The organism is Dactylosporangium sp. NPDC000521 (assembly GCF_042898305.1).
Taxonomy (GTDB): domain Bacteria; phylum Actinomycetota; class Actinomycetes; order Mycobacteriales; family Micromonosporaceae; genus Dactylosporangium.
Map to the genome: position 1 here is coordinate 1,101,173 of NZ_JBIAYW010000001.1, position 54,502 is coordinate 1,155,674.

Consider the following 54,502-nt stretch of genomic DNA (forward strand, 5'->3'; position numbering starts at 1 on the left):
CCGGGCTGCGGGCGCCGGCCATCTTCGACAACGTGAGCGCCGGGTGGGACGCGCTCGCCGGGTACTGGACGAAGCACATCGGCGACAACCTCGCCGACCCGTCGCGGTTCGTGTACGCGCAGTCGAACTGGCAGTCGCTCATCTACCCGTACGGCCCGTCCAGCCCGGAGCAGGGGTACAGCCAGATCTCGTTCTACCAGGGCCTCGTGCAGGCGTTCGTGGAGAACGCCGCCCGCTGGAACACCAGCCCGTGGACGTCGCAGGACTTCGCGCTGTTCGGCGCGCTGGGGCTGGGCTCCGGCGGGTTCGGTCCGCTGTACCCGGTGAACTTCGCCGAGATCGCCCGGCTCGTGGTGAACGGCCTGGAGACCGACCAGCAGTTCTACCCGTCGGGCCTGGGCGGGATCGCCGACGGCTTCGTGCAGCGGCTGCGGTCCTCGCAGATCCAGTTCCGCACCAGGGTGACCGGGGTCGCGCAGACCGGCGACCGGCCGACGGTCACGTTCCTGCCGCCGAACGCGACCAGGCCCGCGACGGCGAGCTTCGACGCGGTCGTGGTGGCGACCACGACCCGGTCGATGGAGGTCGACATGGGCATCAGCAGCTCCCCCGACTGGGTGCTGCCCGATGCGACCGGCACCGCCCTGCGCGAGATCCACCTGATGAACTCCTCGAAGCTGTTCGTGCTCACGAAGCGGAAGTTCTGGCAGGGCACCGACCTGCCGCAGAACATCCAGACCGATGGCCTGTGCCGCGGCCTGTACTGCCTGGACTACCCCGACAGCGACTACGGGGTCGTGCTGATCAGCTACACGTGGGGCGACGACTCGACGAAGTACATCGCGCTGCGCGACCCGCGGCAGCGCCTGGAGACCCTGCTGGACTCGCTCGCCCCGGGCGCCCCGAAGTTCGTGCGGACGCTGCGGGAGCAGATCGTCGAGGACCGCACGGCGATGGTCGACTGGCAGATGGAGCCGCAGTTCTACGGTGCGTTCAAGCTCAACTATCCGGGCCAGGACACGGAGAACGCGGACCTCTACTACCAGTTCCTGGACGAGTCGCCGGCCGGCATCTACCTCGCCGGGGACAGCGTCGGCTGGTGCGGCGGCTGGATCGAGGGCGCGCTGCAGACCGGCGTGAACGCCGCGGCGGCGGTGGCGAACCGGATCGCCGGACCGGGTGGGCTCTTCCCGGGCAGCCCGATGACCCAGACCAGCAACCGCTACACGTACGGCAACTGAGCACTGGGGATGGCCGTCCCCTTAGGCTTGATCCATGCGGGACCCCGAGACCGGCGCGCTGGCGCTGCTGCACGACCTCGTCCGTATCGACAGCGTGAACCCGGGCCTGGTCCCGTCCGCCCGGGGCGAGGCGGCGATCGTCGAGCACCTCCGCTCGCGGCTGCGGGGCGCGGGCTTCGCCACCACGGTGGTGCCTGCGCCCGGCCACGACGACCGTCCCAGCCTGGTGGCGGTGCCGCCGGGTCCGGCCTCGGGGCCGACGGTCGTGCTGAACGGGCACCTCGACACCGTGGGTGTGGACGGGATGCCGGCGCCGTTCACGCCCCGGCTCGACGGTGACCGGCTCTTCGGCCGGGGCGCCGCGGACATGAAGGGTGGCGTGGCGGCGATCGTCGCCGCCGCGGAGCACCTGGTCGCGGCCGGGGCGCCGGTCCGACCGGTGCTCGCGCTGGTGGCCGACGAGGAGGACGCGAGCCTGGGCAGCGAGGCCGTGATCGACGCGCTCCCCCGGCTCGGGGTCCGGCCGGACGCCTGCCTGATCGCGGAGCCGACCGACCTCGCCCTGACCAGGTCGCTGCGCGGGTTCGCCGTCGTGCGGGTGCGCTTCACCGGCCGCGCCGCGCACAGCTCGCAGGCGGACCTCGGCGTCAACGCCGTCACCCACCTGGGCCGGCTGCTGCACGCGGTCGACCAGCGGGCCGCGGCGGTGCGGGCCGGCGGCGGCGACCTGATGGTGACGGTGGCGCGCGGCGGGTCGTCGCCGTTCGTGGTGCCCGACCACGCCGAGTGCCTGGTCGAGCTGCGCACGACGGCGGGCTCGTCGAGCGCCGCGGCGCTCGACGAGGTGCGGTCCCTGCTCGACCCCGGGTGGCACGCCACCGCCGAGCTGCTCGCTCACCGCGACGGCTGGCGGCTCGACGACACCGGGCCGGCCGCCGGGCTGTCCCGCCTGCTGGGCGGCGCGCTCGGCACCGGACCGACGTTCGACGCGCCGTACTGGATGGAGGCACCGCTGTGGCAGCGGCTGTGCCCCACCCTGGTGTGCGGCCCGTCCGGCGGCGGGTTGCACGCGATCGACGAGTGGGTCGACGTGCGCCAGGTCCGAGCGCTCACGTCCGCACTGGTCACGGTCCTGGCCGGCTGGACCCCCTCTTCCGGCTGGACCTCCGCTTCCGACGCCGCCTCGCCCTCCGCTTCCGACTCGGCCCGCTCTTCCGACGCCGCCTCGGCCCCCGACGCCGGCTCGACGTCCGACGCCGGCTGGGCGCACGATGCCGACTGATCCGCGTGGGTTGCGCGGCGACGCGCCGCTGCTGGACGCCTGGCTGCGCTTCGGCGAGCGCCCACCGACGCCGTTCACCATCCCGGGCCACAAGCAACGCCACGACCTCGTCGGCGACGTGGTCGCCGGCGACGTCCCGCTGTACGCCGGCCTCGACACCATGAAGCTCAGCCGCGGCGTCCTCGCCGACGCCGAGGCCCGCGCGGCCCGGCTGTGGGGCGCGGACTTCTGCCGCTTCTCCACCGGCGGCGCGACCCACGCCAACCAGGCCGTCGCCCTGGCGGTCGCGGGCGACGGCGACCGGGTCGTCGTGAGCCGCACGCTGCACCGCTCGCTCCTGCTCGGGCTGGTGCTGGCCGGCCTGACACCCGTCTGGGTGCGCCCCGAGGTCGACCCCGCCACCGGCCTCCCGCTGGGCGTCGCGCCCGCCACCCTGCGCCGCGTCTTGACCGCGAACCCCGACGTGCGGGCGGTGTTCGTGGGCGACCCGTCCTACGTCGGCACCGTCGGCGACATCGCCGGCCTGGCCGACGCGGCACACGAGGCCGGCGTCCCGCTGGTGGTGGACGCGGCGTGGGCCGCCCACTTCGGCTTCCACCCCGGCCTGCCCCGGCACCCGCTGCAGCTCGGCGCCGACGTCATGGTGACCAGCGCCCACAAGACGCTCCCGGCCTGGAGCCAGGCGGCGCTCGTGCTGGCCCGCACCGGCCGCGTCGACGCGGCGCGCCTGGACGCCGGCATCGAGGCGACCGCGACCACCAGCCCGGCCGGCGCCGTCCTCGCCAGCACCGACGCCGCCCGCGCGCTGCTCCAGCGCGACGGTCACGCGCTGCTCGGCGACGCCATCGCGGCCACCCGCGCGGCCCGTGACCGGCTCCGCGGCATCGACGGCCTCACCGTCCTCGACGGCCTCGCGGCCGACCCGCTGAAGCTGACGCTGCTGCTGTTCGGCACCGGCGCCGACGGCAACCTCGTCGAGCGGGACCTCCTGGCCGCCGGGCTGCCCGTCGAGTCCGCCGACCGCGACGTCCTCGTCGCCGTCGTCTCGCTCGCCGACACCCCCGCGTCCCTCACCCACCTGACCACGGCCCTGGCCGACTCGGTGCGGCGGCACCGGGGCGCACCGCGCCCGGTCGTCGGACCCGCGGTCTACGGGGTCGAACCGGTCGCGGCGATGCCACCACGACAGGCGTTCTTCGCCGCCACCGAGACCGTGCCGGCCGAGCGGGCCGTCGGACGGGTCTGCGCCGAGCTCGTCGCCCCCTACCCACCCGGCATCCCCGTCCTCGCGCCCGGCGAGCAGATCACCGCCGCGGCCCTCACGGCGCTCGAACAGGCCCGGCACGCCGGCGTCAGGATCGCGTACGCGGCCGACCCGTCCCTGCGCACGCTGCGGGTGGTCACGAGACTTCTGTAATGCGGGCGGGGTCGCGCGCATCTCTTCAGGGAGGCACCACACCGCACCCCACCGATGGGACCCCGCATGCCGGAGGTTCACACCCGCACCCGGCGCGCGACCGCAGCCCTCGTGCGCGCCGCCCGCGCCGGCGACCGCACACGTGGGCGTGGGGCAACGCCGGCAACGGTTTCACGCGCGGCGGCGGCGATCCGGTGCCGGCCGCGGCGCACGTGCTGCACGACAACGCGGCGTGGGACAACGCCGGCGACGGGTTCTCCGACGACGGCAACCGTGGCGCGATCCGGCTCACCGCCAACACGGCCTGGCGCAACGGCGACGCCGGGTTCACCTGTACCGACGCCGCCGCCGCACTGCAGGGCAACCTCGCTGACGCGAACCGCCGGGCGCAGGCGGTGCCCCGCGCGGACGGCAGGCCCTGGCCGGCGGGCGCGGTGGCGACCAGGGCGACCTTCCGGTCCACCGGTCCCACCGCCGCGGAAGGCGCCCGCCGCCCCGACGGGCGCCTCCCCCCAAACGGACTTCCTCAGGACCACGGTCACATGACGATGCTCGCCTGCGGGCCGCCGTAGGTCCTGACCAGGTTCGGCACGTCGGCGGCCGGGTCGAGGGTGTAGGAGTAGAAGCTGCCCGGGTTGAACGCCGAGCCCTTCGTCTCCTGCCGGCCGGTGCTGTTGACCACGATGCTGCCCGACTGCCTCAGCTGCGCGTTCGCGTCCGGGTAGTACGGGTTGCTGACGTGGTCGAAGTAGCTGTTCTCCAGGACCATCTTCGTCGCGCCGCGCGCGTAGTTGCCGTAGCTGGACACGTTCTGCAGATAGTTGTTGTACAGGTGGGCGTAGGCGAGGTTGTCCGCGCTGGGGTTGCGCTGGGTCGTGTCGTGCAGCCAGTTGTGGTGGATCGTCATGCGGGCCACGACGTTGTCGGTCCAGCCGATGCCGAACGTCTTGTTGTGGTTGCCGAGGATGTTCCACGACACGGTGACGTTGGTGGTGTCCTTACGGGAGTCGATGTAGCCGTCGTTGATGTTCGTGAACGTGTTGTGGTCGATCCACACGTGGTCGGCGGTGTCCATCTGGATGCCGTCGTAGTCGAAGTCCTTGTCGTCGGGGTCGTCGGAGGCGACGGCGGTGTCCCCGATCGTCAGGTTCCGGATGATGACGTTGCGGACGCCCGCGCCGAGGAAGAACCCGCCGTTCTTGATGCGGCCGGTCTTCCCGACGCCGACGAGGGTCTTGTTCGACGCGACCGGGATCTCGTAACCATAGTTGGGCACGGTGATCGTGCCGCTGATCCGGATGATGTACGCGGGGGCGGCGGTCGCGTACTTGAGCAGGTCCGCGTACGTGGTCACGGTGACGGCCGTGCCGCCGGCGCCGCCGGTCGTGCCCTGGGCGAAGCCGTCAGCGGTGTTGGACCAGGTGCGGCCGCCCTGCGTCGGCGTGCTGCCGGTCGTGGCGTTGAACGACCACTGCATCCTGGCGATGTCGGCGCACGGCTCCTGCACGATCGGGTTGTTCCCGGCCGTGGACCCGTCCTTGTTGCTGACGCACAACCCGTTCGCCGCGCTCTTGACCAGGTACTTGCCGGACGCCGCGCCGCTGGCGGTCAGCTGCCACGTCTGGTTCGCCGACGCCCCGCACGTCCACTGCCACAGCTGCGTGCCGGCCGTGGTGGTGTTGCTGGGCACGTCGACGCACTTGCCGCTGCCGGCGTTGACGAGGCCGTACGCCCCGTTCTGCGCGACGACGGTGAACCGCTGGGCGGTGACGGTGGCGGCGCAGGCGACCTGGGTGAGCAGGCCACCGTTGGCGGTGCCGGCGGCGACGACGCACTTGCCGCTGGACGCTGACGCGAGCGTGTAGACGCCACCGTTGACGGGGGCGACGGCCGCCTCCGACGGCCACACGGTCACGGCGACGACGCCCGCGGACGCGGCCAGAACCGAAGCGATGAGGACGGCTGTTCTGCGGTGCTGCACTTGCGTTGCTCCTTCCCTGCAACTGTTTGTCGCTGAGAGAGATGCATCCGCCCGCCCGCCGATTACGCTTTTCCCGGCAGGCGTCCCGTTCCCCTTGCCCGCCGGTGAAACTTCCACGGCCGCCGCCCGGCTGCCGGGGTCGTCCGTCAGCGGGACCTGCTTGACCTCAGGCATGCTTGAGCCTCTACGGCCCGCGCGGCACTCAAGGAGCACGCCCCAACCATCCGCGCCCGCATCCACGAAGGCATCCCCGACGCCGACTACGTCACCGCCGTGAAGGTCCTGCAGCAGCTGATCCGCAACACGACCCCTCCACCCCCGCGGCCCTGACCCCGCGACGCCAGTCATCCACCGTTTCAGCGCCTGATCAATAGTTCTGTCCGTAATCTTCGGGTAGCCAGGGTGAGGTCCAGGGCGCTGCGGTGGTGAGGTTCCAAAAGCAGAGTCCTCGCCGACAACGACGACGCCGGCTTCATCGCGGCTCATGATGCCTGCAAACAGCAGGACCCGCTCCCGATGTCCTGCATGAACACCGGGGGGACCGCCGGAAGCGCTGATTCCGGAAGTCGCCGCAGTACGCGGCCCCAGCGGCCAGTCGAATACGCCGATCGCATCACGGCGACGACGAACAACGGTTCACCCGCGCAAACATCCTCGATCTCGGCAGGATCAGGCTCACCATGAGCGGCATAGAAGGCGATGTACGGGACCCGTGCTGTCATGACGGCCAAGGCGCGGTGCTCGCCAGCAGACACCAAGAGGACCGATCCTGACGAGAACCTCACCGCCACGGAATGCCCCTCCCTTCTGTCTGTCCATTCGCCGGAAGTCAGCCTGGAGCGAAGTACCGTAGGGGTGTGGCCGACGACGACACCCGGGCTGGCCTGGAGCAGGCGCGTTCGGCTGTTGCCGCCGAGGTGAGCAGGCTCGAGGCGGACCTGCGCGCCGTGTTCGAGGCGAGTCAGGACTCCAACGCCGACGACGAGCACGATCCTGAGGGGAGCACGATCGCCTACGAGCGTGCGCAGCTCGCCGCCGTCCTTGACGCGACCCGGCGCCGGCTGGGCGACCTGGACGAGGCGCTGGCGCGGCTGGACTCCGGCGACTACGGCATCTGCGAGCGCTGCGGCCGACCGATCCCCGCCGGTCGCCTCGCGATCCGCCCGTCCGCCCGCACCTGCGTCGCCTGCGCATGACCACCGGACGCCGCGGCAAGGCACCCACGGCGGACCGTCCGGTCGCTGATCGGCTGTGGTCGTCGCCAGGACGCTGAGTGCGCGGTCGGATACTGTACCGACCGCGTGCGCGCGGTGGGGCGGTCCCTACCGTTGCCACATGACCGATGCCGTTCGGTGACGACGCGCACGAGGTCATGTCCGGCGAGCTGGCGCACGACCACAGCCACACCGACGCGCACGACGGTGCGCTGCACCGTTACTCCGAGCCTCCTGAGCCGGACAACCTGTTGTACGACTCCGACGGCGACGGCGAGATGGACCGGGTGGTCATCGAGCGCGGCGGCCACGAGACCGTCTACGAGGACCTGGATCATGACAGCGACGTCGACCGCACGTACACCCGCGACGCACCCTCCGGCATCAACCGTCCCCGCCGGTCCTGACCTGCGCAGCGACGCGCCGCGGGCCGGTGTGGCGAAGGCGTGAAGATGCTGTGCAGGCGGGCGCCGGCGGGGCGGCGGGGCGGTTTGATACGGGTATGTTCGAGTCAGTGCGGGGCGCGGTGTACGGGCTGTACGCGCGCCGGTTGAGCCGGCGGCTGGCCGGTGGGAGGCTGCCGCGGCACGTCGCCATGGTCATGGACGGCAACCGGCGGTGGGCGCGGCAGATGGGGTTCGACGACCCCCGGGTCGGGCACCGGTATGGTGCCGAGCACCTCGACGAGGTGCTCGGATGGTGCGCGGAGCTCGGCATCCAGCACGTGACCGTGTTCGTGGCGTCGGTCGACAACGTCCGCAAGCGTGACGCCGGCGAGGTCGGGAACCTGATGCGGATGATCGAGGAGGTCGTCGCGGAGCGGTTGCGGCGGCCGGCGAGCCCGTGGCGGGTGCACCTGGCGGGCCGGCTGGACGTGTTGCCGGACTCGACCCGGCACGCGTTGAAGCTGGCCGAGGAGTCCACCAGGGACAGTGGGGCGCCGTTCGGGCTCACGATCGCCATCGGGTACGACGGGCGGGATGAGATCGTCGCGGCCGTCAGGGCGCTGTTGGAGCAGGAGGCGCTCGCTGGTCGTACCGTCGACGACATCGCACAAACGCTGAGCGTGGAGCAGATCGCCCAGCACCTCTACACCGGCGGGCTGCCCGATCCCGACCTCGTCATCCGCACCAGCGGCGAACATCGGATGTCGGGCTTCCTGCTGTGGCAGGCGGCGTACTCGGAGCTGTACTTCTGCGACGTGTACTGGCCGGGCTTCCGCAAGGTCGACTTCCTGCGGGCGCTGCGGTCCTACGCCGCCCGGCACCGCCGGTTCGGCGGTTGACCGGGCGCCGGCCCAGCAGGCCGGCGCCCGAACCGATCACATGGTCGAGGAAGAGGAGATCGAAGAGCGGGCCGCGGTCGTGGTGCGCGGCGGGATGGACGACGTGTCGAACGCGTAGGTGATCACGGCGGTCGCGATCGCGTCGGCGTTCGTGTCGAGGGCGAACGTGTTGATGTTGCCGACGAGGGTGTACATGCTGCGCAGTTGCGCGTAGACGGCCGGGTCGCCGCCCTTCTGCGTGACGCGGAACAGGTCGTCGCACGCCTCGTGGTAGCACGGGTCGTAGGCGACGCCGGCCACGCCGCCGAACTTGGCGACGTCCGCGGCGGACTTGATGACCTCCGCGCCGGTGAACAGGCCGCCCGCGGGGATGTTCACGCCCGCGGCGATGAACGGGCCGTAGTCGGAGCGGCCGGTGAAGTCGGCGGCGTTCGTCCGCTGGCCGCGGGAGGCGAAGAACGCCTCGAAGAGGGCCTCGATCTGCGCGGAGCCGGCCGGGCCGGGGCCGGCGCCGGCGGCCGCGGAGTCGTCGCCGTCGTAGACGCCGAACTGGTAGTTCGGCGAGGCGATCATGTCGAAGTTGAGGTACAGCCTGATCTGCGCCTGCTGCGCCGGGGTGAGGCTGTTGACGTAGAAGGTCGAGCCGACGAGGCTGGCCTCCTCGGCGCCCCACCACGCGAACCGGACCTTGTTGACCGGCTTGGTGCGGGCCATCTGCAGGGCGACCTCGAGCAGGGCGGCGCTGCCGCTGCCGTTGTCGTTGATGCCGTTGCCGGCGGGCACGGAGTCCAGGTGCGAGCCGGCCATGACGACGTTGCCCGCGTTGCCGCCCTTGGTCTCCGCGATGACGTTCTCGGTGTCGCGGATCTCGGCGGTGGTCGAGGTGGTGAGGTGCACGGTGAGGCCGGCCGTCGTGGAGAACGCGGCGCCGGTGTCGTACGAGACGCCGACCGCCGGGATGCCGACCGGGGTGCCGAGGGTGCCGAGCAGCAGCGAGTACCGGTCGGGTGCGGTGGCCCGGTCGCCGTTGCCCTGGTTCATGACGATCGCGCCGGCGGCGCCCGCCGCCTCGGCGTTGGCGACCTTGGTGCCGAACGGGCAGCCGCCGCGCTGCATCAGCGCGATCTTGCCGGTGACGGCGGTGGTGAAGTCGGTGGCCTCGCAGCCGGACGTGACGGCGACCCGGGGCTCGACCAGGTTCAGGTCCACGGGGACGACGGCGGCGGTGACGTCACCGGAGCCGGAGCAGGTCATGACGTCGTAGTCGGTGCCCTCGACGTACGTCGTGGCCGCCGGCGCCGTCTGCGCGAAGGACGAGCCCGTCTCGTCGCAGAAGTTGAACTGGAACGGCTGCCGGGTGACCTGGTAGCCGGCCTGCTGCAGCAGGGCGGCGACGTAGTCGGCGCTGCGCTTGTGCCCGGGCATCCCGGACGCGCGATTGCCGCCGTTGAGGTCGCCGATCACCTGGAACGCGAGCAGGTGCCGCAGGACGCCGGGCAGCGTCACGGCCTTGGTCAGCTGTTTCGGTGTGCTGATGGTGGGGGCGGCCGCGGCCGGCGCTGCCAGCCCGACCGACCCCACCAGGACCGCGACGGTCGCCGCGCCCACGAGCCTGCGAAGCACCACGTGCTCTCTCCTCCTCGTCGAGGTACAGAGGAGGAGGGTAAGCAGACTCGCAAGATCGACGGTAGTTGATGCATGCCCGATTGTGCGCGATGTGCACACGCCGGGCGGCCTTACTTGGCGGCGAGCACGTCCACGACGAACCGCAGGGCGCCGGCCGGCCGGCCGCCGTCAGGGTTGTCGCCATACGCCATCGATGCCGGGATGTCGAGCTGGACCCGGCTGCCGACCTTGGCACCGACGAGGCCGTCGTCCCAGCCCTTGATGACCCTGCCGGCGCCGACCTGGAACTCGAGGGGCTCCGACCGCTTCCAGGACGCGTCGAACTCCTTGCCGTCGACGTAGGTGACGCCGACGTAGTTGGCGGTGATCGTCTGCCCCGCCTGCACGGCGGGGCCCTTGCCCTCGATGAGCGTGGTCACGACCAGCTTCGTCACGGCCCCGCTGCCGGCCGTCACGGTCGGCTTCGTGCCGAGCGCCGGGTCGGCACCCTCGGGCAGCTGCGGGAAGGCCGCGCTCGTCGCGCCCTGAGTGGCGCCGGCGCTGCTGTTCGTGCCGGCCGCGGGCGTCGACGGGTCGTCGTCACCGGACTGCGCGAACCAGACGATCGCACCCACGACGAGCAGCACGGCCAGCGCCGCTCCAACCATGCTCAGCACCCGGCGGCGCTTCTCGGCCGCCACGGCCTTGGCTCTGGCGGCTTTCGCCGCCGCGCGCTTCGCGGCCTTGGACTTGTCCACCTGGATGCTGCTGCCGGCGCGCTTGGTCGCTGCGCCACGCTGCGGGTTCGCCACACGTTCGGTCACCGCAACACAATACGGCGGTGATGTGCCCGTGACCACTCACTCTTGATCTCAACAGCCGTCCTCCTCCGCCTCTGCGGCGAGCCGCGCCACGACGAGGGGTCGGCGAGGGGGTCGAACAGCGGGAGCCAGATCGCCGCCCGGTTCACTGCGCGTACCCGTGCAGGCGGTCCGCGAGCTCCACGGGCCGGCTCAGCGCGACGCAGTGCCCGGCGTCGATCTCGTCGGGCGTGATGCCGAGGCGCTCGGGCACCAGCCGCCGGAAGAGGCCGGGCGGGAAGCACCGATCCTGGGCACACAGCAGGAACCGCGTCGGTACCGCCGGCCACGCGGCCAACGGCCAGGGCTTCGCGGTCGCGGCCTCCGACGGGTGTGCGCGCTCCCGGCGCTTCGCCTCCTCGGCGAGCTCGCGGGGCACATCGTGGTAGAAGCAGACATCCGGGTCGTCGCTGCCGGTGCGCCCACCGTCGCGGGCGGCCTGCTCCCGGACGGCGTCCCGATAGCCGGCGCCGCCGCCCCAGTCGGCGGGCCGCTCGCCGGGGACGGGGATCATGCCGGCGACGAGGACGAGCACGCGGGCGTCCAGGCGTTCCGCGACGAGCGGGGCCGTGAACGCGCCGAACGAGTGGCCCACGACGATCACGCCCGGCCGGTCACCGGCCGCCGCGACGACCGCGTCGGCGTAGGTGGTCAGGTCGGCCCCGTCGTCGCCGGCCGGCAGGTCGGGGGCGATCGCGTCGTGCCCCCGGCGACGCAGCGCGTCCGCGACGAGATGCCAGGACCAGCCGGAGTCTCCCCCGCCGTGAATCAGTACGAAGGTGCTCATGCCGACCACGCTAGATTCGCCGTGGCATGCTGAAAAGCGATGCTCTGTGATGGTTTCCATCGGCCCGACCGATAGACTGGACGTCGTGAGCGACATCGAGCTGCGCCACCTCGCCACCATGACGGCCGTCGTCGACGAGGGCTCGTTCAGCAGGGCCGCCGCCCGCCTCGGCTACACGCAGTCGACGGTCAGCCAGCAGATCGCCACGCTCGAGAAGACCGTCGGCGGCGCCGTGTTCGACCGCCCCGGCGGGCCCCGCCCGGTGCGGCTCACCCCGCTCGGCCAGGTCGTGCTCACCCACGCCCGCGACCTGCTGGCCCGCACGAACGCCCTGGTGGACGCGCTCGACCGGTTCCGCGCCGGCGAGGGGCGCATCGACATCGGCACGTTCCAGAGCCTGTCGACGACGCTGCTGCCGCGGCTCGTCCTCGCGCTGCGCGCCGAGTTCCCCGCGTGCGACATCCGGCTGTTCGAGGACGAGAGCGGCCAGCCCCGCGTCGACGACGTGGACCTCATGTTCCTCGACAGCCGCGCAGACGGCCGCATCGACGGCGACGTCGAGCACCGCAAGCTCCTCGACGACCCGTACATGCTGGTCGCCCGCCGCGGCGACTTCCCCGACGGTGCCGTGCCGCTGGCCGGCCTGCACCGCGCCCCGATGGTCGCCTGGCCGGCCGACTGCGACCAGCCCCGGATCGAGGCCGCCTTCGCCCGCGCCGGCGTCCAGCCCCGGATCGTGTTCCGCACCACCGGCAACGACGCGGTGTTGTCGATGGTACGAGCGGGCATCGGCTCGGCCGTCCTGCCCCGGCTGGCGCTCGGCGGAGTGGACGACTCGCTTGCCGTGCACGAGCTGGACCCTGCGTTCCCGCCCCGCGAGATCTACCTGCTGTGGCGGGCGGGCCGCACCCACTCCCCGCTCGCCGCCCGCGCCATCGACCTCGCCACCGACATCGCCGGTGACCTTCTGTCCGGGCCGGCTTCCGGGGTGCGATGACTGGTCCCGGCGGCCGCCCGCGCGATCGTCAGGCGGCCGCCACGACTACCAGGCCAGGCGGCGGCGCCGCTTGCGGCCGGTCATCCGCTCCGCGGTCGCCACACCCTTGCGGAGCAGACGGGTGGTGCGCGTCGAGCCGCGGCGGGCCTCGATCCGGTCGCTGACCTTCCTCGCACCGGCGATGGCAAGGGGCACCGCGATCGCCGCCACCGCCCACTTCGCGATCATCTTCGGCAGCATGGTCGTCCTCCGTGATGTCGACGTCTCAACACCTACCGGATACCCGACCACCCCCAACGCGAACCGTGCCGGTGCTTCAGCCGGCCGAGGCGCCGCCACGCGCCGCCGCGACCACCTGCCCGGCGTCCGTCCCGCTGCCGCCCGTCGCCGGGCGGTGGAACGTCCACCACCGGTACATCACGTAGTTGAACACCAGCGTGGTGGCACCGGCGGCGACCCGGCCGACGGCGAGGTGCACGCCGAGCACCTGCAGCCCGAGAACCACCCCGACGGTGAGCGCGTAGTCCCCCAACACCTGCACGACGAACCTGGCGACCTGCGGCCCCACCGCCCGATGGCTCGCGTCGAAGGTGAAGTACCGGTTGAGCACGAAGTTCACGGCGTACGTCGCCCAGAAGGCCACGGTCACGCACGCGAACGCCGGCAGCGGCGTCACGGCCTTGAGCAGCAACAGCAGCCCGACGTCGAACCCGAACCCGAGCCCCGCGAACGCCACGAACCGCACCAACGGATGCCGCCAGGCGTCCACGACCCTCCCCCGCACGGCGGTGACGCTACCCCAGCCACCTGAACGTCAGACGCACTCCCAGAAAAATCGTCCCTCAAGGCGGTCCGGGCTCAGGACGCACAGCCGGTCCCGCCGCCGAAGTTCGGCTTGTACGCGTCGCCGGCGGCGTCAGAGCAGGTGGCGCAGGTATCGGTCGGGCTGGCCGAGGAACGCCCGGAAGTGCTCGACGACGGCGAGGTCGGACCAGGTGGTCCGGCGGATGCCGTGCTCGCCGAGCTCCAGCACCGTCGCGTCCGGCAGCGCGGTCAGGACCGGCGAGTGGGTGGCGACGACGATCTGTGCGCCGGACTCGGCCAGTGCAGCCAGGCGGGACATGAGGCTGAGGGTGGACGTGAAGGACAGGGCCGCCTCCGGCTCGTCCATCAGGTAGAAGCCGGGCCGCGTGAACTTGCGCTCCAGCAGGGTCAGAAAGCCTTCGCCGTGGCTGCGGTCGTGCAGGTCCCGGTCGGACGGGTGGTCCAGGGACTCCAGGTAGGTGTAGAGGCCGTGCGTGGTCTCGGCGCGCAGGAAGTACGCGTGACCGGAGGCGCCCGCGGTGCGGACCAGCCGCAGCAGCGCGCCCAGCGGCGCCTCGGACTCGCGGGTGCGGTGCATCGCGCCACGGGAGCCGCCCTCCGGATTCAGCCCGTACGCCTGGGCGAGCGCCTCGATCAGGGTGGACTTCCCCGACCCGTTCTCCCCGACGAGGAAGGTCACGCCCGCCGGGAGGTTGAGGCCCCCGTCCAGCAGGGACCGCACCGCCGGGATCCGGGCCCACCACGCGTCCGGATCCCACGACGCGCCCGGGTCCACCTCGACGCGCCGCACCAGCCGCTCCACACCGGCGAACACTACCGGGCGGCACGACGTGAGCGCCTGATGAACGCCTCCGCCACGGTCAGGTTGATGATCCAGCCGGCGGTCTGACCGAAAGGGATCAGCGTCGGCGCGAGCGTCGCGGCGCTCTCCGCGGTGAACGGCAGCCGGACCAGCAGCAGCAGCGGCACCAGCACGCGGGCGGTGACGGCGAGGAAGGTCAGCGCGTAGTTGCGCAGCATCCACTCGCGGTGGGCGGTGAAGTCGCGGCGGCGGGCGGCACGGTACGCCAGACCGCCGGTGATCAGCCACAACACGGCCGCGACGGTGAGGCCGGCCTGCGTCACCGGCCGCCCCGACCACAGCGCGACCGGCACCGCGGTCACCGCCGACGGCAGCACCCCGCCGAGCAGGTACACCCGTCCGATGGTGCGGTGGACCCGCGGGCGGGCCCGCACCCGCGCCATGAACTGCAGCGGTCCGAGGATCAGCGCCACGGCGGCGGTGAAGATGTGCGCGACCAGGGTCGCGTAGTGCGCGGTCCCGGCGACGCCGAGGCGGCTCTCGGAGGCGTCGAGGCCGATGTACGGGTAGACGAGCACGAGACTGACGACGATCGCGACCACGAGCGTCACACGCGACAGGCGGCTCCCCGGCAACGGCCGCCGCTGCGCCGTGCGTTCGTTCGACATGGCTCGACGATGGCCCACCGCGGCGGCGGCGTCATCAGCCCAGCGACGACCCGGCGCTACGCCAATGGGCGTAGATCCGCCGACCCGAGAGAGCGATCTCTGCGGGATGGATCACAGGCCACAAAGTCCTTCGAGGTCTTTCTACGCTGACGACAGACGGGTCCCGGGCCGGTGCGCAACGGTCCGGGACCCACGCCGTCTCAGCCGGGCGCGTCGACAGCCAGCTGGTCGCGGCGGCGGGTCAGGTACGCGATCTCGGCGGTGTTGCCGGCCAGCTCGATCGCCCTGTCGTACGCCACGCGCGCCTGCTGACCGCGCCCCAGCCGCCGCAGCAGGTCGGCGCGGGTCACGTGGAACGCGTGATAGCCGGCCAGCCGGTCCGCCAGGCGGTCGACCGCCGCCAGGGCCACGTCCGGGCCGTCGAGCTCGGCGACCGCGATCGCCCGGTTCAGCGCGACGACCGGCGAGGGATCCAGGCGGACGAGCTGGTCGTACAGTGCGACCACCTGCGACCAGTCGGTGTCCCGCGCATCGCGGGCGGAGGTGTGCACGGCGTTGATCGCGGCGAGGATCTGGTACCGCCCGGGCGCCTCGCCGGTGGCCAGCCGCTGCCGGACCAGCCGGTGCCCCTCGGCGATCAGCGCCGGGTCCCACGCGCCGCGGTCCTGTTCGGCGAGGGTGACCAGCTCGCCGGTCGCTGAGAACCGGGCTGCGCGCCGGGCCTCGGTGAGCAGCATCAGCGCCAGCAGTCCCGCCGCCTCGCCGTCCCCCGGCAGCAGAGCGCGGATGAGGCGGGTGAGCCGGATCGCCTCGGCGGTCAGGCCGGGCCGCACCGGGTCGGTGTCGGCGCCGGTCGCCAGGTAGCCCTCGTTGAACACCAGGTAGAGCACGGCGAGCACGCCCGCGACGCGAGCCGGGAGATCGTCGGCGGAGGGCAGCCGGTACGGGATGCGCGCCGCCTTGATCTTCGCCTTGGCCCGGGTGATCCGCTGCCCCATCGCGGCCTCCTGCACCAGGAACGCCCGCGCGATCTCGGGCACGGTGAGCCCGCCGACCATGCGCAGCGTCAGCGCCACGCGGGTCTCCATCGCCAGCGCCGGGTGGCAGCAGGTGAAGATCAGCCGGAGCCGCTCGTCGTCGATGGCGCCCAGAGGCTCCGCAGGAGTGTCGTCCTGCAACATCCGCGCCTCCTTCTGCTTGTCGTCGCGCTTGCTCTCGCGCCGGATCCGGTCGATGGCCTTGCGGTTGGCGGTCGTGGTCAACCAGGCGCCGGGGTTCGGCGGCACGCCGTCGACCGGCCACCGCTCGACGGCGGTCGCGAACGCCTCCGCGGCCGCCTCCTCGGCGACGTCCAGGTCACCGAAGCGCCTGGTCAGGTTGGCGACCACCCACGCCCACTCCTCCTGGTGGGCCCGGGTGAGCGCGGCCCGCACATCACTCACAGAAATGGCCGGACCTCGACCTTGCGGTTGCACGCCTTCGAGCCTTCGGCGGCGAGCTTCAGCGCCACGTCCAGATCCGGCGCCTCGAAGATCCAGAAGCCGGCGAGGTACTCCTTCGACTCCACGAACGGCCCGTCGGTGATCAGCTGCTCCCCGCCCCGGTTGTCGATGACGGTGGCCGTGCCGGGCTGTGCGAGCCCGCCGGCGAAGACCCAGTAGCCCTCGGCCTGCATCCGGTCGTTGAACACGTCGATCGCGGCCATCTCCTCGTCGGTGGCCAGGGTCGAGCTGTCGTGGATCACGGAGACCAGGTATTGCACGGTGCGCTCCTTCTCGTCGGTCGTCCTCACGATGATTCACCGGACCTACGAACAGGCCACCCCCGATCCGACAGCCTCACCCAAGTTTTTCGCGCGCCGAGACCGCGGTCGGGCAGGTGCCTGGACTGCGGACACCTTCGCCCGATCCGGCAGGTTCCTCAGGAATCTCCGAGGACGAGCAGGTCGCTGTCCATCGTGACGGGGACCTGGATGTCGCCGGCGGCGACCGCCAGGTCCAGGGCCGCGAAGCCGCGCCGGATCTCCTCCTCGGTCAGGTGCTCGAAGGTGGAGATGGCGCGCAGGCGGAGCCGCTCCGCGTAGGCGGCGAGGTCGGTGGCGACCGTCTCGCGGATCCGGTCGAGGCCGAGGACGGCCAGGCCCGCGTCCTCGAAGAGGCCGGTCACCTCGGCGACCGTCGGGAACATCCGCTGCTCGACGTCGCGGGCGCCGGGGAAGAACCGGTGCCAGAGCAGGTCGGGCATGCGGTCGGAGAAGGCGCTGCGGATCAGGACCCGGCCGCCCGGGCGCAGCACCCGGCGGATCTCCGCCACCGCGCGCGGGCGGTCGACGACGTGGTGGAACACGAGGAACAGCAGCACGACGTCGCAGGCCTGGTCCGGCAGCGGGATCGCTTCGGCGCTGCCCGCCAGGTACTCCACGCGCGGGTGAGGGGCCGCCTGCTCCCGCATCCGTCCGGCCGGCTCGACACCGTAGACCTGGCCGCCGAAGGTGTCCGCGAGGATGGGCGTGAAGCGGCCCGTGCCCGAGCCCAGATCCAGCACCGTCAAGGGGTTCGGCGCACCCGCCCACCTGGCGAACACGGCGGACCAGAGCCGCGCGGACCCTTCAGGCAGCGCGCGCCCGGCCGAGTACACCGCGTGCTGCCGTACGTCGTAGTCAACTCGCTCCAGCACGGTCACCGTCCTCACGGTTGAAGGCGGCCTCGGCCGCGTTCGCTTGGCAGAGCCGCTCCTCGGCGGCGGTCCAGCCGAAGGCCGCCGACAGGACGGCGAACTCCTCGTCCAGTGTGGTGTCGGCGGTGGTACGGGTATCGGTGCTGACCGTGACCTTCAGCCCGGCGCGCAGGAGGCGGTCGGCGGGGTGGTCGGTGATCGCCGGCACCGCGGCGGTGAGCACGTTGCAGCGCGGGCACGTCTCCAGCGCGATCCCGTCGCGGCGGAGCCGGTCGAGGAGGGCCGCGTCGGCGGTGCTGCGGACGCCGTGGCCGATCCGGCGGGCGCCCAGCACGTCGATGGCCTCCCACACGCTCTGCGGCCCGGCCGCCTCGCCGGCGTGGACGGTGACGGGCAGGCCGGCGGCGTGCGCGAGATCGAACGCCTCGCGGTGGGCGGCACCGGGGAAGCCCTCGTCGCCGGCGAGGTCGAGCCCGGCGACGGCGTCGCGGCGGCGGACGGCGACGTCGGCGACCTCGAGGCTCTGCTCCGGCCGCTGGTGGCGCAGGCAGCACAGCAGCAGCCCGGTGCGCACGCCGGTGGCGGCGGCGCCGCGGGCGAGACCGGCGGCGACCGCGTCGATGGCGTCGTCGAGCCGCATCCCGGCGCGGGTGTGCAGCTGCGGCGCGAAGCGGACCTCGCCGTAGCCGACGCGGTCCCGGTGCCAGTCCTCGACGAGTTCCTCGGCGGCGCGCTCCAGCGCGGCGGGCGTCTGCAACACGTCGAGGGCGACGTCGATGTACGGCAGGAACGCCCGCAGGCTGCCGACGTCCGGTGGCGCCACGGCGAGCCGGCGCACCGGAGCGGGCAGCTCGAGGCCCTGCTCGGCGGCGAGCGCGGCGATGGTGCCGGGCCGCACGGAGCCGTCAAGGTGGCAGTGCAGCTCGTACCGCATCGGCGCCCTCCCCCGAAGTGTTCTCGACGATGAGAGTGACCGTACCCGTGCGGCCCGGACCGCCGTGCCCGGCCGTTCCAAACCGTTGCCCAGGCCGCGGGCGAGCGCCCCGGTCCGTTGCCCAGGGCGCCGCGAGCGATCCGCTCGGCTGCTCAGGGCGCGGCAAGGGCCTCGGTCGGTGCGAGCCGGCTGGCGCGGATCGCCGGGTAGAGGCCGGCGACGCCGCCGACGAGCATCGTCGCCGCGACCGCGCCGGCGGTCGCCCACGCCGGGACGACGGCCGGCCAGGCCTGGTAGGTGGCGTAGCCGGCGGTGACGGCGACGCCGAGCACCACGCCGCCGAGGCCGCCCATGGTGGACAGCAGCAGCGACTCGACGAGGAACTGCAGGCGGATCTGGCCGCGGGTGGCGCCGAGCGAGCGGCGCAGGCCGATCTCGGCGCGGCGCTCCAGGACGGAGATGACCATCGTGTTGGCCACGCCGACGCCGCCGACCAGGAGGGCCACCGCGCCGAGGCCGAGGAGCAGCCCGTTGAGCGTCGCGTCGGCGGCCCGGCGGGCGGCGAGGACGTCCGACGGCTTGGACACGGCGACCGTGCCGGGCGCCTCCGGGTTGGCGGTCGCGGCCAGGACCCCGTGGACCGCCTCGACCTGGCTGTCGCGGGTCCGGGCGTAGACGGTGCTGGCCCGGCCGTCGAAGCCGAACGCGGTGGCGGCGGCGTCCCAGCCGATGAGCACCGCCGCGTCCAGCTCGGGGGCGAGCGCGACCGGGCGCAGCACGCCGATCACGGTGAACCGTTCGCCGCCGACCAGGATCTCCACGTCGGGGCTGGCCCGCCCGATGCCGAGCCGCTCCGCGGCCGCCGAGCCCAGCACCGCCGCCGGGTACCGGCCGGTCAGGCCGTTGAGCCAGGTGCCGCCGCGCACCGTGGCGCCGACGGTCCGCGGCAGGCTCTCCCGCGCGGCGAGGACGGTGAGGCCGTTGGTCTCCGCCCGGTTGATCCGGTCCGTCCGGTACACCCTGGCGCCGGTGATCTTCCCGGTCGCCGAGACGCCGGTGACCGGGCCGATCCGCGAGATCATCGCCTCGGCCTCGGCGGGCAGCTTCGCCGCGTCGCCCTCGACGGTGCGCCCGGGCGCGACCGTCAGCAGGTTGGTGCCGAGGGCGGCGAGCTGCCGGTCGAGCTGTTCGCGGGACGACGACGAGATGCCGACGACCGCGACCATCGCGGCGATGCCGATCGCGATGCCCAGCGCGGACAACAGCGCCCGCGCGGGCCGGGTACGCAGGCCGGCGGCCCCGACCCGGACCACGTCCGGCAGGGCCATGCGCGCCGGAGCGAGCTGGGACGCGGTCACGATCCGGCCGCCGTCGCGGAGTCGGCGACGACCAGGCCGTCGCGCATCTGGACCTGCCGGTCGAGCGCGGCGGCGACCGACGCGTCGTGGGTGATGACCACGACCGTGGTGCCGCCGGCGTGCAGCTCCCGCAGCAGCGCCAGGATGCCCTGCCCGGACGCGGTGTCGAGGTTGCCGGTCGGCTCGTCGGCGAGCAGCAGCGCCGGCCCGCCGACCACCGCGCGGGCGATCGCGACCCGTTGCCGCTCGCCGCCGGACAGCTCGTGCGGCTCGTGGCCGAGGCGGTGCCCGAGACCGACCCGCTCCAGCGTCGCCTCCGCCCGCCGGCGGCGCTCCTTCATCCGGACACCCGCGTAGAGCAGTCCGTCGGCGACGTTGTCCAGCGCGGGCACCGCGGCGGCGAGGTGGAACTGCTGGAACACGAAGCCGATCCGGCTCGCCCGCAGCGCCGACAGCTGCCGGTCCGGCAGCCGCGACACGTCGTGCCCGTCGACGGCGACCGTGCCCGAGGTGGGCCGGTCAAGGGTGCCGAACATGTGCAGCATCGTCGACTTCCCGGAGCCGGACGGGCCGACCACGGCGACCAGCTCGCCGGCGCCGATGCGCAGCGTGACCCCGGCGAGCGCCCGGACCCCGCCGGGGTACTCCTTGGTGACGCCGGTCAGCTCGATCATCGCGGCATCCCCACGGTCATGCCCTCGCGCAGGCCGTCGCCGGTGACCTCGACCCTGCCGTTGGCGAACAGGGCGGTCTCCACCCGCACGTACCGCGTGCCGGAGCCTTCGACGACCTCCAGGCCGTAGCCGCCCTCGGCGAGCGCGACCAGCGCCGCGACCGGCACGGTCAGCACGTCCTTGTGCTCGGCGGCGGTGAACGTCACGGTGACCACGGCCGCCTCGACGCCGGTCGCGGCCGCGGGGTCGCCCAGCGACACGACCGCCTCGATCTTCGTGAGCGGCGGGCCGTCCCGCTGTTCGATCACGGTGTACACCCGCTCCACCCGTCCGGGCACCGTCCTGCCGTCCGGCATCTGGACCTGGACGGCGACGCCCTTGCGGGCCAGACGCTGCTTCGACACCTCCAGCTTGACGGTGATCTCCCGTCCGGTACCGGTGAACCGCAGCACCTCGTCGCCGTCCCCGGTGGACCCGTTGACGCCCGCGGTGACGGTGTCGACGCGGATCGCCGCGGGCGCGAACAGGATCCGGCCGAGCTCGACCTGACCGGTCTGTGGCAGGTGGTTCGCCTGCTGCCAGCGGCGCACCGCGGCGGCCGTCGTCGCCGAGTAGCTGTCGTCGACCGTGAACCCGGTGTAGCCGAGCGCCTGGAGGTTCGTCTCCAGCTGCCGGACGTCGGCGCCGACCACGCCCGGCGCGAGCGTCCGGTAGACGGCGACGTCCCCGTACAGCAGCACGACCGGCGCGTCGTCCACGCGGTACACCGGCTGACCACGGTCGATGACGTCACCGGCCTGCGGCAGCCGGGTGAGCACGCCCGGAATCCGGCCGGCGAGGGCCGTGGTGGGTCCGTACCCGAGGCTGCCGGGCTCGTCGTCGGTGTCCAGGATCGTCGTGCGGGTCACCTGCGCGGTGGCCGGCGGCAGGTCGGACGCGTCCGGGGTGCCGGTGGCCCCGCCGCCGAACCGGAAGCCGGCGAGCCCGACGGCCGCCGCCGTGGCCGCGCCCACGACACCGGCGACCGCGGCGGCCTGTCCGCGTCGTCTCACCGGGTCACCACGGGGCTCGGCGTGTAGGAGCGGACGTGCTCGTCGCACAGCTGCTTGGTCGGGGTGTACCGCGGGTCGTCGCGGATCGCGAGCGGCACGTCGGCGAAGTGACCGTCGGCCTCCGGGTCGGGGAAGTCGGGGAACCCGTGCTCGCGCATGCACCGCGAGAACTCCCGGGACTTCTCCACCTTCGCCGCCGCGTCCGCCGGGGGGAGCCGCGGCAGCAACTGTGCGCACGCCGCCTCCGCGGCCACCAGCTTGTCGTTGCCGACGGCGTCCTTGTCCACCGGCCCCATCCGGATACTCGACGCGCTGACCTCCGGGTCGCTGAGCGGGACGCCGTGCTCCCGCATGCACCGCGTGTAGGCGAGCGCCTGCTCCTGCAGGCTGCCGGTCGCGGTCGCGCTGGGCCTGGACGCGCCGTCGACGGAGGCGACATCGTCGTCCCTGCCGGCCCCTGGGTGGGCGCTTGAGCAGGCGCCCGTGCAGGCGGCGAGCAGGAGCGGCAGCACGGCCCGGGCGAGCAGTCTCGTTCTCATGGCGGCCAGTGCAGCAGCGGACCGGCAACGCGGGCGTCACAGCGTCTGTAACGCTGGTGTTATCCCCATCCACCGACAATGGCGGAGGGAAGGACGGTCCGGTGCGGGTGCTGCTGATCGAGGACGAGGCGCTGCTGGCCGAGCAGGTCGCCGACGGGCTGCGCGACCACGGCATGGCGGTCGACGTGGCCGGCGACGGGCTGGACGGGCTGCACAAGGCCGGCGCCAACCGCTACGACGTGGTGGTCCTCGACCGGGACCTGCCGCTGCTGCACGGCGACCAGGTCTGCACGGCGCTCGCCGCGGGCGGCAGCGACGCGCGGGTGCTGATGCTCACCGCCGCGGGCGAGGCGGCGGACCGGGTCGCCGGCCTGATCCTGGGCGCCGACGACTACCTGCCGAAGCCGTTCGTCTTCGACGAGCTGGTGCTGCGGATCCGGGCGCTGGCGCGGCGGGCCAACAACGCGCCGCGGGTGCTGCGGCGCGCCGACCTGACGTTCGACACCGGCCGGCGGGTCGTCACCCGCGGCGGCCGGATCATCCCGCTCACCACCAAGGAGCTGGCCGTGCTGGAGATCCTGATGTCCGCCGCCGGCGCCGTCGTCAGCGCCGAGGATCTCCTGGAGCGGGCGTGGGACGAGCACGCCGACCCGTTCACCGCGACCGTCCGGGTGACCGTGGCGCGGCTGCGCAAGAAACTCGGCGACCCTCCCCTGATCGAGACGCTCGTCGGCGCGGGGTACCGGCTGTGAGGGCGCACCGGCCGCGCCGCTCGATCCGGCTGCGGCTCACCCTGGTGTACGCGGTGATGCTGGTCCTCACCTGCGCGGGGCTGCTCGGGCTCAACTACGCGCTGCTGTACAACAGCCTCTACACCAACGTGCACGGCCCGACCGCGGCCGACGTCGCCGCGATCCAGGCGCCCGCCGACAACCCGGAGGGAGCCGACAAGCTCGAATCGATCAGGCGGGAGCTGGCCGAGAACGAGCGGCTGCGCCGGCGCGAGCTGCTGCACACCGGGGAGATGTCGGCCCTGGCACTGCTCCTCACGTTCGTCGCCGGGGTCGGCGTCTCGTGGATCGTCACCGGCCGCATGCTCCGGCCGCTGCGCACCCTCACCACCACCACCCGGCGGATCTCGCAGGACCACCTGCACGAGCGGGTCGCGCTGGCCGGGCCGGACGACGAGCTCAAGGAGCTGGCCGACACCTTCGACGCGATGGTGACCAGGCTGGAGGGCTCGTTCAACAGCCAGCGGAGGTTCGTCGCCGACGCCTCGCACGAGCTGCGGACACCCCTGGCCATCGTGCGGACCGGTGCGGAGGTCCTGCTCGCCAAGCGGCAGAGCACCCCCGAGCAGTGGCAGGCGATGGCGACTCGCGTGCTCACCGCGACCGGCCGGGCCGAGCGCCTGCTGGACGGCCTGCTGGCCCTGGCCCGCAGCGACAGCGGTGCCGTCGCCCGCGAGCCGTGCGACCTGGCACTCGCCGCGGCCACCGCGCTCGGCGACGCGGACCCCGAGGCCGTGGCCGCCGACCTGACCGTCACCACCGACCTGCGCCCGGCGCCCGTGTTCGGCGACCCCGCCCTGCTCGACCAGCTGGTGCGCAACCTGGTGGACAACGCGATCCGGCACAACGTCCCCGGCGGCTGGGTCGACGTGACGACCGGCGCCCCCGACGGTCCGGCGGCGGTGGTGGTCCGCAACAGCGGCCCGGCCATCCCGTCGACGGAGGTCGGCCGCCTGTTCGAGCCGTTTCAGCGGCTGTCCGCCGGCCGCCCGGCGGGCGGCCGCTCCACCGGTCTCGGCCTCGCCATCGTCCGGTCGATCGTCCGCGCCCACGGCGGCACGGTCGCCGCCGAGCCACAGCAGACCGGCGGCCTGACGGTCACCGTCACCCTGCCACCGCCGGCCACGCCGGCCGGCGACCCGCCGTGAGCGGGGCACCGGCGTAGGCCCGGTTGTGGCGGGCCGGCGCGGTGAGGATCGCCGGACCCGCGCTGTTCGGGGCGGGCGCCGCGGGGGGTGGCGGCCCGGACGCTGACCTCGAGCCCGGCGGGCGGGGCTACGTGTTCTTCGTCGTCGTGCTGACGTTCGGCACCCCGCAGGCGCTGGTGCTCGGCGGCTGCGTCGCCCTGGGCCGGTGGCTCGGCCCGCGGTCGACGGCAGGCATCGCGGCCGGCGCGGTGGTCGAACTCGTCGCGAGCGTCTTCTACCTGTGCGGCGGCGCGGGGCACCGACGCCGGCGATCTCGATCCGGCGCGGGTCAGACCCGGTCGGCCGGGTTCTCCTTCGGATAGCAGGCGACCGCCAGGCGGAACTCGTCGCCTTCGGCGCCACCGTAGCGGGTGAACAGGTCCTGCAGTGTCTGCTGCAGCTCGTCGAGGAACGCCTTGCGCTGCTCCGGGCGGACCCTGATCTCCCCCGACACGCCGATCGACGGCAGGTCCGGCCGGGTGAGGTCGAGCGCGGCGATGTCCGCCTGCACCTCCTCCATCAGGTCGACCAGGTGGCCCAGGCTGAGCAGGTCGCGGGCCTGGCGCAGCCCGATCCGGCCCACCAGGGCCGGGGACAGCCAGTAGGACCGGCCCGCCGCCTGGTAGATCCCCTCGTGGATCCCGCGCACCCGGCGCTCGGCGACCTGACGGACCAGGCCGGCCTCCACCAGGCGCTTCACGTGGTAGTAGACCCGCTGCGGGGTCTGGTCGAGCTCGACCGCGACCTCGGTGCACGACCGGGGGTCGGCGAGCTGCCGCAGCACTTCGATCCGCTGCGGCTTGAGCAGGGCCTCAGCCTGCTCGATCTGGTCGAGGTAGACGACGTCTCTCATGACAAGTCAAGTCTTTATGTACAAGAACTTTTTGTCAATACGGTACGCCGCTGACGCCGGCATCCGGAGAGGCCACGTTCAGTGGCAGTGCGGCTCGCGCCGGTCGGCGACGGAGGTCACGGACGGCCTGGTCCACTGGGGCACGGGACGGCCGTCGCGGCGCCATCTGGTGTACGTCGGCTCCTGGGGCCAGCCGTCGGGGGACGACTCCCAGGTCTCCTGCCGGCCGTAGACGGTCATGTCGAGCAGCTTGTGCGAGGCCATGATGGCTTCGACGCCGCGGCCGGTGGTCTCGTACGTGAGGAAGAACCGGTCGCCGCGGCGCAGGTAGCAGGCGATGACGCCGCCGCCGGCGTAGGCGGGGTCGTCGATGCCGTAGGTCGAGTACCAGCGGTGGGTGTAGCCCATGAACTCCCGGAACGGGGCCATCTGGTAATACGGGCCCTCACCGAAGACGGCGAACGAGATGCCGCGCTCCTCCAGGTAGGCGGCGTCGTGGAAGTCCCAGATGGACGCGGTGCAGCCCTCGCACTGGGCCTCGAACGGCTGGTCCAGGTGCCACATGTGCTTGTAGACGACGAGCTGGTCGCGGCCGGCGAAGATGTCGGCGAGCGGGGTCGGGCCGCCGGCCCCGACCAGCGAGGTCGGCGTGATCTCGGTCATCGGCAGGCGGCGGCGCGCCGCGGCGATCGCGTCACCCTCGCGGGTGTGGGCCTTCTCGCGGGCCAGCAGGCCTTCCCGCTCGCGCAGCCAGGTCGCGCGGTCCACGACCGGCGGGGCGGGCGTCACATCCTGGGAAGCGGTCATGTCCAGTATCCTAAACATAGTCGGACCTACGTTCATCAGAGTGAGGCGACGTGCCGGTCAGGCAGAGCTACGGCGACCACGGCGACGCGTGCCGCGCCGCGAACGCGCTCGACCTCGTCGGCGACCGGTGGACGCTCATCATCGTGCGGGAGCTGATCCTCGGCCCGAAGCGCTTCGGCGACCTGCAGGAGGCGGTCCGCGGCATCACGCCCGCCGTCCTCACCGAGCGGCTGCGGTCCCTGCAGCAGGCCGGCATCGTCGACCACGTCGCGCTGCCAGACCTCGCCCGCACCCGGGCCTATGCCGCCACCGAGTGGGGCCGCGGGCTCGAAGGGGTCCTGGCGGCCCTCGGCCGCTGGTATTCCGCCGGCCCCGACCCGGCCACGGCCGGCGGCATGACGCCCGACGCGGCCGTCCTCGCGATGCGGACGATGGCCCCGGACGCGCCGGGTGACGTGCCGGCCGTCGTGCTCCGCCTCCACGACGCCCGCCGTGCCGACCCGCCGGTCCACGTCTTCCACACCGTCGCCGAGCGCAGCGCCGTACACGTGAAGACCGGCGAGATCCATGACCCCGCCGCGACCGTGACGGTCGACTCGACCGCGTGGACCCGCATCCTCTTCGAAGGCCACGACCTCGACGCCGCGGACATCGACGGCGACCGTGGTGCCGTCGCCCGGCTCGTGGGGCTTTACACTCCACCGGCGTGACCCTCGGTCCCACGCACAACGGCTGCCGCTGGCGATGACCGGCCCCGCCCCGGACGCCACCGCCCGCGTCACCCGCGACGGCGACCCGGTCACCACCGACGTGCGGCACAGGGTCCCGGCGGCCGCGGTGCCGTGGCTACCGTACGACGAACACCTGCTCGAACGCGTCGCCCACAGGGTCGTCGCGCTCGCCCACTGATTCGGGGGTGCCGGGATGGCGGTCCTCTACGTCGCGCTGCTCGTCACCGCCGGGTGGGCCGGTGCGGGGCTGCGGCGTCCGGCCGTGCCCGCGAAGGTGCCGGTGGCGACGATCGTCGCGGTGGTGGTCGTCGCGGTCGTGTCGGTGCTGCAGCTGACGGTGGCGTCCGGGCTGTTCGAGGCGCTGCGGCGGGACCGGGCGGCGATCGGCGACGGGCAGGTGTGGCGGCTCGTGAGCTCGTTCGTCGTGCAGGACAGCGGCTGGACGGGCACCGTCTTCAACCTCGTCGCGCTGGCCGTCCTCGGCACCATCGCCGAACGCCGCTGGGGGACGGCTCGGTGGCTCCTGCTCGCCGGCGCGGTGCAGGTGCTCGGCGGCCTGTGGGGGCTCGTCGTGCTGCCGGTCGGCGCGGGCAGTTCGCTGGTCGGCTTCGGCCTCGCCGCGTCCCTCGCCGCGGCGGCGCTGGTGCTCGGCGCCTCGGTCCAGGTCCGGGCGCTGGGGACGGTGAGCCTCGCCGCGGCGGTCGTGCTGCTCGTCCTCGGCGACGTCCACGGCGGCGCGGCGACGCTCGGCGCGATCGCGGGTGTGACGCTCGCCGTCCAGCAACGGCGGTCGATGGGCTCGGTGCATGTCTGACGGGGAGACGCCCGGCATCGACTTCGGCACGACGCACACCGTCGCCGCGCTCGCCCGGGCCGACCCGCACCGCGCCGTCGAGCTGCTGCTCTTCGACGCCTCACCGCGTCGGTGCTCTTCACGCCCGCCGCAGGCCACGCGGCACCCTCCTGCTCCCCGGTCGCGCCGACCGGTGCCGCCCTCGACAGCTGGTACCAGTCCGCGTGACGGTGGACTGATCACCTCATTGGTCATTCTGTGCCGGCGGAGGCCGGGCGACCCTCGTGGAGGATGATCGCGGGGTGGACATCGCAGGCACACCTCGCGTCATGACCGTCGCGCGCGGGGAGGGCGGGATCGGATGAGCGTGCTGGTCGTCGGCGCGGTCAACGTCGACCTCGTCGTCCACACGCCGCGCATCGCGCCGCCCGGTGAGACGGTCATCGCCACGGGCTCGACGACCGTTGCCGGCGGCAAGGGCGGCAACCAGGCCGTCGCGGTGAGCCGGCTCGGTGGGGCGTGCGCGCTCGTCGCCCGGGTCGGCGCCGGGTTCGACTACGGCAGCCTCGACGGTGTGGACGTGTCTCGGGTGCGGCAGGACCCGGCGCCGACCGGGCTGGCCATCGTCATGCTCGACGCCGGGGGCGAGAACGCGATCACCGTCGTCCCCGGCGCCAACGCCAACCTGGCCCCCGGCGACGTCGGCGAGCTCACCGGCGCCGGCGTCGTCCTGGCCAGCCTCGAGGTGCCCTTGGCGGCCGTCGCCGAGGCGGGCCGGCTGGCGGCCGCGGCCGGCTGGACGTTCGTGCTCAACCCCGCGCCGGCCCAGCCCTTGCCGCCGTCACTGCTCGCCCACGTCGACGTCCTGGTGCCCAACGAGCACGAGCTGGCACTGCTCGGCCCGCCCGAATCGCTGCTGGCCCAGGGTGTCGGCGCCGTGGTCGTCACGCTCGGGGCGGCCGGCTGCCGGGTACACCTGCCGGACAATGTCATTGAGGTCCCGGCTCATCCGGTGCGGGCGGTCGACACCACCGGCGCCGGTGACGCGTTCTGCGGCGCGCTCGCCTGGGCCCTCGACGGGGGCCGCGACCTGTCCGACGCCGTCCGGCTGGCCTGCGCCGCCGGTGCCCTCGCCACCCGGGCCGTCGGCGCCCGCGCCGGCCTGCCGACCGCCGCCGAGGTCACCGCATTGGCCGCGAGCGTGCGCGACTGACGCCCGGCCGAGCGTCCGGGGCGGCGGCCAGGCGCAGCAGCGACGCCCCGCCGGCCTACCGGTGGGTGACCGGGAGCGCCATCATCTGGTCGCCGTCGCGGCTGCGGCTGTAGTGCACGGCCTTGCCCTCGCGGGCACGGACGAGCAGGCCCGCGCCGAGCAGCGCGGCGAGGTGGTAGGACACCGTCGACTTGCTGAGCCGGTGCCGCCGGCTGAGTTCGGTCGTGGAACGCGGGACGTCCAGGTCGCGCAGGATCGCGGCCCGGTGCGCGCCGAACAGCTGGACCGGGCCTTGCACCTGGGCCGACGGTCCGGGTGTCGCCCGCAGTGCGTACTGCACGAACGAGTTGGCGGGGTCGCCCAGCTGGAGGTTCAGCCCCGGGCAGCCCAGCAGCGACGGCACCAGCGGCAGGCCGGTGGCCGACAGGTCCCACGTCTCGGCGTAAGCCACCCGCAGTTCGATCGCCGCGCCGGACCAGTGGATCTTCGGGTGCAGCGTGTTGACGGCGTGGCCGATGCCGTGCCGGGCCATGAGCCGCGCACGCATCGCGACCTCGGCGTCGAGGGCGTCGCGGACGGTGGAGATCTGCTCCGCGAGCACGGTGTCGTAGAAGTGGCGCAGCGCCCGGGCCGCGCGCCCGGCGAACGTGCCCCGCTGCACCGCGTCGCGCACCTCCCGCGGCAGGTCGCCGGGCAGCAGCCGGGCGGCGTCGGCGGCCGGCGTCGCACGCACCTGCTCGATCTGCTGCCGCCGGGCGGCGTCCCAGTCCTGCGTCGGCGGGCTCGGCATCAGCAGGTCCGGGATGTAGCTGCGGTAGGTGCGCAGGACCGCACCGACCAGGGCGACGTCGCGGTCGCGGAGGGCGAAGCGTGCCGCGGCGCCCGGATCGCCGAACTCCCGGTGCCGCTCGCCGCGGGCGGCCAGGCGCAGCCACTCCAGGGTCTCCGCGACCGGCGACGGCGCCAGCCGCACGCATGCAAGGCCCGGACCATCGATCGACACCGAGATCACCGTCGAACTCTACCGACTCGCGTCACGGGTGGCACCGTTCGACGAGGTTCGAACTGATTGCGGGCCGCCGCCGCGGCGTAGTGAACTGCGTGCGGTGCGTCTCGCCGGGTTCAACGGGGGACCCGGCGACGCATCATCACGGCACCGCCCGGGCTCCGGGGTCGCCTCGTGCCGGGCGCCCTCGCGGCGCCGTATCGACCACTATGGTGGCCGGATGCGTTGGTCGCGTTTCCGCGGCACCGACGGGCGGCCCGGCGCTCTCCCCGAGGTGATCGGCCTGCTGCTCCTGCTGCTGGTGTTCACCCGCCTGCACGCGGCCGCCGGCACCGACGCCGCCGCCGCGACATCGAACGCCGTGTCGCTGCAGTCGATCGAACGCGGCCTGCACCTCGACTTCGAACTCGGCGCCAACCACTGGCTCGCCGGCCACCTGCTCCTGAGCCACGTCGGCGTGTACTTCTACCGCCTGTACTACCTGGCGATCGTGGGCGTCCTGCTGTGGGTGCACCTCCGCCACGCCGCCGTCTACCGGCAGGTCCGCCGCACGATGGTCGCGATGCTGCTGCTGATCCTGCCGGTCTACTGGGCGGTGCCGATGTCGCCGCCGCGCTTCGCCCTGGCCGGGATCGTGGACATCGTCGCCCTGTACGACCTCTTCGGCGACGCCTCCACCGACACCACGAACGGCCAGAACCACTACTCGGCCATGCCGAGCCTGCACGTCGGCTGGTCGCTGTGGTGCGCGTACGCCGCCTGGACCGCGCTGCGCCCCGCCCGTCCTCGCCTGGCCCTGCTGCCGTGGCTCTTCCCGCTGCTCATGGGCGCGACCGTCCTCGCCACCGGCAACCATTACGTGCTCGACATCGCCGGCAGCGTCGTCCTGCTGCTCGCCGCCGTCGCCGCGGCGCGGCTCTGGCACCGCCTGACAGCGTCCGGCGGTGCCCGCCCGGCCACGCCACCCGATCCCGCACCGGCCAGCGCGGGATCGGGTCCGCCGGCTGGTGCGTCGCCTCGGGTCAGGCGGCGGTGGCGTCCTTGGTCGTGGAGCCGGACGGCGCGCCGGGGGTGGGGCGGCGGGTGAGGACCTGGGGGCCGGCGGGCGTGACGGCGACGGTGTGCTCGGAGTGGGCGGTGCGGGAGCCGTCGGCGGAGCGGATGGTCCAGCCGTCCTTGTCGTACTTGATCTTGTCGGTGGAGCGGCAGAGCCAGGGCTCGATCGCGATGGTGAGGCCGGGCTCGAGCTTGATGCCGCGGCGGGCGCGGCCGACGTTGGCGACGTGCGGAGCCTCGTGCATGGTGCGGCCGATGCCGTGGCCGCCGAACTCGCCGTTGACGCTGTACCCGTAGGAGTGCGCGACCTCGGCGATCGCGGCGGAGACGTCGCCGAGCCGGCCGCCGGGCTGGGCGGCGTTGATGCCGGCCTCCAGGGCGACCTCGGTGGCCTCGATGAGCTTCAGGTCGGCGGGGTCGGGGGTGCCGACGACGAAGGACAGCGCGGAGTCGGCGACCCAGCCGTCGATACCGACCGCCATGTCGATGCTGAGCAGGTCGCCGTCGCGCAGCACGTAGTCGTGCGGCAGGCCGTGCAGGACGGCGTCGTTGACCGACAGGCACAGCACGTTGCGGAACGGGCCGCGGCCGAACGACGGGGCGTAGTCCCAGTAGCAGGACTCGGCGCCGCGCTCCTTGATCCGGCGGCGGGCGTGGTGCTCGACGTCCATCAGGTTGACGCCGACCGCGGCGACGCCGCTCAACTCGGCGAGCAGCTCACCGACGAACTGCCCGGCCACCGCCATCCGGCCGATCTCGTCGGCGGACTTGAGCTCGATCACGACGCCTCTCCCACTTCCGTGTGCGGTATTTTTATACCACACGCGATCCGGGGCGCTATTCTGCTCGCATGGTTCGCCAACCACTCTCCGTCGAACAGATCGCAGCGGGCCAGCGCCTCGGAGCGGCACTGCGGGCCGCGCGGGCGGGCCGCAGCCTCGTCGACGTGGCCCTGGCGGCCGGCATCTCCCCCGAGACGCTGCGCAAGATCGAGACGGGTCGCCTCCCGGCACCGGCGTTCGGCACCGTGGTCTGCCTGAGCCAGGCCCTGGGTGTCCCCCTCAGCGACCTGGCCGACGCCTGGCTTCCCGACACACCCGTCCGCCAGGCGTCGTAACTTTCACGCGGTCGCCGCCCGCACCCGGGAAGCCCGCACAATTCGTTGACGCCTGTCAATGCCGAGGGTCACGCTCGGGCCGTCACCAACACCGGCACGACGCCCATCCACGACCGGGTCATCACCTTCACGTTCCCCGGCGACCAGCGCGTCACCCAGGCCTGGAACGCCACCTCCGGCCAGACCGGCGCCGCGGTCACGCTCACCCACGCGAGCTGGAACCGGGTCATCCCGCCTGGTGGTTCGGTGACCGTGGGTATGTACGGCACCCGCACCGCCCCGCCCACGCCACCGCCGACCGTGTACGTCAACGGGGTGCCCTGCTCCGCCTGACTGTCCACTTGCGACTCCCGCCCACCCGACCGTCTCGCCTGGTAGGGTAGACGGTTCCGACGGGCGGGAGGTGCGGGATGCGATTCGCTTCCGGCCTGCGCACGACCGCCGTCGGCCTGGCGCTGAGCGCGTGCGTCCTGCTGCTCGGGCTCTCCCGGGCCCATGACGCGCTGCCCGGCGACACGTTCCAGTTCGCCCGCGGCGCGGTCGCCTCCGCCGCCGTCGGTGCGGAGACACCGCACGGCAGGAAGCTGTCCGAGCCGCGGGACCTCCGGTCCGGCGCGCCGCACTGGCTCGCCGTGCTCCCACCCGTCGCCGACGCCGATCCCGGCCTGGGGCCGGCGTGCCGCGGCCCGGCCGCCGCCACCGTCCACGATGGACGGCCGGCGACGGCGCCGACCTGCCGGGGCCCACCCACGTCCTGAACGTCCACGTTGTCCGCAGCCGCGACCCCGCCGGGGTCGACGGTCTCGTCGCGTTGACCTTCAGGAGGTCGTTTGTCATGAACCCCACACCGCCTCTCACACCGAGCCGCAGGCGCCCCCGACCCGGATCCTCGCCGCCGCCGCGCATGGCCGCCCGGCGAGGCGTCACGCGCAGCTCCAGCGCTCCCCTGCCGGGCATCGGCACGCTGCACGTGCTCGCCGCACGGGACGGGCACCGCGTCGGCGTGGTCCGGCACGACGACGACCGGCGGGAGCTCGTCGTCTACGACCCGGCCGACCCGGACACCCGCCTCACCGGTGTCCTGCTCACCCCGGCGGAGGCGCGCACCGTGGCAGATCTGGTCGGCACGACCGGCCCGATGACGCACTGTGCCCGCCTCGACCGGCACGCCGGCGGCGTCGCCGTGCTGCAGGTCCTCATCGGTGCGGACTCGCCGCGGGTCGGCCGGCCGCTGACAGGCATCGGCGTCGCCGGCGCGACCGTCATCGCGGTGGTCCGCGACGAGCACGTCGTGCCGTTCCCGGGGCCCGACCTGCGGTGCCGGTCCGGCGACATCGTCGTCGTCATCGGCCGGCCGGACGCCGCGTTCGAGGTGATCGACGCGGTGACGGCGGCCTGATGTACCGCTTGCCGTATCGCCAACCGGATCGCTGAGTGCCCTACCGGCGGACGTGCCCGGATGGTGCCATCGAGAGCACCGAGCAACCAAGCTCGTCGATGCGCATCCGGAGGCGGTCTGGCTCCACGGCGGCGCACGGCGGGCAGGGATGGCGGGTCCACCTCGTCCCTGTCCGCCACAGCCTGGCCGCGTTGGAGGCGGTACGCCAGCGCGCGGCACGGTGACCGGCCGGACGCTCACGAACAACGGCAAGGACGTCGAGTACGTCCTGGGGACCTTCACCCCGTGGACCTACAAGGGCCCCTCGACCAGCGACTACGGTGACACGATCCGCGGGACGAAGGCCTCCGTGGTCGGCCAGGCGTTCTGCACCAACGGCGCGTTCGGCGGCGAGGTGTGCTCGGGCACGGTCGACGCGACGAACCTCTGCGGCCTCGACCGGCTGGTCAGCGCTGCCGTCCTGACGCGCCTGGGCGACAGCGGCGGCAACGTCTTCATGTATGACGCGGCCGGCCTGAAGGTGGGCGGCATGATCGTGGCCGGCTCGCCGAGCGGCACCACGACGTACTTCCACCCCGCCGCCGCCGTGACCCCGACGGGCTGGCGGGTGTCCACCGGCTGACGCTCAGTGCCCCGTGGTGAAGCGGCCCGTGGTGAAGCGGCCCGTGGTGGAGTGCCCCGTGGTGAAGTGCCGCTCGATGCGGTCGAGCAGCGCGGTGCAGCGGCGGACGTCGTCGAGGTCCTCACTGAGGGCCTCGGCGAGCTCGCGGGCCCAGACGGCGCGCAGCGTCCGCAGGTTGGCGGCGGCGCGTTCGGTCGGGTGGACGGCGACGCCGCGTCCGGCGGCGGCGCGGCGGGAGACCATGCCCTTCTCCTCGAGGGCGCGCAGGGCGGTGCTGACGTTGGTGCGCTGCAGCCCGGCGCGGTCGGCGATCTGGCTGGGCGAAGCGCCCGGGAAGAGGTCCACGACCCGCATCACGTGCCGTTCGGTGTCGGTCATCGGCACGACGCCGGGGCCTTCCGGCGTGCGGGCGCGCACCAGCCGGCCGACGTTGAGGATCAGCTGCGCCAGGTCGGCGAGGTCGGTGTCGTAGCCCACGGTTCACATCCTAGTGGATTATGACATCATAGTTATGTGACGATAACCATGGCTCGGGAGGACCTGCGCCGCGGGCAGCGGGCGCGGCTGGCGGTGGTGCTCGGCTCACTCGCGGCATTCGGCCCGCTCACCATCGACATGTACCTGCCGGCGATGCCCGGCATGGCGCGTGACCTGCATACCACCGCGCCGTTGGTGCAGCTGACGCTGACCGTGTTCGTGATCGGGCTCGCCGCCGGCCAGGTGATCGCCGGCCCGTTGTCGGACGCCTGGGGACGCCGCCGGCCGCTCCTCGCGGGCATGGCCCTGTACATCGCCGGCTCCCTGTGGTGCGCGCTCGCCCCGGACGTCGGCTGGCTGATCGCCGGCCGGGCCGCGCAGTCCCTCGGCGCCGCGACCGGCATCGTGCTGTCCCGCGCGATCGTCCGGGACCTCTTCGAGGGCACCGCCATGACCCGGTTCTTCTCCACGCTCATGCTCGTCAACGGCGCCGCCCCGATCCTGGCGCCCGTCGTCGGCGGCCAGCTGCTGACCGTCGCCACCTGGCGGGCGGTGTTCCTGGTGCTGGCCGGGTTCGGCACGGTCCTGACCGTCGCGGTCGTCCTCGCGCTGCCCGAGTCGCTGCCCGCCGCGCGCCGCCGGTCCGGCTTCCGCGACACGCTGCGCGCGTTCAGGACGCTCGGCACCGACCGGCACTACCTGCGCCACGTCCTGGCCGCGGCGCTGATGTTCGCGGCCGTGTTCGCCTACATCTCCGGCTCGTCGTTCGTCCTGCAAGACGTGTACGACCTGAGCGCCCAGCAGTACAGCCTCGTCTTCGGCGGCAACGGCCTCGGCATCGCGCTGTTCGGCCAGCTCAACGGGCTGCTCGTCGGCCGGGTGGCACGCGAGCGAACGCTGCTGCGCGCCGCCCTCGCCGTCGCCGTCACGGGCGCCGCCGGCGTCCTCGTCTCCGCCGCGGCCCACCTGCCGCTGCCGGTGCTGCTGGCCTCCCTGTTCGTCGTCGTCTCGATGCTGGGCGTCGTGCTGGCCAACGCCACCTCGCTCGCCCTCGCCGGGCACGGCGCCTCGGCCGGTGCCGCTTCCTCGCTGCAAGGGTTGCTGCAGTTCCTGGTCGCGGGGCTCGCCGCGTCCGCCATGAGCCTGGCCGGCCAGGCGTCCGCCGTACCGATGGCGGCGACGATGCTCATCTGCGCCACCGCCGCCCTCGGCGTGCTGACGCTTACCCGACAGCCGGTATCTGGCCCGTCCGCTCACCCGTCCTCGCCGTGACCAGTTCACGTCACGGAGGGACGTCCCGATGTCTCGCACCAGATGGACGGTGGCCGGTGCGGCCGCGCTCGTGCCTTCGCTGCTCCTCGCGGCCCTGCCCGCACCGGCGCAGGCGTCCTCGCCCCTTCGCCCGTCGGGTCAGCGGTTGACGGTCTCGGCGCCGCCCAACCCCGCCGACGTCCGCCTCGGCAAATCCGGCGGCAAGGTCTCCTACACCGTGACGCTGAAGGGCACCTTCCGCGGCCCCGGCCGGCCGTCTGCACCGGCGGCACCCCGCGGCCGGCCACCACGACCACCCCGGTGACGGTCCAGCCCTGACCGCGCCCCATGGACGCGGCCCTGGGCCTCGGGCTGACCCCCGCAGCCCCCGAGACCCAGGGCCGCCCGGCACCCGCCCCGCCCGAAGCCGGCACGGCTCAGAGATCGGCGATACTGCCGTCGACGGCGAACGCTGTGACCGCGTTCAGGAGCCTGTCCAGGAACTCGTCGAGCGACTCGGCCACCACGGTGACGCCGAACGTGGCGTCGCCCTCGTACACACCTGCCAGATACGAGCATTCCAGCAGCCGGAAGACCGTGCCGGTGGCGCCGGCCGCGACCGCGTAGAGCGTGCCGCCGCCGTCGCTTCCGAAGACGACCACGTCGACCTCGCGCTCCAACGGCCGGCCGATGCGGTCCGGGCGCCCGTCATCGTGGTCCAGCACGTTGCGGATGAAGTCCGGTTCGAACATGACCAGACCGTTGGCGATGTCCGGCAAGCAGACCGCGCCGACCGACCCGCACACCGAGACAAGGTCGTCAGGGATCCAGGGCAGGCGCGACCGCAACGCGGCGAGCTCCGTCTCCGACGCCGGTGGCCCGACGGTCTGCACACCCGGCTCGAACGGAAACGTCGACAGGACGTCGCGCGACGCCCGGGCGACGGCCGCTTCGATCGATGCCTTCCGGTGAGGCCTACGATCGCTCCCGTGGCCGAGACCGTGACGCTCATGTTCAGCTACTTCGAGCACGACTGGGACGAGAGCGTCGAGGGCGCCGAGGCGATGGACGCGGAGCTGATGCGGCGCGTCACCGAGGGCGAGTGGACGCCGTACACCGGCGACGAACCCGACCCGGACGACATCGCGACGATCGAGGAGCTCGAGGCCCGCGCCCGCGAGGCGGTCGACGAGTGGGACGTGCCCGACGACGTCGTGCGCATCCCGATCGAGAAGCTGCGGGCCGTCATCGCCGACGGCGGCTGGACGTTCGTCGCCGGCGAGTTCTCCGAGTTCGAGGGCCACCACAACGACACCGAGTACGTCGTCAAACTCACCCGGTAGCCGTGTTCGAGCTGGGGGTTGTGGGCGGTTTGGCGCAGTCGTCGTCGATGTCCAGGGTGTGATCGGGGCGCAGGATGGCGTCGGCGGGCTCGGTTTCGCTCGGCCGCGGGTCGGCGGGTGCCGGCTTGCCCGGGGCGAGCAGGCCCTTGTCCGCTCCGGCGCAGTCCATCCACGCGACGTAGGAGTCGGCGTCGGCGATCCACATACCGCGGTCGCTCTTGCGGACCTGGCCGGGCTGCGGGAACTCCCAGCGGATGCTGTCGTGCACGGCGGCGATCGGGGTTTCCTGGCGCACGTCGAACGCGTAGACCCAGACGAAGTTCGTGGTGACGCGCAGGGTCTGGACGCCGTCGACCTTGGCGGAGTCGAACGTGACCCGGCCGCTGACCCGTGGCTGCTCGTCCGGGTCCAGTTTCACGGATGGGTCGATCCAGGTCGCCACGTTCAGGCGGGCGGCGTCGGTGAGCCACTTCGCGGTCCCGGTGCGGGCGTTCGGCGCCAGCAGCGCGAGGAACGTGGAGTTGTCGTGGCCGACGAGCATGTTCTGGTCCAGCCGGCCGGCCACCAGCGCCTGGTGCACCAGTTGCAGGTCGGCGCTCACCTCGGCCTTCGTGAAGCCGGTGACGGCGGTGGCCGGCGGCATGGTGATCCCGGCGTCGCCCTTGGGGTACGTCGCGGCCGGTGTGCCGTCGAACGGGCCCGTCGGGGCGGCGCTCGCCGAGGTGGTCACGGAGATGCCGCTGGGCACCGGCTGCGTCGGGTAGGCGGCCGTTCCGGTGTCGCCGCTGCCCGGATCGGCCGTGAACGCCGCTTTCACGTACGGGAAGCCGGCGGCCAGGAGCACCGCCGCGACGACGGTGCTGGCGATCCAGAGGGTCGTCTTGGTGGCCTTGGACCAGCGGAACAGGCGCGCCACGCGGCCCCAGCGGTGGGCCCGCTTCGCCCGCCGTTCGACGTCCTTGGCCCAGTCGTCAAGCCCGTGGAACGGGTCGTCGTCGTGGTCGTTCATTGTGCTCTCATCCGCCCGCGCTTGATCATCTGGCGGCACAGTATGCACGACCGGCGGGACGCCGGACAGCTGTCCCGCGGCGAAGGCACAGCCACTATCTGGGACGGCGTGATCGGCACCGGGGCGCCACGAGCGCCTGCCAGAACGCCAGGTCGTGCGCCGTCGCTTCCACCAGGTGGGAGGGCAGCGGGCATGCTGTGGGAAATTTGGCTCCGGTACCCTCTGTGAGAAACCTGGGCCGCACCGCTAAGGTGCACCGACAGGCCGGGCCAACGCTGTCCCACCGTGTTCCAAGGCACCGCAAGGCAACGGTGGAGGTCAGGCATGCCCGATCCGATGGGCTTCATGAAGTACCGGCGTCAGCTGCCGCTGCTGCGTCCTGTGACCGAGCGGGTCGCGGACTGGCGCGACGTCTACCAGCGCGCGGACTCGCAGCTCATCCACGAGCAGGCCGCCCGGTGCATGAACTGCGGCGTCCCGTACTGCCACAACGGCTGCCCGCTGGGCAACCTGATCCCGGACTGGAACGACCTGGTCCGCACCGACGACTGGGACCGCGCGGCCGACGTGCTGCACGCGACGAACAACTTCCCCGAGTTCACGGGGCGGCTGTGCCCGGCGCCGTGTGAGGCCGCCTGCGTCCTCGGCATCGGTGACGACCCGGTCACCATCAAGCAGGTCGAGGTCGAGATCATCAACCGCGCCACCGACGGCGGGCCACTCAAGCCGTTCCCGGTGGCGACGCCGTCGGGGCACAGCGTGGCCGTGGTCGGCTCCGGCCCGGCCGGCCTCGCCGCCGCGCAGCAGCTGGCCCGCGCGGGCCACGCCACCACGGTGTACGAGCGCAGCGACGCCATCGGCGGCCTGCTGCGCTACGGCATCCCGGACTTCAAGTTCGAGAAGCACCACATCGACCAGCGCGTCGCCCAGCTCGAGGCGGAGGGCGTGACGTTCGTCACCAACTGCCACGTCGGCGAGGACGTGTCGCTCGCGGACCTGCGCAAGCAGCACGACGCCGTCGTCCTGGCCTGCGGCGCGCTCGACGCCCGGGACGTGCCGGACACCCCCGGCCGCGAGCTGAGCGGCATCCACCAGGCGATGGAGTACCTGGAGGGCGCCAACCGGGTCGTCGCCGGATCGCTGGACGCCCCGCCGATCAGCGCCGAAGGGCGCCACGTCATCGTCGTCGGCGGCGGTGACACCGCGGCGGACTGCCTCGGCACCGCGCACCGCCAGGGCGCTGTCAGCGTCCAGCTCGTCGAGGTCGCCCCGCTGCCCCCGCCGCAGCGCGACCCGGCCCGCAACCCGTGGCCGACCTGGCCGATCATGCTGCGCAGCGGCTCCGCCCACGAGGAAGGCGGCGAACGCAACTTCGGCTGCGCGATCCGCCGGTTCATCGGTACGGAGGACGGCCGGCTAAAGGCGGTCGAGCTGGTCGACGTCCTGCTCGGCCCCGGCTTCACCCTCACCGAGGTCGAGGGCACCATCCGCGAGATCCCCGCGGACCTGGCCCTCCTGGCGATCGGCTTCGGCGGCACGCAGGACGGCGCCCACCTCGAGCAGGTCGAGCTGACCCGCAACCGCCGCGGCACGATCGACACCGACGCCGCGTGGCAGACCTCCGCCCCGGGCATCTTCGTCGCCGGCGACGCCCGTCGCGGGCCGTCGCTGATCGTGTGGGCGATCGCCGAGGGCCGCTCCGCCGCGGCCGCGGTCCACGAGTACCTGGGCAGCGGCGGCGCCCTGCCCGCCCCGATCACCCCGTCCTCGATGCCGCTCTCCTGAACACACCCGGCGGCACCGTACAGGGCGGCGCGGCATCGCCGCGCCGCCCTGTACGGTTCTGCGCTGGGCCCGGCCGGCGCCGTCAGTCGTCGATGGCGAACATCCCGGCGGGGATGCCCGGGGCCTCGTACCGGCGCCAGATCCTGCGGAAGGCGGGCACCTCGAGGTAGCGCCGCACCGCGGCCAGGCCACTGAGCCAGCCGGCCCAGCCCGGGTAGGGCGGGTTGTCCACGTCGAACCCGCTCTGCACGAACGTGAGCCGGGTCCGGCCGCCCGAGCCCTCCAGCTCCCAGGTGGAGGTGAGCCCGTCGGGGAACCGCAGCGACGCCCGGCGGCCCGGCTCGAACTCGACGAACCTGACGCCGCCCGACGGGTCCAGGTCGAAGCCGCCCATCGCGAACCGGCCGTCCACCCTCGGCTCGATGTCGACGCGGACGCCGGACCACCTTGTGTAGCGGTCCGGCTGGGTGAGCGCGTCGAACACCGCCTGCGGTTCGGCGTCGATGACCACCGCGCCCTGCAGCCGCGGCGAGGTGTAGTCGCACTTCGGCGTCAGCTCGCGCCCCGCCAGGTGGTCGTGCAGGTTCTCCAGGGCGAGCGTCCAGAACGTCTGCAGCTCACCGCGCGGCCCCGCCAGGTCCGACAGGACCTCCGCGAAGGTCGGCAGGTCCGTCTGTGTCAGGGCGATCAGCGTGCTCTCGGTGTCTTCGTGCTCCGTCAGGGTGATCTCGACCGTGGTCTCGACACCACCGACGATCCAGGCGAACCGCAGCGTGCGCTCGTCGGCGTGCAGCACGCGCTGCCGCGGCTCGGCGCCGTCGGGCGTGTAGCGGCCCCAGAACTGGAACCGGTCGGGCAGCGCCACCTCGGCGTGCTCGGCCAGCCACACCCGCAGCGCGGCCGCGTCGGTCAGCGCGGCGTGGACCACCTTGGGCGCCGCCGGCACGACCGCGCTCAGGCGCAGCTCGTTCGACTCGGTCATTCGGATCTCCTTCGGTGCTCATCGTGCGATGTGTGTATCGGTGTCGCGGAGCGGTCCGTCCGGGCGACCTCGCTGACGAAAATTAGTCTTTACGTAAAAAGAAGTTTTGTCAATTGCCCACGGGCAGCCCGCTCGTCGCCGTGCGGGGCATTGGCGAGCACGTCCGGCAGTCGCCGCGGCGGCGGATGCGATACCGCGGCCGCGGCGATGGCCAGGGCGGCCTGACGTCAGCGGGCGGCGGACAGCCACGGTCGCAACCGAGGTGCGGACGGGGAGCGGCAAGCGGGCCGCGCTCAGCCCCGGACCGGAAGCCCCGATGTCGTGGTGTCGGACGACGGCTAGGCATTCGAGGGGCGGCGACAGTGCAGCGTTCGCAGCGACGGCGGTGGTACGCCGTGATCGGCCTCGCCGTGATCATGCTCGGCCTGACCGGCCTGAGCGTGACCGGGGTGGCGCAGACCCGCCGGTCCGCCGCGGCCGTCAGCAAGGTGTGCGCGCTCGCCGCCGCCTACGGCCGCGTCCACGACGCCATGATCACCGAGGAGCGCAGCGAGCGGCTGTACCGGGTCGAGCCCGGATCGGTCGTGCGGACGTCGCACGCGTCCGCGGGCACGTCGCTGCAGGCGGCGCTGCTCGACGTGGAGCGGTTCGGCACCGACACCGACCGGCGCCTGGCGACCGAGCTCGGCGCGCTGCACGGCCAGTACATGCAGGCGGTCACCGACGTCTTCGACGCCGTCGACGACGGCGACGTCGCCCGGATCGACACGGGCCGGGCACAGTCGCTGTTCGAGCGGATCAACCGGATCGTGCAGACCGCGACCGTCGAGCGGGACGCGCAGGCCGCGCGTGCGCTGCGGGACCTGGAGCGGGTCGAGGCGCTCGCCTTCATCGCGACGGTCGCCGGGTTCGCGGTCGGGCTGGTGCTGATGACGGTGCTGCTGGTGGCCAGCCTGGGGTACCAGCGGCGGCTGATGCGGCACGCCGCCTCCAGCGAGTACCTGGCCTCGCACGACCCGCTGACCGGCCTGCCGAACCGGGCGCTGTTCGCCCGCCGCGCCGCCGACGCGCTGCAGGACGCGCAGGAGCGGGGCACCGGCACGTCCGTGCTGATGCTGGACCTGGACCGGTTCAAGGAGGTCAACGACACCCTGGGCCACCACTACGGCGACGAGCTGCTGCGGCAGGTCGCGGCCCGGACCAGCGCCGCGGTGCGCTCCGGCGACCTGGTCGCGCGGCTGTCCGGGGACGAGTTCGCGATCCTGCTGCCGCAGGCGGCCTCGCACGACGCCGCCCGCCTGGCCACCCGGCTGCAGGGCGAGCTGCACCGCAGCTTCGTCCTCGACGACGTGACCGTCGACATCGAGGCCAGCATCGGCGTCGCCGCGGCACCGGAGCACGCCACCACGGTCGAGGCCGCCCTGCGCTGCGCCGACATCGCCATGTACAGCGCGAAGGACACCAAGACCGGTGTCGCCGTCTACGACCCGGCGATGCACGTCGAGGACGGCAGCCGCCTGCTCCTGCTCGGCGACCTGCGCCGCGCCCTGGACAGCTCCGACCAGCTCACCCTGCACTACCAGCCGAAGATCCGGCTCAGCGACGGGCAGGTGTCCGGCGCCGAGGCCCTCGTGCGCTGGCAGCACCCGACCCGCGGCGCGATCCCGCCGGCGGAGTTCATCCCGGTCGCCGAGACCACCGGCCTGATCAGCCGCCTCACCCTGTACGTGCTGCGCGCCGCGCTCCGGCAGGTCCGCACCTGGCTGGACAGCGGTCTGACCCTGCCCGTCGCGGTCAACGTGTCACCGCGCTGCCTGCTCGACGCGGGCCTGGTCGGCCACGTCGTCGCGCTCCTGCGCGAGTTCGACGTGCCGGCGTCGCTGCTGCGGCTGGAGGTGACCGAGTCGGCCGTCATGGCGAACCCCGCGACGGCCACCGCCACCCTCACCGAGCTGCACGAGCTCGGCGTCCGGCTGTCGATCGACGACTACGGCACCGGCTACTCGTCCATGGCGTACCTGAAGCGCCTGCCCGTCGACGAGCTGAAGGTCGACCGCACGTTCGTCCTGCACATGGACGACGACCACGACGACGCCGTCCTCGTCCGCGGCGCCATCGAGCTCGGCCACAACCTCGGCATGACCGTCGTCGCCGAGGGCGTCGAAGGCATCGCCCACGTCGCCGCCCTGCAGGCGCTCGGCTGCGACATCGCCCAGGGCTACCACTACGCCCGCCCGATGCCCGCCGACGACCTCAGCCGCTGGATCGACGAACAGCGCCCCGCCACCGTCCCGGTCGGCTGACGCCGCTCGTCCCGCCGCCGCACCGGCGAACCGGCAGCCGCGACCCGCCCGCATGCCGCATGATCACCCCCATGGACATGGACACGGCGGTCGATCTCGCCGGCCTTGCACCGGTCGAACGGAAGCTGCTCCGACTCGGCGTCATGGAGTGGGAGCGTACCGAGGGCGACAGGGACGACACCGCCCGGCTTCTGGGCTACGACAGTCGCAGCCGGCTACGATCGGACGTCCAGCGCCTCGCCGATCTCGTCGACGCGCCCGGCCCCATGACGCGCCGCGACTGCCGGCGCCTGCTGCTCGCGACCGAGTTGGCGTTCGCCAGCGAGACGCTGGGCTGGGCCCGTGACTGGGAGGCGGACACCGGCTTCACCGACCGCGACACCAGCACCGTCCTGCGCGGCATCCAGGAGAAGCTGGCCGGCATCATCCACGGCTCCGCCGAGCGCGTGTTCGTGGTCGGACCGCCGGCCCAACCGGCCTGGGAACCGATTCCGATGGATGCCGACGACATCTACTGGGAGCCGTTCCACCAGCGATTCGACTTCCGGCCCGGCATGCGATCGTGGCCCGCGATCAACGAGCCCGTGCCGTCGGTCACCATCGACCTGGCGCCGATCTTCGCCGGAAGCCACCCGGAGTTCTCCGCCGGGGCGAGCGCCGTCGGCCATCTCGCGCTGGTCGCGTTCGCGCGGGTGCTCGAGCCCGGGACGAGCGTGGTGGTGCTCGACTGGCAGCATCAGACGTACCGGTTCTGGCCGCACCTGTTCGCCTGCCAGCCGGACCAGCGGTGGCCCACGCCGGTCGTCCCCAACGGTGACTACTCCGTGTTCCTCACCGAGGACATGCGGACCGGCACATTCGGGCATCCTTGGGAGCAGACGCTCTGCGTCTTCGGCGACCGGCTGGTCTCCGCCCTGACGCCGATGCTGACGAGCTGGCTTCCGGTCAAGCGCAGCAGCCGGTAGCGCCCCAACCACCCCACAGGGGCACGGTGGCGCGGGAGGTCAGCGGCTCGTGGTGGCGGGCTCGTCGGCGTCGCTGAGGCGCCAGCTGTTCTTGCCGGCGGACTTGACCGCGTACATGGCCGCGTCGGCGCGGCGGAGCAGGTCGGCGGCGCCGCCCGGGGCATCGCTGACGGAGGCGATGCCGATGCTCGCGCCGACCCGGACCGGGTGGCCGCCGATGACGGCGTGGGCGGCGACGGCGCGCACCAGCCGGTCGGCGACCCCGGCGGCGCGCCGGCCGGTCTGCCCGGTGAGCACGACGAACTCGTCGCCGCCGAGGCGGCAGACGACCGCGTCGTCGCCGGCCTCGCGGGTCAGCCGGCCGGCGACGTCGCACAGCAGCTGGTCGCCCACCACGTGCCCGAAGGTGTCGTTCACCGCCTTGAACCCGTCCAGGTCGATGAGCAGCAGCGCGGTGTCGGCGCCCGTCGCGGTGTACCGCTCGATCGCCTCGTCGACGTGGCGGCTGAAGGAGGCCCGGTTCGCCAGGCCGGTCAGCTCGTCGTGCCACGCCTGATGCCGCAGCTGCTCGGTGAGCGCCCTGTTCTGCGCGAGCAGCCGGTTGTTCTCGTGCATCGCCGCCAGCTGGCGGGTCGCGACCAGGCCCAGCAGGATGCCGGTGCCGGCCAGGACGCCCCAGCGGCGCCAGTCCAGCCCGGGTCCGACGACGGCGACCAGCAGCCCGAACGCGGCGGCGGAGGCGGCGTACGGCAGGACGGTGAACGGCCGGTCGCGGCGGGCCAGGGGCGGCACGGTGCCGGCGACGCTCGCGTGGTGCTGCAGCACTGCCCCGGTCAACGAGGACAGCTGCGACAGCAGCAGCAGGACGGTCGGCCCGATCGGCGCTTCCTCCTGGGCGGCGGGCAGTGCGGTGGCGACGCCCGACAGCGTGATGCAGGCGGCGTAGCAGGCCAGGGTCGGGCGGGTGAGCAGGCCGGCGCCGACGAACGCCACGCGGAGCACGCCGAACCCGGCGACGAGCACCGTCACCGGCAGGGCCAGGGTCTCCGACAGCGACAGCCAGCCGTGGCCCGGGGCCCAGTGGCTGCTCACCGTGAAGTACCAGATGAACGCGGCGGTGCCGACCAGCACGATGCCGGCGTCGAGGCCGACGCGCAGCTTCTGCGACCGGCTGTGCACGACGGTCGGGTAGCGGAACACGGCGTACATGGTGAACAGGCCGGCCACCGGGTAGACCAGTTGCGCGCCGTACATCGGCACGGGCCGCCCGCTGACCGACATCGCCACCAGCGCACCGAGGTCCACGGCCATGCCGATCGCGTACACCAGCAGCGCCCGGGCCAGGCAGACCCAGAACCGGGCGGCCTCGCGCGGCAGCCCGGGGACGCGCGACGTGCGGTGCACCACGAACGTCAGCGCACCGATCAGCACGAGGTCGGCCAGGACCGTGGCAGGCCGGGAGACGACCGGCGGCAGCAGCAGCCCGGCGAGCACCGCCAGCACCGCCGTCACCACACCGGCCGGCAGCAACGCGCCGACCCCGCGAAACAGCCGCATCCTCGAGCCTCCTCTCCCCCGTCAGCTGGTCGTCGGCTGACATCGGCACCGGATGCGCCGACCTGAACCAATCCCGGCGCGCCCGGTCAGCCGGAGCCCCGGCCGGATCCGGGCGGGGCGACGCAGCGGACCTCGGTGGCGATCGCGGGTCCGTCGGACGGGGCTGCGGTGCGCACGGCCATCGACACCGCGCCAGCGTAGCGAAGTCCTGGACCTCTGGGGCCCGGCGCTTACCCGGCGCGTGAATGGGAACCAGTACCTGTAAAGGCCCTGCGGATCCGAGGAGGAGCAGATGCCAGCCGGTTCCAACGCCAAGCGTGAACGGCAGTACCAGCACATCAAGGAAAGCGTGAAGCGGCGCGGCAAGTCGACCGACGTCGCCGAGGAGATCGCCGCCCGGACGGTCAACAAGGAGCGGGCCCGCGCGGGAGAGTCCCGGACGGCGAGCCGGTCCTCGATCAACGACGTGTCGTCCGGGCATCGCGGCGGGAAGCGCTCGCACTCGGGCGCGCAAGGGCGCACGAAGGCGCAGCTGTACAACGAGGCCAAGCAGCGCAACATCAAGGGGCGCTCCGCCATGAGCAAGGCCGAGCTGGAGAAGGCGCTGTCCCGCTGAGCGGCGCGCCGTGGTGACGCCGAAGATCTGGGAGGAGGGCGCCGTGCCCACGGCGCCCTCCCCGGCTATGCCGTCCTCGACGCCGGCGGCGCGGTGCGGCCGGTGGGCCGCGGGGTGAGGATGAGCTGCTGCTGGCGGCGCCCGCTGCCCAGCATCCAGGCCCAGTTGGCGAGGACGCCGAGGCTCACCGGTCGCTCCCGTCGAGGGTGATGACGACCTTGACGTCCTCGTCGGTGGCGGTGAACGCCTCCGACGCCCGCTCCAGCGGCACCCGGCGGGTGATGAGCCGGCCGAGCCATTCCAGGTCGGCCTTGGCCAGCGCGTCCGCGGCCGCGGCGTAGTGGCCGAGGTTGGCGTTCACCGAGCCGACCATCACGTCGTTCTCCAGGACGATCTCCCGGTTGAGGTCGCCGGCGTCCACGGTGAGGCGATGCCCGGCCGCGGAGACGCCGGTGAGGCAGACGATCCCGTACGGTGCGGTGCCCGCCAGCGCGCCGAACACCACCGGCCCGGCGCCGGTCGCTTCGACGACCACGTCGGGGCGCAGGCCTGACATGACCGTGTCGATCGGTTCGTGGTGGTACACGGCGCCGAGGTCGTGGACCAGTCCCGGCTTCGGACCGGCGGTGACGCGGTCCAGCACGTGCACGTCGAGCCCGCGCTGCGCGCCGAGCAGCGCGGCCAGCAGGCCGATCGGCCCGGCGCCGGTGACCAGCACGGTCTTCGGCTCGAACCACGCGCGGGCACCGACCCTCTCGATCTCGTCCCACGCCTTCGCGACCACGCTCGTCGGCTCCAGCAGCACGCCCACGCCGGCCAGGCGAGCGGCGAGCTTCACCGCGTAGCCGGCCTCGACGGTCCACGCCTCGCTGGCGTACCCGTCGAGCTGCTTGATGCCGCGTTCGGTGTACTGGCCGTTGCGGCACATGTCGAACTGCCCGTGCGCGCAGGCACCGCACGGCACCGGGTCCGGCCGGCGCACCACGCCGACCACCAGGTCGCCGGTCGCGAAGTCGCTGCCGGGCGGAGCGTGCCGGACCCGGCCCAGGGATTCGTGGCCGATCACCAGCCGCTGCCGGTCCGGCGGCGCCCACCCGTACGCTCCCTGGGCGATCTCCTTGTCGGTGCCGCACACGCCGACGGCCAGCCCGTCGACGAGCAGTTCGTCGTCCCCCGGCTCCGGGTCGGGGGCGTCGGTCACGGCGAGGGACTGCCGTTGCCGCGGGATGACGGTCAGGGCACGCATTGGGTGCTCACCTCCAGGGTGGGCCGGGCCGTGTGCAGGTCGCCGAGCAAACCATGGCCCTCGATCCGCGACGCCACGGCCGCCTCCTCGCGTGTCGATGGTGCCCGCTGTCCCGTCGAATACCCGTGCACGGTGCATCTACGCACGGTGCACGAGATTTCCCGGACCGGGCACACCCGCCGACGCGGGATCTACCTGGATCCTGAGCGCGACACCGGCTGGCCGGCGAGGTCCCGGATCAGCACGCTCAGCGGGCCATCGGGATCGGCCGCGGGTACCCGTGGGCGCCCGCGGCCTCGGAGCGAAGGGCTCATCGGCCTCCCAATGTGGCCGGTCAGTGCTTGGCGCGCGGGTGCCGATCGGCGGCGGCCGGCGGTGTCGCGGCGCCACACTCCCGGCAGTGCCCACTGCCGGCCGCCGGCGTGGCCGCGGCCGAACCGTCCGGTGCGGCAGACAGGCCGCCGCCGTGCTCGCAGATGAGTGCCGCCATCGGCGTCGCCATGCCAGTCGCCCCTCCACGCGCCGTCGCCGGCGGCACGCGCGATCGCGGGCCGGTGTGGGCCCTGCCGACCGGCACACCCCAGATGCTTGCATGGATGCAATGAACTGCGAAGAAACGCTACCGCACGGCTGCGGTGGTGTACAGCGCCGTTCAGGCCGCGCGGCGGCGGCCGGGGGCGGACGGCGCCGGCCAGGTGCCGGGCCCTCGGGTCGCAGACTCCTCCCACCGCTGCCACCACTGCGCGTCGGGGACCTCGCCCGCCGCGGCCGCGACGGCACGCATCGCGGCGACGGTCCGCTTCGAGACCGTCACACCCGCCGACCCGACCAGCTCCTCCAGCGCCCGGCGGCGGGCCACCATGATGGTCCCGACCAGGTCCTTGCCGGCCTCGGTCAGGCACAGCCAGATCGGCCTGAGGTCGTCCTCCCGGTGGAACCGCTGCACCAGCCCGCGCCGCACGAGCCGGTCACACATCCGCGTGACGGTCGACGGCGCCACGTCCAGCTCGCGGGCGACGTCGACGCTGCGCTGCGGGCCGCTGGACGCGAGGAACACCAGCGTCCGGTACTGCGGCACGGTCACCTCGGCGTCGAGCTGGCTGAGGTTCCTCGCGGCCAGGGCGACCATCGCCCGGCTGACGGACACCAGGACATCGACGAAAGCGCCGTCGGGCTCGGTGGGGCTTTCCACGGTTCGCGCCACAGCGCAATGATCGCACGCCGAGCCGGCCATGCTCGGATGCCTCAGCGGGGCGCGAGCGGGTGCATCGCCCGCAACGGCACGGGGTGTGCGCTGATCCCGGCTTCGGGGTCGGCGGCGTACAGCCGGTCCGCGGCGACGGCCACCGCGAGCGGCGCGCCGGACAGGGCGACGACGTGCCGGGGTGAGCCGGTGAGCAGGTCCCATACCGTGAGCGTGGTCCCGGTCGCGGCGGCCAGCACCGCGCGGCCGTGCAGGACCCCGACCGCGGGCGCGCTCAGGGATTCCACGCTCTCCGGCAGGGCCGGACCGACCGGCCGGCGCAGGGCCAGGTCGAGGACGCGGTACTCCTGCCAGTCGGTCTTCACCAGCAGTGCCGGTCGCCGGCCGAGCGCCCACGGACCCCAGCGGTAGCCCCGCACGAACGCGGGCGGCACGACCGGCCGGCCGCTGATCGCGTCCCACAACCAGCGGCGCCAGTCGGTCCCCGGCGAGTCGTCGTCGTCCGGCTCCAGCCAGGCGTACGCCCGGCCGGCCACCGCGACGAGCTCCTCCACCCGCCAGCCGTCCGGCGCGCTCCACGGTGCCCGGAGCGCTTCGCCGGTGCGCAGGTGGTGGTAGTGGACGCGCCGCCAGTCGCTGCTGAGCACCGCCGGCCGCCCGGCCACCACGGCCGCCGCCACGGTGTGGACGCCGTCGCCGTCCGGCTCGAACCGGTCGAGCAGGACCGGGCCGCCGAGGGTGAGCCGGTGCACGGTGCAGTCGGAGCCGCGGCCGCGGACGATCGAGTACGCCTCGCCGTCCGCCTCGAACGTCGACAGATTCGTGTCGGGGTGGGAGAAGCACCAGTCGTAGGGCATCGGCCACCCACCGAGCAGCCGGCCCGTGTCCGCCTCGTGCAGCGTGCAGGCCGTGGCCTGATCGACCGTGCTGAACATGCCCGCGAGGACGACCACGCCGCCGGCCGTGGCCGTCCGCAGGGCGCCGAAGTCCCACGTCCGCACCCGACGCATCGTACGGAGCCCCGGCCGGCGTTCACTCCTGCACGCCCCTGTGCGCTGCTCCCGTCGATCAGGTCGAGGATCGTCTCGTCGTCAGGCGTCGGGTGCCTGGAGGAGCCCGTGTACGGGTCGGGCGTGGGCGAGCACCTCGCGCACGTGCAGGTCGTCGTCCAGGACGACGATGTCGGCGGCCTTGCCAGGGGTGAGGCTGCCGGTGCGGTCGGCCATGCCCAGGAGGGTGGCCGGGGTGGTGGCCGCGGATCGGGCGACGTCGGTGATGGGCAGGCCGGTGACGTGGACCGCGTGGCGCACCGCCGCGTCCATGGTGAGGATGCTGCCGGCCAGGGTGCCGTCAGTGAGGCGTACGCTGCCGCCTTCGGCGATGACGGGCACCGGGCCGAGCCGGTAACTGCCGCTGGTCATTCCCGCGGCGGGAGTCGCGTCGGTCACGAACGCGACGCGGTCCGGACCGGCCGCGTCGACCGCGATGCGCACGGCGTCATCGTGGACGTGGACGCCGTCGTTGATGATCTCGCAGGTGACGGCCGGGTTGGCCAGGGCCGCACCAGCGGGGCCGGGGTCACGGTGGTGGAACTGCCGCATGGCGTTGAACAGGTGGGTGGCCAGCCGCGCACCGCCGGCGAACGCGTCACGGGCCTGGACGTACGTCGCCTCGGTGTGCCCGACAGCGGCGATGGCACCGGCCTCGACCACCTGGTTGAGCAGTTCCATCCCGCCGGGCAGCTCGGGCGCGAGCGTGACGACACGGATGTGGCCGCGCCCGGCTTCCAGGAGTTGCCGCAGCGCGGCCGGGTCCGGCGGGAGCAGGAACTCGTGGTGGTGCGAGCCGCGCTTGGCGGGATTCAGGAACGGGCCCTCCAGGTGGATGCCGACGACTCCGGGCTCCCCGGCATCGATCATCGCGGCGAGGGTGGTGACCGCGGCGACCATGCGGTCCAGGCGGTCGGTGACGAGGCTGGCCAGAGTCCGGGTGGTGCCGTGCCGACGGTGGAAGGTGACTGCCTGCCGGATCTCGGCGGGGTCGTCGGTGGTGATCTGGGCACCGCCGCCGCCGTGCATGTGCAGGTCGATGAAGCCGGGCAGCAGCCACCCGCCCTCCAGGTCCACCGACCGGCCGGCAGCGGGTGGACGACCTCGGCCCACCGCTCTGATGAGACCGCCGGCGATGCTCACCCATCCCGGGTCGAGAACAGCCGTGGGCGTGACGACGCGGCATCCGGTCAGGGTGAGCACCGTTTCACCTTAGGATGCCAGCGTCGCCCACCTACCGACGCCCCCAGCCGGGGTTGATCATTCCCTCACGCCGATGTGGTCCATCGGGGAGGCGCGCAGCAGGCGGCCGATCGGCAGGACCGTGGTCGTGAGGCCGAGCAGCGCGGTCCCGGCGATCACGGTGGACCAGCCGAGCGGCGGGACGTACGGCAGCGACGCGCCGGTCACGGCGCGGACCACCGTCGTCAGGGTCGCCAGGGCGATCCCGGCGCCGAGGAGGACCGCGACGCCGAGGAGACCGGCCTGCTCGGCGTGGACCATCCGCTTCAGCTGGGCGCGGGTGACGCCGGCGAGGCGCAGGACCGCGAGCTCGCGGCGGCGGGCGAGGGCCGCGATGACCATCGTGTTGGCGGCCGCGAGCGCGGCGTAGCCGACCATGACGCCGACGAGCAGCCGGTTGAGCCAGGCGCTGACGGCGAGGTCGGCGGCGAGCTGCCGGGTCTGGCCGCCGGTGGCGACCAGCGCGCTGCCGGGGTGCCGGGTGGTGAGCGCCGACAGGTCCGCCGGGCCCGAGGTGCTGATGAGGACCTCGTCGTCGACGTCGCGGGCGGTGTGCCCGGCGACCGTGTCACGGGTCAGGGTGATGTCGCCGAAGCCGAGGCCGCGCTCGTAGACGGCGACGAGCCTGAGCCGCACCGGTGTACCGTCGCCGAGCCACAGCGAGACCGTGTCGCCGACGTCCCAGCCGTGGGTCGACGCCCTGATCGACGATGCGGCCATGGTACCGGCGGACAGCGACGCCAGGTCGCCCTGCCGCACCCGTAGGTCCATTGTGGAGTCCAGGTCCGGCCCGGAGACCGCCTGGGCGCCGACCGTCTCCGCGCCGTCGAGGAACTTCACGATGACGGACGTCCGCCGTACCGACGTGGCGGCCCGGACTCCAGGGATCCTCCGCGCGTCGTCGGCGACGCCGGCGGGCAGCCCGGCCGGGGAGACCAGGGCCTGCGAGGCGCGCAGGCCGTCCCGGCGCTGGGCGACGGTCTGCCGCTCGAGGTTGTCCTGCAGGAACCACACGGATCCGCCGAGCCCGATCGACAGCACCAGGGCGGTGAGCACGGCGGCCATGCCGCGCGCGTTCGCCTTCAGGTTGGCGGTCGCGAGGTACCCGCTGCTCCCCCACACCGTCCGCAGCACCGGTGCCAGGAACTGTGCGGCGGCCCGGTTGATCCAGGGTGCGAGGAGGCCAACGGCGATCACGAACAGGTACAGCATCCCCACCGCGGCGGTGAGGGCCGCCTGACCGCCGGTGCCGAGCGTGACCGCACCGGACGATCCCGCGCCGGCCAGCGCGACGAGGCCGCTCACCAGGCGCACCTTGCCGCTGCGGGGTGGCTCGACCGACACCTCCCCCAGCGCCTCGACGGGACGGATCGCGGTGACGCGCCGGGCGGCGATCAGCGCCGACAGCACGGCGGCGAGGGTGGTGACGCCGGCGGCCGCAACCGTGGTGAGCACGCCGCCGGCGATCGGGAACGTCGCGGGGACGAAGCCGCGGCCGACGAGCTCCGCCCGCACCCACCGGGTCGCGAGCAGGCCGGCGGGCAGGCCGGCCGCGACGCCGGCGAGACCCACCACGGCCGCCTCAGCCATGATCATCCGGCGGACCTGGGCGGGGGTCGTGGCGACGGCACGCAGCAGCGCCAGGTCGCGGCGGCGGTGCCGCACCGACAGCCCGACGGTGGCGGCGACGACGAACACGATCAGCAGCGCGACGTACCCGCCGAACCCCGCGCCGGCCTGGATGAGCAGGTCCCGCGCGTCGAGGTCGGCGGACCCCTCGACCAGGCCCCGGTCCCCGCCGGTTTAGACCTTCGCGCCCGCTTCGGCCGCGACCCCGCGCACCGCCGCCTTGAGGGTGGCCTTGTCCGCGCCGGGCCGCGCCACGACCCCGATGACGGCGACCCGTCCTGGGTGTGGCGACAGCGTCGCGGCGTGCGCGTCGGTGAAGAAGACCGCAGGTGCCGGCCCGTCGACGACGCCGCTGACCCGGTACGCCCGGGCGACCCCACCGACGACCAGGCTCGTCTGCTGTCCAGGTGCCAGGCCGAGCCGCCGGTCGGCCGCGATCTGGTCGGCGGCGGCCGGCGGTGCGCCGTCGACGATCCGGTACGGCGTCAGGGCGGCCGCGGACCAGCCGTGTCCCGTAGCGCCGGGCAGGCCGACCGGCACGGCGTCGTCGGCGGCAACCGTGGCGACGCCGGCGAGCCCGCGGATCCGCTCGATCAGCTCGGCCGGGACCGTCCCGCCTTCGGGCAGCCATACCGTCGACCGGACGACCTCACCGTCGAAATCCTTGGTGCTGATGGTGAGGTCGCGATGCGCGACCACGACGTCGGCGGCCGCGTATCGAACCGGGTCCGGCCGGTACCGCAGCCCGGACTCGACCAGCGCACCCATCGCCATCAGGATCATGACGCCCGCGGCGAGGGCGACAAAGGTAGCGACCGCCGGACCGGGCCGGTGCCGCAGCATCCGCAATGCGAGCGCGGTCATGCCGCCACCTCCGCTTCGCTCCGGCGTCGTCCCGACCCAACACTGCGATGGCGATTCGCGGCTCCTCCGCTGTGCTCCGGCCCGCTCATGCCGCCACCGCCCGGCGGCGGCCCAGCGACGCCAGCTGCTCGGCGATGCGCTCCACGCCCGGCTGCGGCAGGTCGCGCACGATCCGGCCGTCGGCGAGCACCAGGACCCGGTCGGCGTACGAGGCGGCCACCGGGTCGTGCGTCACCATCACGACCGTCTGCCGGTGCTCGTCGACGACGGCGCGCAGCAGGCTGAGCACGTCCGCCGCGGTCTCGGTGTCCAGCGCACCGGTCGGCTCGTCGCAGAAGATCACCTCGGGGCGGGTGGCGAGGGCCCGGGCGATCGCGACCCGCTGCTGCTGCCCGCCGGACAGCGCGGACGGCCGGTGGTGCAGGCGTTCCCGCAGCCCGACCCGGTCGACCACGTGGTGCAGCCACGGCTGGTCCGGGCGCCCGCCCGACAACCGCAGCGGCAGCACGATGTTCTCCTGCACCGTCAGCGCGTTGACGAGGTTGAACGCCTGGAACACGAAGCCGATCCGGTCGCGGCGCAGCTTCGTCAGCTTCGTCTCCGACAGGCCGGACAGCTCCGTGCCGCCGATCCAGACCCGTCCGGACGTGGCCCGGTCCAGGCCGGCCGCGGTCTGCAGCAGCGTGCTCTTGCCGGAGCCGGACGGCCCCATCACCGCCGTGAACGTGCCCCGGTCGAACTGCACGTCGACACCGGCGAGCGCGGCGACGGCCTGCGCCCCCGACCCGTATGTGCGGGTCAACTGTTCGACGCGGACGGCCGCGCCGGTGTTCTGCCCAACCTTCAAATCCATACCGGCGACGCTATGGCGGCGCCGGCCCATGATCGATCCAGCGTGCTGGCGAACCGTGGTACAGCAGGCTGTACTCCCCCGTGCTCATCCCGTGTTCACCCCAGGCGCCGGGTGTCCTCCAGGTGCCGCAGGACCGCCGTCACCCGCCGGTCGGCGCGGTCGTCGGGCGCGAGGCCGAGCTTGGCGAAGATGCTGCGGATGTGCTTGTGCACGGCCCCTTCGGTGACGAACAGCCGCTCCGCGATCGCCGTGTTGCCGAGGCCCTCGGCCATCAGGGCGAGCACGTCGCGCTCCCGCGGGCTGAGCAGGTTCAGCGTGCTGTCGGGGCGGGTGCGGGCGAAGAGCTGGCCGACCA

Annotated in this window: 63 protein-coding genes (2 of these 63 cut by a window edge); 29 read left to right on the plus strand and 34 right to left on the minus strand. The window is 73.2% G+C overall.

Features of this window, described 5'->3' with window-relative positions:
* From ACFY3L_RS05285 to ACFY3L_RS05300, 4 genes are all read left to right on the plus strand, one after another.
* Positions 1-1,241: the 3' portion of a flavin monoamine oxidase family protein gene (locus tag ACFY3L_RS05285; protein WP_389318910.1), read on the plus strand. It extends 442 nt beyond the left edge of the window; the window shows 1,241 of its 1,683 coding nt (coding positions 443-1,683); its start codon lies beyond the left edge, outside the window; the stop codon is at positions 1,239-1,241.
* A 34-nt stretch (positions 1,242-1,275) separates the two neighbouring features.
* Positions 1,276-2,523 carry a M20 family metallopeptidase gene (locus ACFY3L_RS05290; protein ID WP_389318912.1) on the plus strand — a complete coding sequence of 416 codons (1,248 nt, stop codon included), beginning with the start codon at positions 1,276-1,278 and terminating at the stop codon, positions 2,521-2,523.
* The gene (locus tag ACFY3L_RS05295) at positions 2,513-3,940 is read left to right on the plus strand and encodes an aminotransferase class I/II-fold pyridoxal phosphate-dependent enzyme (RefSeq protein ID WP_389318913.1); all 1,428 of its coding nucleotides are present in this window, start codon (positions 2,513-2,515) and stop codon (positions 3,938-3,940) included. The genes ACFY3L_RS05290 and ACFY3L_RS05295 overlap by 11 nt, the downstream gene beginning before the upstream one ends.
* Before the next feature lie 194 nt (positions 3,941-4,134).
* A complete protein-coding gene (locus ACFY3L_RS05300; protein ID WP_389318914.1) occupies positions 4,135-4,512 on the plus strand; it encodes a hypothetical protein in 378 nt (125 codons plus the stop codon).
* Here the strand turns inward: ACFY3L_RS05300 and ACFY3L_RS05305 are convergent.
* Positions 4,479-5,921: an RICIN domain-containing protein gene (locus tag ACFY3L_RS05305; RefSeq protein ID WP_389318915.1), complete on the minus strand. Its 1,443-nt coding sequence runs from the start codon at positions 5,919-5,921 to the stop codon at positions 4,479-4,481. The two genes, ACFY3L_RS05300 and ACFY3L_RS05305, sit on opposite strands and share 34 nt — an antisense overlap.
* Positions 5,922-6,778: 857 nt before the next feature.
* On the opposite strand from ACFY3L_RS05305, the gene ACFY3L_RS05310 reads away from it, so the two are divergent.
* From ACFY3L_RS05310 to uppS, 3 genes are all read left to right on the plus strand, one after another.
* Entirely contained in the window at positions 6,779-7,117 is a 339-nt protein-coding gene (locus tag ACFY3L_RS05310) for a TraR/DksA family transcriptional regulator (protein ID WP_389318917.1), read from the plus strand.
* Between the two features lie 146 nt (positions 7,118-7,263).
* Positions 7,264-7,542 carry a hypothetical protein gene (locus ACFY3L_RS05315; protein ID WP_389318919.1) on the plus strand — a complete coding sequence of 93 codons (279 nt, stop codon included), beginning with the start codon at positions 7,264-7,266 and terminating at the stop codon, positions 7,540-7,542.
* A gap of 95 nt (positions 7,543-7,637) precedes the next feature.
* The gene (gene uppS / locus ACFY3L_RS05320) at positions 7,638-8,420 is read left to right on the plus strand and encodes a polyprenyl diphosphate synthase (RefSeq protein WP_389318921.1); all 783 of its coding nucleotides are present in this window, start codon (positions 7,638-7,640) and stop codon (positions 8,418-8,420) included.
* Positions 8,421-8,456: 36 nt separating this feature from the next.
* Here the strand turns inward: uppS and ACFY3L_RS05325 are convergent, their stop codons facing one another.
* From ACFY3L_RS05325 to ACFY3L_RS05335, 3 genes are all read right to left on the minus strand, one after another.
* Positions 8,457-10,046 carry a M28 family peptidase gene (locus tag ACFY3L_RS05325; RefSeq protein ID WP_389318923.1) on the minus strand — a complete coding sequence of 530 codons (1,590 nt, stop codon included), beginning with the start codon at positions 10,044-10,046 and terminating at the stop codon, positions 8,457-8,459.
* Positions 10,047-10,156: 110 nt separating this feature from the next.
* Entirely contained in the window at positions 10,157-10,849 is a 693-nt protein-coding gene (locus tag ACFY3L_RS05330) for an FKBP-type peptidyl-prolyl cis-trans isomerase (RefSeq protein WP_389318925.1), read from the minus strand.
* A gap of 142 nt (positions 10,850-10,991) precedes the next feature.
* Entirely contained in the window at positions 10,992-11,672 is a 681-nt protein-coding gene (locus tag ACFY3L_RS05335) for an alpha/beta fold hydrolase (RefSeq protein WP_389318927.1), read from the minus strand.
* A gap of 85 nt (positions 11,673-11,757) precedes the next feature.
* Here ACFY3L_RS05335 and ACFY3L_RS05340 point away from each other — a divergent pair, with 85 nt between their 5' ends.
* Complete coding sequence (locus tag ACFY3L_RS05340) at positions 11,758-12,669, plus strand: LysR family transcriptional regulator (protein ID WP_389318929.1); 912 nt, start codon at positions 11,758-11,760, stop codon at positions 12,667-12,669.
* Positions 12,670-12,714: 45 nt separating this feature from the next.
* Here the strand turns inward: ACFY3L_RS05340 and ACFY3L_RS05345 are convergent, their stop codons facing one another.
* The 12 genes from ACFY3L_RS05345 to ACFY3L_RS05400 all read right to left on the minus strand — a co-directional run bounded on the left by ACFY3L_RS05345 (position 12,715) and on the right by ACFY3L_RS05400 (position 22,197).
* The gene (locus ACFY3L_RS05345; RefSeq protein WP_389318931.1) at positions 12,715-12,909 is read right to left on the minus strand and encodes a hypothetical protein; all 195 of its coding nucleotides are present in this window, start codon (positions 12,907-12,909) and stop codon (positions 12,715-12,717) included.
* A 76-nt stretch (positions 12,910-12,985) separates the two neighbouring features.
* Positions 12,986-13,453 carry a GtrA family protein gene (locus ACFY3L_RS05350; protein ID WP_389318933.1) on the minus strand — a complete coding sequence of 156 codons (468 nt, stop codon included), beginning with the start codon at positions 13,451-13,453 and terminating at the stop codon, positions 12,986-12,988.
* Positions 13,454-13,585: 132 nt separating this feature from the next.
* On the minus strand, positions 13,586-14,284 hold the full coding sequence (locus ACFY3L_RS05355) for an AAA family ATPase (protein WP_389318935.1): 699 nt from the start codon (positions 14,282-14,284) through the stop codon (positions 13,586-13,588).
* A gap of 23 nt (positions 14,285-14,307) precedes the next feature.
* Positions 14,308-14,964: a DUF2306 domain-containing protein gene (locus tag ACFY3L_RS05360; protein WP_389318937.1), complete on the minus strand. Its 657-nt coding sequence runs from the start codon at positions 14,962-14,964 to the stop codon at positions 14,308-14,310.
* Between the two features lie 200 nt (positions 14,965-15,164).
* Positions 15,165-16,406, minus strand: a complete 1,242-nt coding sequence (locus ACFY3L_RS05365; RefSeq protein ID WP_389318938.1) for an RNA polymerase sigma factor — start codon at positions 16,404-16,406, stop codon at positions 15,165-15,167.
* Positions 16,403-16,669 (minus strand): YciI family protein, encoded by a 267-nt coding sequence (locus tag ACFY3L_RS05370; RefSeq protein WP_389319166.1) that lies wholly within the window; start codon positions 16,667-16,669, stop codon positions 16,403-16,405. The genes ACFY3L_RS05365 and ACFY3L_RS05370 overlap by 4 nt, the downstream gene beginning before the upstream one ends.
* A gap of 215 nt (positions 16,670-16,884) precedes the next feature.
* Complete coding sequence (locus ACFY3L_RS05375) at positions 16,885-17,640, minus strand: methyltransferase domain-containing protein (RefSeq protein WP_389318940.1); 756 nt, start codon at positions 17,638-17,640, stop codon at positions 16,885-16,887.
* On the minus strand, positions 17,624-18,574 hold the full coding sequence (gene add / locus ACFY3L_RS05380) for an adenosine deaminase (protein WP_389318942.1): 951 nt from the start codon (positions 18,572-18,574) through the stop codon (positions 17,624-17,626). The genes ACFY3L_RS05375 and add overlap by 17 nt, the downstream gene beginning before the upstream one ends.
* Before the next feature lie 152 nt (positions 18,575-18,726).
* The gene (locus ACFY3L_RS05385; protein WP_389318944.1) at positions 18,727-19,932 is read right to left on the minus strand and encodes an ABC transporter permease; all 1,206 of its coding nucleotides are present in this window, start codon (positions 19,930-19,932) and stop codon (positions 18,727-18,729) included.
* On the minus strand, positions 19,929-20,606 hold the full coding sequence (locus ACFY3L_RS05390) for an ABC transporter ATP-binding protein (protein WP_389318946.1): 678 nt from the start codon (positions 20,604-20,606) through the stop codon (positions 19,929-19,931). Before ACFY3L_RS05390 ends, ACFY3L_RS05385 begins: the two co-directional genes overlap by 4 nt.
* Positions 20,603-21,658, minus strand: a complete 1,056-nt coding sequence (locus ACFY3L_RS05395) for a peptidoglycan-binding protein (protein ID WP_389318948.1) — start codon at positions 21,656-21,658, stop codon at positions 20,603-20,605. The genes ACFY3L_RS05390 and ACFY3L_RS05395 overlap by 4 nt, the downstream gene beginning before the upstream one ends.
* Positions 21,655-22,197, minus strand: a complete 543-nt coding sequence (locus tag ACFY3L_RS05400; RefSeq protein ID WP_389318949.1) for a hypothetical protein — start codon at positions 22,195-22,197, stop codon at positions 21,655-21,657. Before ACFY3L_RS05400 ends, ACFY3L_RS05395 begins: the two co-directional genes overlap by 4 nt.
* Positions 22,198-22,298: 101 nt before the next feature.
* Here ACFY3L_RS05400 and ACFY3L_RS05405 point away from each other — a divergent pair, with 101 nt between their 5' ends.
* The 3 genes from ACFY3L_RS05405 to ACFY3L_RS05415 are packed head-to-tail and all read left to right on the plus strand — an operon-like array spanning position 22,299 to position 24,498.
* Positions 22,299-22,949, plus strand: a complete 651-nt coding sequence (locus tag ACFY3L_RS05405; RefSeq protein WP_363412830.1) for a response regulator transcription factor — start codon at positions 22,299-22,301, stop codon at positions 22,947-22,949.
* Complete coding sequence (locus ACFY3L_RS05410) at positions 22,946-24,136, plus strand: sensor histidine kinase (protein WP_389318951.1); 1,191 nt, start codon at positions 22,946-22,948, stop codon at positions 24,134-24,136. Before ACFY3L_RS05405 ends, ACFY3L_RS05410 begins: the two co-directional genes overlap by 4 nt.
* Positions 24,137-24,177: 41 nt before the next feature.
* Positions 24,178-24,498: a hypothetical protein gene (locus ACFY3L_RS05415; RefSeq protein WP_389318952.1), complete on the plus strand. Its 321-nt coding sequence runs from the start codon at positions 24,178-24,180 to the stop codon at positions 24,496-24,498.
* Here ACFY3L_RS05415 and ACFY3L_RS05420 read toward each other — a convergent pair.
* Both ACFY3L_RS05420 and ACFY3L_RS05425 read right to left on the minus strand, forming a co-directional pair.
* Positions 24,465-25,028, minus strand: a complete 564-nt coding sequence (locus ACFY3L_RS05420) for an ArsR/SmtB family transcription factor (protein ID WP_389318954.1) — start codon at positions 25,026-25,028, stop codon at positions 24,465-24,467. The genes ACFY3L_RS05415 and ACFY3L_RS05420 overlap by 34 nt on opposite strands.
* Positions 25,029-25,106: 78 nt before the next feature.
* Entirely contained in the window at positions 25,107-25,835 is a 729-nt protein-coding gene (locus tag ACFY3L_RS05425; RefSeq protein WP_389318955.1) for a DUF899 family protein, read from the minus strand.
* Positions 25,836-25,885: 50 nt separating this feature from the next.
* Here ACFY3L_RS05425 and ACFY3L_RS05430 point away from each other — a divergent pair, with 50 nt between their 5' ends.
* The 4 genes from ACFY3L_RS05430 to ACFY3L_RS05445 all read left to right on the plus strand — a co-directional run bounded on the left by ACFY3L_RS05430 (position 25,886) and on the right by ACFY3L_RS05445 (position 28,572).
* Positions 25,886-26,545 carry a winged helix-turn-helix transcriptional regulator gene (locus ACFY3L_RS05430; protein WP_389318957.1) on the plus strand — a complete coding sequence of 220 codons (660 nt, stop codon included), beginning with the start codon at positions 25,886-25,888 and terminating at the stop codon, positions 26,543-26,545.
* A gap of 34 nt (positions 26,546-26,579) precedes the next feature.
* Positions 26,580-26,744 (plus strand): hypothetical protein, encoded by a 165-nt coding sequence (locus ACFY3L_RS05435; RefSeq protein ID WP_389318959.1) that lies wholly within the window; start codon positions 26,580-26,582, stop codon positions 26,742-26,744.
* Positions 26,745-26,759: 15 nt separating this feature from the next.
* Positions 26,760-27,380 carry a rhomboid family intramembrane serine protease gene (locus ACFY3L_RS05440; RefSeq protein WP_389318961.1) on the plus strand — a complete coding sequence of 207 codons (621 nt, stop codon included), beginning with the start codon at positions 26,760-26,762 and terminating at the stop codon, positions 27,378-27,380.
* A 340-nt stretch (positions 27,381-27,720) separates the two neighbouring features.
* On the plus strand, positions 27,721-28,572 hold the full coding sequence (locus ACFY3L_RS05445) for a ribokinase (RefSeq protein WP_389318963.1): 852 nt from the start codon (positions 27,721-27,723) through the stop codon (positions 28,570-28,572).
* 55 nt (positions 28,573-28,627) lie between these two features.
* Here the strand turns inward: ACFY3L_RS05445 and ACFY3L_RS05450 are convergent, their stop codons facing one another.
* Complete coding sequence (locus ACFY3L_RS05450) at positions 28,628-29,575, minus strand: helix-turn-helix domain-containing protein (protein ID WP_389318965.1); 948 nt, start codon at positions 29,573-29,575, stop codon at positions 28,628-28,630.
* 223 nt (positions 29,576-29,798) lie between these two features.
* Here ACFY3L_RS05450 and ACFY3L_RS05455 point away from each other — a divergent pair, with 223 nt between their 5' ends.
* Positions 29,799-30,665, plus strand: a complete 867-nt coding sequence (locus ACFY3L_RS05455) for a phosphatase PAP2 family protein (protein ID WP_389318967.1) — start codon at positions 29,799-29,801, stop codon at positions 30,663-30,665.
* On the opposite strand, the gene map is transcribed toward ACFY3L_RS05455, so the two are convergent.
* The gene (map, locus tag ACFY3L_RS05460) at positions 30,601-31,416 is read right to left on the minus strand and encodes a type I methionyl aminopeptidase (RefSeq protein WP_389318969.1); all 816 of its coding nucleotides are present in this window, start codon (positions 31,414-31,416) and stop codon (positions 30,601-30,603) included. The genes ACFY3L_RS05455 and map overlap by 65 nt on opposite strands.
* 68 nt (positions 31,417-31,484) lie before the next feature.
* On the opposite strand from map, the gene ACFY3L_RS05465 reads away from it, so the two are divergent.
* The 5 genes from ACFY3L_RS05465 (at position 31,485) to ACFY3L_RS05485 (ending at position 33,772) form a co-directional block, all read left to right on the plus strand.
* The gene (locus ACFY3L_RS05465) at positions 31,485-31,751 is read left to right on the plus strand and encodes a helix-turn-helix domain-containing protein (RefSeq protein WP_389318971.1); all 267 of its coding nucleotides are present in this window, start codon (positions 31,485-31,487) and stop codon (positions 31,749-31,751) included.
* Between the two features lie 45 nt (positions 31,752-31,796).
* The gene (locus ACFY3L_RS05470) at positions 31,797-32,084 is read left to right on the plus strand and encodes a cellulose binding domain-containing protein (protein ID WP_389318973.1); all 288 of its coding nucleotides are present in this window, start codon (positions 31,797-31,799) and stop codon (positions 32,082-32,084) included.
* 77 nt (positions 32,085-32,161) lie between these two features.
* A complete protein-coding gene (locus ACFY3L_RS05475) occupies positions 32,162-32,509 on the plus strand; it encodes a hypothetical protein (RefSeq protein WP_389318975.1) in 348 nt (115 codons plus the stop codon).
* Positions 32,510-32,655: 146 nt separating this feature from the next.
* Positions 32,656-33,150 (plus strand): cation:proton antiporter regulatory subunit, encoded by a 495-nt coding sequence (locus tag ACFY3L_RS05480; RefSeq protein WP_389318977.1) that lies wholly within the window; start codon positions 32,656-32,658, stop codon positions 33,148-33,150.
* Between the two features lie 220 nt (positions 33,151-33,370).
* Positions 33,371-33,772, plus strand: a complete 402-nt coding sequence (locus ACFY3L_RS05485) for a hypothetical protein (RefSeq protein WP_389318979.1) — start codon at positions 33,371-33,373, stop codon at positions 33,770-33,772.
* 3 nt (positions 33,773-33,775) lie between these two features.
* Here the strand turns inward: ACFY3L_RS05485 and ACFY3L_RS05490 are convergent, their stop codons facing one another.
* A complete protein-coding gene (locus ACFY3L_RS05490; protein ID WP_389318980.1) occupies positions 33,776-34,249 on the minus strand; it encodes a MarR family winged helix-turn-helix transcriptional regulator in 474 nt (157 codons plus the stop codon).
* A gap of 48 nt (positions 34,250-34,297) precedes the next feature.
* Here ACFY3L_RS05490 and ACFY3L_RS05495 point away from each other — a divergent pair, with 48 nt between their 5' ends.
* Positions 34,298-35,521: a multidrug effflux MFS transporter gene (locus ACFY3L_RS05495; protein ID WP_389318982.1), complete on the plus strand. Its 1,224-nt coding sequence runs from the start codon at positions 34,298-34,300 to the stop codon at positions 35,519-35,521.
* A gap of 28 nt (positions 35,522-35,549) precedes the next feature.
* On the plus strand, positions 35,550-35,825 hold the full coding sequence (locus tag ACFY3L_RS05500; RefSeq protein WP_389318984.1) for a hypothetical protein: 276 nt from the start codon (positions 35,550-35,552) through the stop codon (positions 35,823-35,825).
* Positions 35,826-35,937: 112 nt separating this feature from the next.
* Here ACFY3L_RS05500 and ACFY3L_RS05505 read toward each other — a convergent pair whose 3' ends face one another.
* Positions 35,938-36,252, minus strand: coding sequence for a hypothetical protein (locus ACFY3L_RS05505; RefSeq protein WP_389318986.1), 315 nt, complete (start codon positions 36,250-36,252; stop codon positions 35,938-35,940).
* Between ACFY3L_RS05505 and ACFY3L_RS05510 the strand changes: the two genes are divergently transcribed.
* Both ACFY3L_RS05510 and ACFY3L_RS05515 read left to right on the plus strand, forming a co-directional pair.
* Positions 36,251-36,472 (plus strand): hypothetical protein, encoded by a 222-nt coding sequence (locus ACFY3L_RS05510; protein ID WP_389318988.1) that lies wholly within the window; start codon positions 36,251-36,253, stop codon positions 36,470-36,472. The genes ACFY3L_RS05505 and ACFY3L_RS05510 overlap by 2 nt on opposite strands.
* A gap of 17 nt (positions 36,473-36,489) precedes the next feature.
* Positions 36,490-36,843, plus strand: coding sequence for a hypothetical protein (locus ACFY3L_RS05515; protein WP_389318989.1), 354 nt, complete (start codon positions 36,490-36,492; stop codon positions 36,841-36,843).
* Here ACFY3L_RS05515 and ACFY3L_RS05520 read toward each other — a convergent pair.
* Positions 36,833-37,852, minus strand: coding sequence for a hypothetical protein (locus ACFY3L_RS05520; protein WP_389318991.1), 1,020 nt, complete (start codon positions 37,850-37,852; stop codon positions 36,833-36,835). The two genes, ACFY3L_RS05515 and ACFY3L_RS05520, sit on opposite strands and share 11 nt — an antisense overlap.
* 324 nt (positions 37,853-38,176) lie before the next feature.
* Here ACFY3L_RS05520 and ACFY3L_RS05525 point away from each other — a divergent pair, with 324 nt between their 5' ends.
* Positions 38,177-39,637: a glutamate synthase subunit beta gene (locus tag ACFY3L_RS05525; protein ID WP_389318992.1), complete on the plus strand. Its 1,461-nt coding sequence runs from the start codon at positions 38,177-38,179 to the stop codon at positions 39,635-39,637.
* A gap of 82 nt (positions 39,638-39,719) precedes the next feature.
* On the opposite strand, the gene ACFY3L_RS05530 is transcribed toward ACFY3L_RS05525, so the two are convergent.
* On the minus strand, positions 39,720-40,619 hold the full coding sequence (locus ACFY3L_RS05530; RefSeq protein WP_389318994.1) for an SRPBCC domain-containing protein: 900 nt from the start codon (positions 40,617-40,619) through the stop codon (positions 39,720-39,722).
* 395 nt (positions 40,620-41,014) lie between these two features.
* On the opposite strand from ACFY3L_RS05530, the gene ACFY3L_RS05535 reads away from it, so the two are divergent.
* Complete coding sequence (locus ACFY3L_RS05535) at positions 41,015-42,922, plus strand: putative bifunctional diguanylate cyclase/phosphodiesterase (RefSeq protein WP_389318996.1); 1,908 nt, start codon at positions 41,015-41,017, stop codon at positions 42,920-42,922.
* A gap of 71 nt (positions 42,923-42,993) precedes the next feature.
* Positions 42,994-43,887, plus strand: coding sequence for a DUF2716 domain-containing protein (locus tag ACFY3L_RS05540; protein WP_389318998.1), 894 nt, complete (start codon positions 42,994-42,996; stop codon positions 43,885-43,887).
* A gap of 39 nt (positions 43,888-43,926) precedes the next feature.
* Here the strand turns inward: ACFY3L_RS05540 and ACFY3L_RS05545 are convergent, their stop codons facing one another.
* Positions 43,927-45,444, minus strand: a complete 1,518-nt coding sequence (locus ACFY3L_RS05545) for a diguanylate cyclase domain-containing protein (RefSeq protein ID WP_389319000.1) — start codon at positions 45,442-45,444, stop codon at positions 43,927-43,929.
* Between the two features lie 292 nt (positions 45,445-45,736).
* On the opposite strand from ACFY3L_RS05545, the gene ACFY3L_RS05550 reads away from it, so the two are divergent.
* Positions 45,737-46,060 (plus strand): plasmid stabilization protein, encoded by a 324-nt coding sequence (locus ACFY3L_RS05550; protein ID WP_389319002.1) that lies wholly within the window; start codon positions 45,737-45,739, stop codon positions 46,058-46,060.
* 65 nt (positions 46,061-46,125) lie between these two features.
* On the opposite strand, the gene ACFY3L_RS05555 is transcribed toward ACFY3L_RS05550, so the two are convergent.
* From ACFY3L_RS05555 to ACFY3L_RS05595, 9 genes are all read right to left on the minus strand, one after another.
* Positions 46,126-46,248, minus strand: a complete 123-nt coding sequence (locus ACFY3L_RS05555; protein WP_389319004.1) for a hypothetical protein — start codon at positions 46,246-46,248, stop codon at positions 46,126-46,128.
* Positions 46,245-47,306, minus strand: a complete 1,062-nt coding sequence (locus tag ACFY3L_RS05560; RefSeq protein ID WP_389319006.1) for a glucose 1-dehydrogenase — start codon at positions 47,304-47,306, stop codon at positions 46,245-46,247. The genes ACFY3L_RS05555 and ACFY3L_RS05560 overlap by 4 nt, the downstream gene beginning before the upstream one ends.
* A gap of 652 nt (positions 47,307-47,958) precedes the next feature.
* Positions 47,959-48,510: a MarR family winged helix-turn-helix transcriptional regulator gene (locus ACFY3L_RS05565; RefSeq protein WP_389319008.1), complete on the minus strand. Its 552-nt coding sequence runs from the start codon at positions 48,508-48,510 to the stop codon at positions 47,959-47,961.
* A gap of 41 nt (positions 48,511-48,551) precedes the next feature.
* Complete coding sequence (locus ACFY3L_RS05570) at positions 48,552-49,511, minus strand: hypothetical protein (RefSeq protein ID WP_389319010.1); 960 nt, start codon at positions 49,509-49,511, stop codon at positions 48,552-48,554.
* Between the two features lie 90 nt (positions 49,512-49,601).
* On the minus strand, positions 49,602-50,762 hold the full coding sequence (nagA, locus tag ACFY3L_RS05575; RefSeq protein ID WP_389319012.1) for an N-acetylglucosamine-6-phosphate deacetylase: 1,161 nt from the start codon (positions 50,760-50,762) through the stop codon (positions 49,602-49,604).
* A 57-nt stretch (positions 50,763-50,819) separates the two neighbouring features.
* Positions 50,820-52,586: an FtsX-like permease family protein gene (locus ACFY3L_RS05580; RefSeq protein WP_389319167.1), complete on the minus strand. Its 1,767-nt coding sequence runs from the start codon at positions 52,584-52,586 to the stop codon at positions 50,820-50,822.
* Between the two features lie 18 nt (positions 52,587-52,604).
* Entirely contained in the window at positions 52,605-53,294 is a 690-nt protein-coding gene (locus tag ACFY3L_RS05585; protein ID WP_389319014.1) for an ABC transporter permease, read from the minus strand.
* Positions 53,295-53,379: 85 nt separating this feature from the next.
* Entirely contained in the window at positions 53,380-54,147 is a 768-nt protein-coding gene (locus ACFY3L_RS05590) for an ABC transporter ATP-binding protein (protein ID WP_389319016.1), read from the minus strand.
* Positions 54,148-54,242: 95 nt separating this feature from the next.
* Positions 54,243-54,502, minus strand: the final stretch of a protein-coding gene (locus tag ACFY3L_RS05595) for a response regulator (protein ID WP_389319018.1). It continues 400 nt past the right edge of the window; 260 of the gene's 660 nt are visible here — the last part of the coding sequence; its start codon lies beyond the right edge, outside the window; it ends in the stop codon at positions 54,243-54,245.

Bases quoted from the DNA above. Each gene is read 5' to 3' on its own strand.
- ACFY3L_RS05505 (WP_389318986.1), bottom strand. From the start codon at position 36,252: ATGTTCGAACCGGACTTCATCCGCAACGTGCTGGACCACGATGACGGG.
- ACFY3L_RS05500 (WP_389318984.1), top strand. From the start codon at position 35,550: ATGTCTCGCACCAGATGGACGGTGGCCGGTGCGGCCGCGCTCGTGCCT.
- ACFY3L_RS05590 (WP_389319016.1), bottom strand. From the start codon at position 54,147: ATGGATTTGAAGGTTGGGCAGAACACCGGCGCGGCCGTCCGCGTCGAA.
- ACFY3L_RS05455 (WP_389318967.1), top strand. From the start codon at position 29,799: ATGCGTTGGTCGCGTTTCCGCGGCACCGACGGGCGGCCCGGCGCTCTC.
- add (WP_389318942.1), bottom strand. From the start codon at position 18,574: ATGCGGTACGAGCTGCACTGCCACCTTGACGGCTCCGTGCGGCCCGGC.
- ACFY3L_RS05520 (WP_389318991.1), bottom strand. From the start codon at position 37,852: ATGAACGACCACGACGACGACCCGTTCCACGGGCTTGACGACTGGGCC.
- ACFY3L_RS05345 (WP_389318931.1), bottom strand. From the start codon at position 12,909: ATGCTGCCGAAGATGATCGCGAAGTGGGCGGTGGCGGCGATCGCGGTG.
- ACFY3L_RS05585 (WP_389319014.1), bottom strand. From the start codon at position 53,294: ATGACCGCGCTCGCATTGCGGATGCTGCGGCACCGGCCCGGTCCGGCG.
- ACFY3L_RS05525 (WP_389318992.1), top strand. From the start codon at position 38,177: ATGCCCGATCCGATGGGCTTCATGAAGTACCGGCGTCAGCTGCCGCTG.
- ACFY3L_RS05295 (WP_389318913.1), top strand. From the start codon at position 2,513: ATGCCGACTGATCCGCGTGGGTTGCGCGGCGACGCGCCGCTGCTGGAC.
- ACFY3L_RS05370 (WP_389319166.1), bottom strand. From the start codon at position 16,669: ATGGCCGCGATCGACGTGTTCAACGACCGGATGCAGGCCGAGGGCTAC.
- ACFY3L_RS05510 (WP_389318988.1), top strand. From the start codon at position 36,251: ATGACCAGACCGTTGGCGATGTCCGGCAAGCAGACCGCGCCGACCGAC.
- ACFY3L_RS05475 (WP_389318975.1), top strand. From the start codon at position 32,162: ATGCGATTCGCTTCCGGCCTGCGCACGACCGCCGTCGGCCTGGCGCTG.
- ACFY3L_RS05495 (WP_389318982.1), top strand. From the start codon at position 34,298: ATGGCTCGGGAGGACCTGCGCCGCGGGCAGCGGGCGCGGCTGGCGGTG.
- ACFY3L_RS05425 (WP_389318955.1), bottom strand. From the start codon at position 25,835: ATGACCGCTTCCCAGGATGTGACGCCCGCCCCGCCGGTCGTGGACCGC.
- ACFY3L_RS05290 (WP_389318912.1), top strand. From the start codon at position 1,276: ATGCGGGACCCCGAGACCGGCGCGCTGGCGCTGCTGCACGACCTCGTC.
- ACFY3L_RS05445 (WP_389318963.1), top strand. From the start codon at position 27,721: ATGAGCGTGCTGGTCGTCGGCGCGGTCAACGTCGACCTCGTCGTCCAC.
- ACFY3L_RS05315 (WP_389318919.1), top strand. From the start codon at position 7,264: ATGCCGTTCGGTGACGACGCGCACGAGGTCATGTCCGGCGAGCTGGCG.
- ACFY3L_RS05335 (WP_389318927.1), bottom strand. From the start codon at position 11,672: ATGAGCACCTTCGTACTGATTCACGGCGGGGGAGACTCCGGCTGGTCC.
- ACFY3L_RS05435 (WP_389318959.1), top strand. From the start codon at position 26,580: ATGACCGGCCCCGCCCCGGACGCCACCGCCCGCGTCACCCGCGACGGC.
- ACFY3L_RS05540 (WP_389318998.1), top strand. From the start codon at position 42,994: ATGGACATGGACACGGCGGTCGATCTCGCCGGCCTTGCACCGGTCGAA.
- ACFY3L_RS05465 (WP_389318971.1), top strand. From the start codon at position 31,485: ATGGTTCGCCAACCACTCTCCGTCGAACAGATCGCAGCGGGCCAGCGC.
- ACFY3L_RS05530 (WP_389318994.1), bottom strand. From the start codon at position 40,619: ATGACCGAGTCGAACGAGCTGCGCCTGAGCGCGGTCGTGCCGGCGGCG.
- ACFY3L_RS05390 (WP_389318946.1), bottom strand. From the start codon at position 20,606: ATGATCGAGCTGACCGGCGTCACCAAGGAGTACCCCGGCGGGGTCCGG.
- ACFY3L_RS05480 (WP_389318977.1), top strand. From the start codon at position 32,656: ATGGCCGCCCGGCGAGGCGTCACGCGCAGCTCCAGCGCTCCCCTGCCG.
- ACFY3L_RS05550 (WP_389319002.1), top strand. From the start codon at position 45,737: ATGCCAGCCGGTTCCAACGCCAAGCGTGAACGGCAGTACCAGCACATC.
- ACFY3L_RS05560 (WP_389319006.1), bottom strand. From the start codon at position 47,306: ATGCGTGCCCTGACCGTCATCCCGCGGCAACGGCAGTCCCTCGCCGTG.
- ACFY3L_RS05360 (WP_389318937.1), bottom strand. From the start codon at position 14,964: ATGTCGAACGAACGCACGGCGCAGCGGCGGCCGTTGCCGGGGAGCCGC.
- ACFY3L_RS05420 (WP_389318954.1), bottom strand. From the start codon at position 25,028: ATGAGAGACGTCGTCTACCTCGACCAGATCGAGCAGGCTGAGGCCCTG.
- ACFY3L_RS05545 (WP_389319000.1), bottom strand. From the start codon at position 45,444: ATGCGGCTGTTTCGCGGGGTCGGCGCGTTGCTGCCGGCCGGTGTGGTG.
- ACFY3L_RS05400 (WP_389318949.1), bottom strand. From the start codon at position 22,197: ATGAGAACGAGACTGCTCGCCCGGGCCGTGCTGCCGCTCCTGCTCGCC.
- uppS (WP_389318921.1), top strand. From the start codon at position 7,638: ATGTTCGAGTCAGTGCGGGGCGCGGTGTACGGGCTGTACGCGCGCCGG.
- ACFY3L_RS05440 (WP_389318961.1), top strand. From the start codon at position 26,760: ATGGCGGTCCTCTACGTCGCGCTGCTCGTCACCGCCGGGTGGGCCGGT.